Origin of the sequence: Achromobacter sp. D10, assembly GCF_035282245.1 — a bacterium.
Taxonomy (GTDB): domain Bacteria; phylum Pseudomonadota; class Gammaproteobacteria; order Burkholderiales; family Burkholderiaceae_B; genus Achromobacter; species Achromobacter insolitus.
Genome location: NZ_JAYJLE010000001.1, coordinates 1,237,063 through 1,294,386, shown reverse-complemented (window position 1 = coordinate 1,294,386; position 57,324 = coordinate 1,237,063). Strand labels below are relative to the sequence as shown.

At 62.6% G+C, this 57,324-nt stretch carries 51 protein-coding genes (2 of these 51 cut by a window edge); 28 read left to right on the top strand and 23 right to left on the bottom strand.

From position 1 onward, the window contains the following. On the bottom strand, positions 1-451 hold the 5' portion of the coding sequence (locus VCS63_RS06170; RefSeq protein WP_323878919.1) for a metallophosphoesterase. It extends 239 nt beyond the left edge of the window; only the first 451 of its 690 coding nucleotides appear in the window; the start codon lies at positions 449-451; its stop codon lies off the left edge, out of view. A gap of 233 nt (positions 452-684) precedes the next feature. Here VCS63_RS06170 and VCS63_RS06165 point away from each other — a divergent pair, with 233 nt between their 5' ends. The 5 genes from VCS63_RS06165 to VCS63_RS06145 all read left to right on the top strand — a co-directional run bounded on the left by VCS63_RS06165 (position 685) and on the right by VCS63_RS06145 (position 7,023). Then, entirely contained in the window at positions 685-822 is a 138-nt protein-coding gene (locus VCS63_RS06165) for a hypothetical protein (RefSeq protein ID WP_235204799.1), read from the top strand. Positions 823-1,473: 651 nt separating this feature from the next. Next, entirely contained in the window at positions 1,474-1,707 is a 234-nt protein-coding gene (locus VCS63_RS06160; protein WP_052097482.1) for an antitoxin VbhA family protein, read from the top strand. A gap of 198 nt (positions 1,708-1,905) precedes the next feature. Beyond that, positions 1,906-5,370: a hypothetical protein gene (locus VCS63_RS06155; protein ID WP_323878918.1), complete on the top strand. Its 3,465-nt coding sequence runs from the start codon at positions 1,906-1,908 to the stop codon at positions 5,368-5,370. Further along, complete coding sequence (locus VCS63_RS06150) at positions 5,367-5,837, top strand: hypothetical protein (RefSeq protein ID WP_323878916.1); 471 nt, start codon at positions 5,367-5,369, stop codon at positions 5,835-5,837. Before VCS63_RS06155 ends, VCS63_RS06150 begins: the two co-directional genes overlap by 4 nt. Beyond that, a complete protein-coding gene (locus VCS63_RS06145) occupies positions 5,818-7,023 on the top strand; it encodes a hypothetical protein (RefSeq protein ID WP_323878914.1) in 1,206 nt (401 codons plus the stop codon). Before VCS63_RS06150 ends, VCS63_RS06145 begins: the two co-directional genes overlap by 20 nt. Before the next feature lie 350 nt (positions 7,024-7,373). On the opposite strand, the gene VCS63_RS06140 is transcribed toward VCS63_RS06145, so the two are convergent. Next, a complete protein-coding gene (locus VCS63_RS06140) occupies positions 7,374-8,183 on the bottom strand; it encodes a LysR family transcriptional regulator (protein WP_323878912.1) in 810 nt (269 codons plus the stop codon). A 112-nt stretch (positions 8,184-8,295) separates the two neighbouring features. On the opposite strand from VCS63_RS06140, the gene VCS63_RS06135 reads away from it, so the two are divergent. The 4 genes from VCS63_RS06135 (at position 8,296) to VCS63_RS06120 (ending at position 11,171) form a co-directional block, all read left to right on the top strand. Beyond that, entirely contained in the window at positions 8,296-9,030 is a 735-nt protein-coding gene (locus VCS63_RS06135) for an SDR family oxidoreductase (RefSeq protein WP_323878910.1), read from the top strand. A gap of 42 nt (positions 9,031-9,072) precedes the next feature. Beyond that, complete coding sequence (locus VCS63_RS06130) at positions 9,073-9,648, top strand: HD domain-containing protein (protein WP_323878908.1); 576 nt, start codon at positions 9,073-9,075, stop codon at positions 9,646-9,648. 77 nt (positions 9,649-9,725) lie between these two features. After that, positions 9,726-10,352 carry an HAD family hydrolase gene (locus VCS63_RS06125; protein WP_323878905.1) on the top strand — a complete coding sequence of 209 codons (627 nt, stop codon included), beginning with the start codon at positions 9,726-9,728 and terminating at the stop codon, positions 10,350-10,352. A 51-nt stretch (positions 10,353-10,403) separates the two neighbouring features. Then, positions 10,404-11,171, top strand: a complete 768-nt coding sequence (locus VCS63_RS06120) for a DUF1294 domain-containing protein (RefSeq protein ID WP_323878904.1) — start codon at positions 10,404-10,406, stop codon at positions 11,169-11,171. On the opposite strand, the gene VCS63_RS29745 is transcribed toward VCS63_RS06120, so the two are convergent. Genes VCS63_RS29745 through VCS63_RS06105 form a run of 4 tightly spaced genes read right to left on the bottom strand, consistent with a single transcriptional unit; the run spans position 11,110 to position 13,550 of the window. Next, the gene (locus VCS63_RS29745; protein ID WP_416379180.1) at positions 11,110-11,769 is read right to left on the bottom strand and encodes a C39 family peptidase; all 660 of its coding nucleotides are present in this window, start codon (positions 11,767-11,769) and stop codon (positions 11,110-11,112) included. The genes VCS63_RS06120 and VCS63_RS29745 overlap by 62 nt on opposite strands. 34 nt (positions 11,770-11,803) lie before the next feature. Beyond that, positions 11,804-12,058 (bottom strand): hypothetical protein, encoded by a 255-nt coding sequence (locus VCS63_RS06115; RefSeq protein ID WP_323878902.1) that lies wholly within the window; start codon positions 12,056-12,058, stop codon positions 11,804-11,806. A gap of 35 nt (positions 12,059-12,093) precedes the next feature. Then, positions 12,094-12,582, bottom strand: coding sequence for a hypothetical protein (locus VCS63_RS06110; protein ID WP_162726418.1), 489 nt, complete (start codon positions 12,580-12,582; stop codon positions 12,094-12,096). A 44-nt stretch (positions 12,583-12,626) separates the two neighbouring features. Then, on the bottom strand, positions 12,627-13,550 hold the full coding sequence (locus VCS63_RS06105; RefSeq protein WP_323878900.1) for a hypothetical protein: 924 nt from the start codon (positions 13,548-13,550) through the stop codon (positions 12,627-12,629). 521 nt (positions 13,551-14,071) lie between these two features. Between VCS63_RS06105 and VCS63_RS06100 the strand changes: the two genes are divergently transcribed. Further along, positions 14,072-14,920 carry a DMT family transporter gene (locus VCS63_RS06100; RefSeq protein ID WP_323878898.1) on the top strand — a complete coding sequence of 283 codons (849 nt, stop codon included), beginning with the start codon at positions 14,072-14,074 and terminating at the stop codon, positions 14,918-14,920. A gap of 7 nt (positions 14,921-14,927) precedes the next feature. On the opposite strand, the gene VCS63_RS06095 is transcribed toward VCS63_RS06100, so the two are convergent. Next, positions 14,928-16,058, bottom strand: coding sequence for an FUSC family protein (locus VCS63_RS06095; RefSeq protein WP_175199842.1), 1,131 nt, complete (start codon positions 16,056-16,058; stop codon positions 14,928-14,930). Between the two features lie 189 nt (positions 16,059-16,247). Between VCS63_RS06095 and VCS63_RS06090 the strand changes: the two genes are divergently transcribed. After that, entirely contained in the window at positions 16,248-16,715 is a 468-nt protein-coding gene (locus tag VCS63_RS06090; protein ID WP_042795385.1) for a MarR family winged helix-turn-helix transcriptional regulator, read from the top strand. Positions 16,716-16,744: 29 nt separating this feature from the next. On the opposite strand, the gene VCS63_RS06085 is transcribed toward VCS63_RS06090, so the two are convergent. The 4 genes from VCS63_RS06085 to VCS63_RS06070 form a co-directional block, all read right to left on the bottom strand. Next, positions 16,745-18,061, bottom strand: a complete 1,317-nt coding sequence (locus VCS63_RS06085) for an MFS transporter (RefSeq protein WP_042795386.1) — start codon at positions 18,059-18,061, stop codon at positions 16,745-16,747. Positions 18,062-18,123: 62 nt separating this feature from the next. Beyond that, positions 18,124-21,105, bottom strand: coding sequence for a c-type cytochrome (locus VCS63_RS06080; RefSeq protein ID WP_323878894.1), 2,982 nt, complete (start codon positions 21,103-21,105; stop codon positions 18,124-18,126). Next, positions 21,102-21,623 carry a (2Fe-2S)-binding protein gene (locus VCS63_RS06075; protein WP_042795387.1) on the bottom strand — a complete coding sequence of 174 codons (522 nt, stop codon included), beginning with the start codon at positions 21,621-21,623 and terminating at the stop codon, positions 21,102-21,104. Before VCS63_RS06075 ends, VCS63_RS06080 begins: the two co-directional genes overlap by 4 nt. A 93-nt stretch (positions 21,624-21,716) precedes the next feature. Next, positions 21,717-22,874 (bottom strand): FAD-dependent monooxygenase, encoded by a 1,158-nt coding sequence (locus VCS63_RS06070; protein ID WP_042795388.1) that lies wholly within the window; start codon positions 22,872-22,874, stop codon positions 21,717-21,719. A 329-nt stretch (positions 22,875-23,203) separates the two neighbouring features. On the opposite strand from VCS63_RS06070, the gene VCS63_RS06065 reads away from it, so the two are divergent. The 5 genes from VCS63_RS06065 to VCS63_RS06045 all read left to right on the top strand — a co-directional run bounded on the left by VCS63_RS06065 (position 23,204) and on the right by VCS63_RS06045 (position 29,359). After that, positions 23,204-24,040, top strand: coding sequence for an alpha/beta fold hydrolase (locus VCS63_RS06065; RefSeq protein WP_112966975.1), 837 nt, complete (start codon positions 23,204-23,206; stop codon positions 24,038-24,040). Positions 24,041-24,097: 57 nt separating this feature from the next. Then, entirely contained in the window at positions 24,098-25,171 is a 1,074-nt protein-coding gene (locus VCS63_RS06060; RefSeq protein WP_042795391.1) for a 2,5-dihydroxypyridine 5,6-dioxygenase, read from the top strand. After that, on the top strand, positions 25,168-25,836 hold the full coding sequence (locus tag VCS63_RS06055) for an isochorismatase family protein (RefSeq protein ID WP_323878891.1): 669 nt from the start codon (positions 25,168-25,170) through the stop codon (positions 25,834-25,836). The genes VCS63_RS06060 and VCS63_RS06055 overlap by 4 nt, the downstream gene beginning before the upstream one ends. 70 nt (positions 25,837-25,906) lie before the next feature. Further along, a complete protein-coding gene (locus VCS63_RS06050; protein WP_323878889.1) occupies positions 25,907-28,216 on the top strand; it encodes a xanthine dehydrogenase family protein molybdopterin-binding subunit in 2,310 nt (769 codons plus the stop codon). Between the two features lie 126 nt (positions 28,217-28,342). Then, positions 28,343-29,359 (top strand): amino acid ABC transporter substrate-binding protein, encoded by a 1,017-nt coding sequence (locus VCS63_RS06045; protein WP_042795394.1) that lies wholly within the window; start codon positions 28,343-28,345, stop codon positions 29,357-29,359. A 33-nt stretch (positions 29,360-29,392) separates the two neighbouring features. Here VCS63_RS06045 and VCS63_RS06040 read toward each other — a convergent pair whose 3' ends face one another. Then, positions 29,393-30,313 (bottom strand): LysR family transcriptional regulator, encoded by a 921-nt coding sequence (locus VCS63_RS06040; protein ID WP_042795395.1) that lies wholly within the window; start codon positions 30,311-30,313, stop codon positions 29,393-29,395. A gap of 196 nt (positions 30,314-30,509) precedes the next feature. On the opposite strand from VCS63_RS06040, the gene VCS63_RS06035 reads away from it, so the two are divergent. From VCS63_RS06035 to VCS63_RS06025, 3 genes are all read left to right on the top strand, one after another. Beyond that, positions 30,510-31,484, top strand: coding sequence for a Bug family tripartite tricarboxylate transporter substrate binding protein (locus VCS63_RS06035; protein ID WP_076817328.1), 975 nt, complete (start codon positions 30,510-30,512; stop codon positions 31,482-31,484). Positions 31,485-31,495: 11 nt separating this feature from the next. Then, a complete protein-coding gene (locus VCS63_RS06030; protein WP_323878885.1) occupies positions 31,496-32,941 on the top strand; it encodes a M81 family metallopeptidase in 1,446 nt (481 codons plus the stop codon). A gap of 159 nt (positions 32,942-33,100) precedes the next feature. Beyond that, positions 33,101-33,382, top strand: a complete 282-nt coding sequence (locus VCS63_RS06025; RefSeq protein WP_006385706.1) for a peptidylprolyl isomerase — start codon at positions 33,101-33,103, stop codon at positions 33,380-33,382. Between the two features lie 53 nt (positions 33,383-33,435). On the opposite strand, the gene VCS63_RS06020 is transcribed toward VCS63_RS06025, so the two are convergent. Further along, on the bottom strand, positions 33,436-34,341 hold the full coding sequence (locus tag VCS63_RS06020) for a LysR family transcriptional regulator (RefSeq protein WP_063639420.1): 906 nt from the start codon (positions 34,339-34,341) through the stop codon (positions 33,436-33,438). A 156-nt stretch (positions 34,342-34,497) separates the two neighbouring features. On the opposite strand from VCS63_RS06020, the gene VCS63_RS06015 reads away from it, so the two are divergent. Continuing rightward, positions 34,498-35,472 (top strand): Bug family tripartite tricarboxylate transporter substrate binding protein, encoded by a 975-nt coding sequence (locus VCS63_RS06015; RefSeq protein WP_301881399.1) that lies wholly within the window; start codon positions 34,498-34,500, stop codon positions 35,470-35,472. 19 nt (positions 35,473-35,491) lie between these two features. Beyond that, entirely contained in the window at positions 35,492-36,703 is a 1,212-nt protein-coding gene (locus VCS63_RS06010; protein ID WP_063639418.1) for an FAD-dependent monooxygenase, read from the top strand. An 89-nt stretch (positions 36,704-36,792) separates the two neighbouring features. On the opposite strand, the gene VCS63_RS06005 is transcribed toward VCS63_RS06010, so the two are convergent. From VCS63_RS06005 to VCS63_RS05990, 4 genes are all read right to left on the bottom strand, one after another. After that, complete coding sequence (locus VCS63_RS06005; protein WP_063639417.1) at positions 36,793-37,533, bottom strand: ATP-binding cassette domain-containing protein; 741 nt, start codon at positions 37,531-37,533, stop codon at positions 36,793-36,795. A gap of 12 nt (positions 37,534-37,545) precedes the next feature. Further along, a complete protein-coding gene (locus VCS63_RS06000) occupies positions 37,546-38,508 on the bottom strand; it encodes a sugar ABC transporter substrate-binding protein (RefSeq protein ID WP_323878877.1) in 963 nt (320 codons plus the stop codon). 19 nt (positions 38,509-38,527) lie between these two features. Continuing rightward, entirely contained in the window at positions 38,528-39,469 is a 942-nt protein-coding gene (locus VCS63_RS05995) for an ABC transporter permease (RefSeq protein WP_323878876.1), read from the bottom strand. Between the two features lie 83 nt (positions 39,470-39,552). Beyond that, entirely contained in the window at positions 39,553-41,061 is a 1,509-nt protein-coding gene (locus VCS63_RS05990) for an FGGY-family carbohydrate kinase (protein WP_323878873.1), read from the bottom strand. 339 nt (positions 41,062-41,400) lie between these two features. Here VCS63_RS05990 and VCS63_RS05985 point away from each other — a divergent pair, with 339 nt between their 5' ends. From VCS63_RS05985 to VCS63_RS05975, 3 genes are read left to right on the top strand one after another with little or no spacing between them, the layout of a single operon-like run. Further along, positions 41,401-42,336: a 3-keto-5-aminohexanoate cleavage protein gene (locus VCS63_RS05985; protein WP_323878870.1), complete on the top strand. Its 936-nt coding sequence runs from the start codon at positions 41,401-41,403 to the stop codon at positions 42,334-42,336. A 29-nt stretch (positions 42,337-42,365) separates the two neighbouring features. Then, positions 42,366-43,565, top strand: coding sequence for an ABC transporter substrate-binding protein (locus VCS63_RS05980; RefSeq protein WP_042795405.1), 1,200 nt, complete (start codon positions 42,366-42,368; stop codon positions 43,563-43,565). A 22-nt stretch (positions 43,566-43,587) separates the two neighbouring features. Beyond that, positions 43,588-44,406, top strand: coding sequence for an SDR family oxidoreductase (locus VCS63_RS05975; RefSeq protein ID WP_323878868.1), 819 nt, complete (start codon positions 43,588-43,590; stop codon positions 44,404-44,406). 26 nt (positions 44,407-44,432) lie between these two features. Here the strand turns inward: VCS63_RS05975 and VCS63_RS05970 are convergent, their stop codons facing one another. The 4 genes from VCS63_RS05970 to VCS63_RS05955 all read right to left on the bottom strand — a co-directional run bounded on the left by VCS63_RS05970 (position 44,433) and on the right by VCS63_RS05955 (position 47,884). Continuing rightward, positions 44,433-45,362, bottom strand: a complete 930-nt coding sequence (locus VCS63_RS05970) for a LysR family transcriptional regulator (protein WP_323878866.1) — start codon at positions 45,360-45,362, stop codon at positions 44,433-44,435. Between the two features lie 9 nt (positions 45,363-45,371). Next, positions 45,372-46,895: a DUF1254 domain-containing protein gene (locus VCS63_RS05965; protein ID WP_323878864.1), complete on the bottom strand. Its 1,524-nt coding sequence runs from the start codon at positions 46,893-46,895 to the stop codon at positions 45,372-45,374. A gap of 204 nt (positions 46,896-47,099) precedes the next feature. After that, positions 47,100-47,648, bottom strand: coding sequence for an ureidoglycolate lyase (locus VCS63_RS05960; protein ID WP_042795407.1), 549 nt, complete (start codon positions 47,646-47,648; stop codon positions 47,100-47,102). A gap of 11 nt (positions 47,649-47,659) precedes the next feature. Beyond that, on the bottom strand, positions 47,660-47,884 hold the full coding sequence (locus VCS63_RS05955; protein ID WP_042795408.1) for an Arm DNA-binding domain-containing protein: 225 nt from the start codon (positions 47,882-47,884) through the stop codon (positions 47,660-47,662). A gap of 83 nt (positions 47,885-47,967) precedes the next feature. On the opposite strand from VCS63_RS05955, the gene VCS63_RS05950 reads away from it, so the two are divergent. Then, the gene (locus VCS63_RS05950; protein ID WP_063639410.1) at positions 47,968-48,348 is read left to right on the top strand and encodes a cupin domain-containing protein; all 381 of its coding nucleotides are present in this window, start codon (positions 47,968-47,970) and stop codon (positions 48,346-48,348) included. 37 nt (positions 48,349-48,385) lie between these two features. On the opposite strand, the gene VCS63_RS05945 is transcribed toward VCS63_RS05950, so the two are convergent. Continuing rightward, the gene (locus VCS63_RS05945; RefSeq protein ID WP_042795409.1) at positions 48,386-49,627 is read right to left on the bottom strand and encodes an MFS transporter; all 1,242 of its coding nucleotides are present in this window, start codon (positions 49,625-49,627) and stop codon (positions 48,386-48,388) included. 321 nt (positions 49,628-49,948) lie between these two features. On the opposite strand from VCS63_RS05945, the gene VCS63_RS05940 reads away from it, so the two are divergent. After that, a complete protein-coding gene (locus tag VCS63_RS05940) occupies positions 49,949-53,038 on the top strand; it encodes a WG repeat-containing protein (RefSeq protein ID WP_323878862.1) in 3,090 nt (1,029 codons plus the stop codon). Next, a complete protein-coding gene (locus tag VCS63_RS05935) occupies positions 53,035-55,905 on the top strand; it encodes a WG repeat-containing protein (protein WP_323878858.1) in 2,871 nt (956 codons plus the stop codon). The genes VCS63_RS05940 and VCS63_RS05935 overlap by 4 nt, the downstream gene beginning before the upstream one ends. A gap of 10 nt (positions 55,906-55,915) precedes the next feature. On the opposite strand, the gene VCS63_RS05930 is transcribed toward VCS63_RS05935, so the two are convergent. Continuing rightward, complete coding sequence (locus VCS63_RS05930; protein WP_042795410.1) at positions 55,916-56,776, bottom strand: isocitrate lyase/PEP mutase family protein; 861 nt, start codon at positions 56,774-56,776, stop codon at positions 55,916-55,918. Positions 56,777-56,879: 103 nt separating this feature from the next. Here VCS63_RS05930 and VCS63_RS05925 point away from each other — a divergent pair, with 103 nt between their 5' ends. Continuing rightward, a protein-coding gene (locus tag VCS63_RS05925; RefSeq protein WP_042795411.1) for a LysR family transcriptional regulator crosses the window boundary here: on the top strand, positions 56,880-57,324 show its 5' portion. 434 nt of this gene lie beyond the right edge of the window; only the first 445 of its 879 coding nucleotides appear in the window; the start codon lies at positions 56,880-56,882; its stop codon lies off the right edge, out of view.

Sequence of the window (57,324 nt, the reverse complement as noted above, 5' to 3'; positions counted from 1 at the left end):
CCTGCCAATCGTCATAGGGGAAGTCGGCATGAATCATACCGACTACGCCACTCGGCGTTTCCACCTCGATAGCCAGCGGCAAGGCGCTCAAGCTGGCCGCAATGCGTTCACGAACATCACCAACGCAGGCATCCAACCATTCACCGCCGTGGACGCGATGATCGACGTTCGGAATCGGATCGCCCATCGCCCGCCGCCACGTCATCAAGTCGTGATTCCCACAGATCGCGTGAAACCACGGGCGCTCCAACCATTTCAGCACATCGGCCGATTCAGGACCGCGGTCCACAAGGTCCCCCACGGAAAACAATCGGTCCTTTTCTGGCGAGAACTTTACGGCAGCCAGCGCGACCTCAAGCCGACCAAAATGACCATGGATGTCACCCACCGCAAAATCACGACCGTTGGCATTCAATTGAAAGCGCTGGACTCGGACATTACCGGGCGTCATTCCAAGATTCCATATAGTTCCCTAACGACTTGTCCTGCATACCCGTCATGATACGTGGAGTGCAGATCATAGTTCTTGCCTTGATCATCTTCTGAGCGCAGAGAAAAACGAGTGGCTTAGGGGCGAGACTGGCTGGCGGCATCATCTTTGACGCTGTGACATTTAGGAGCATGGTGCAGGGTATTGGCAACGTGGTGAATCCTAAGACGACTAGCCGCGATATGCAGCCGGGCATGATGGTTACTGCTGGCCGAACCAACCACATGATCGCAGGCAACACCATGTGGAACCCAGCCTATCGGCAACACGTCTTGCAGAACATGGGCAAGAACTGGGGGCCGGCAACGGGTGGCTCCGTCAACGGTAAGTGATGTGCATGTTGCGTCAGCATCGGCCTCGCCATCAGCGAGGCCTTTTCATTTATGGCCGCACATATCTCCGCGCTACGCTTGGGCAACCCCTTCGGTTGCATCCCGCGTCCGTTCTTGCCGGACTGGCCGCGGGGGCAGGCCCATCGGCTTCGCCTTGTTCCTCCCCCCGGCCGACAGGCTGCATGGCTTCCAGAGGCATCAAGGGTGAAGGCTTCGCCCGGGATCCTCACCCGTTCCCTGCGCTGCGCTTCGGGCTGCGGCTTCCGGTCCCGCCCTTGACACCTCTTCCGGCCAAACGACGTCAGTAGCAGTGCTGTCGAGCGGATGACGGGTCAAGGGGTTGGTGCGGCCCGCAGCCCACAGGGCGAGGACACGGCCCCTTAACGCGGCAGGAGCGCCCCACGCTATGCCCGGGGGCAGGAGTTCCGGGCCAGAGCCCGCAACCCCTGCTCCCGAGGCTCCCGCCGGCGAGGGTGGAGAGTCCAGAGAGGCAAAGCCTCTTTGGAAACTACGGCTAGTACGCAGCCGATATTGGAGTCCATAGCAGGTAAAACAAGACAATTTCAGCGCACCACCTCTGTGGCTGCGCGTACCTAAACCAAATTACCCATACTTCTTGTAAGATCGAGTTACCTACGGCAAGGAGACACCATGGCTGGCAAGGGTAAATGCAGGCAACAGCCCCGCAAAACCATATCGGATACCGAACGCAGCCGCCGGCAATCGGCAGTTAACTATGCGCGGGCCTCCGTCGGTCTAGAAGGTTTCTCGCTCAGTGAAGCAGATGAGGCCCACGCTCAGCGTTTCGTCGATGGTCAGATAAGCCTGCAAGAGTTTGTGCAGCCGCGCGCTGACGCATTAGCGCTCCCAAAGTCTTCGTCATGACGAAGAAATTTAGGATTTGGGGACTAGTGCAGGATAGGCTGTCGCCGGGTTTCGTTGCACACCGCCCCTAAAAAATACATAACCAGCGCAGGGGAAGTTTATCTTGCGAGAAAATGGATAAAACGTCAGAAAATTGGCTCAGATTTTTAATGCCGACCTTTTAAACCTTAAGGAAAGCTGGGCCGACGGGACTGAAATATGAAAGCAAAAACTGGCAACAATAATTTTTTAGCAATTCAGGCAAGATTAAGACGCCCTAAAAGTCGATTTTCTGCCATTCATCAAGTTCGTGCCGGCGTTGAGCATGCCTCGTTATTCAATGCCTATCAGAGGCTCTTCCCGTTCAAAACCTCCTTACAAGATTACCACGGCAGCCCTTTCCCGAAGCGAGCGGACCAAATATTATCAAACAGGGCACCAGGGCAACCCGTAAATGCGTACAGAGAGATCCTCTGGGCTATCGCACGTTGCTATCAATTCAAAGAAGCATTAAAAGACTATTGTGTGGAACGGCAGAAATTCGAAAGAGCTGTTCTCTTAAATGATTACGCGACTTCCTCCGCACTTTTAAATGAAATAGAGCCCCGCTTCGGAAAATCAATTTGGCTCTACCAAAACCGCTTGGCAAGTGCCCACATTGCGCACGGCGAGAATACGCCAGCCGAGGTAGCTTCAAGAATACTGGACGAGGCTCGAGGAAATTCGTTGCTGTATATTGTTTTACATTATGTTCGCCAGCGAATAGAAAGTGCGACCCTGCGAGATAAGTTACGCTCTGAAATTGAAGATCTGATAGCGTCTCGAGTTTATTCAAGCTATTTTCATTCCAAGATTTTCGACATTACAGACTCAAGCGAAGAGGCAGTTTCCAACCTGTTATTCATGGACTCAAGAGCATCAGTAATTGATCATTATTGCTCCTTGGTACTTGTTCTGCAGGCCGCGGTTTCCGACAGGATGCTCACCGTGGAAATGGTCGGCTGGATGCTGCCCTGTCTAACACGCCTATACGAAGGAACAAACGACCCCCGCCTCCTTGGCGTCATAAGCGCGATGGGGAAGCCATTAATTCAGACATCCCCCGCCTCACTCGAACGTCTAGATGCGATTGAGTACTACACAATTGGTGATTACGACTCGTGTACCAAGAAGACATTAGACATACTTAGACGAGATCCCGCTGATAGTGCGATGCGGCTACTTCGAATAAAGGCTGAAGTGGCCCTGCAACGTCAACCCGATAGTGAAGAAGGCCTCTGCGGAGAACTGAACGGGCATCTATTCAACATTCTTTCTGCAAACGATAGCTTTTATTCCAGCGTACATGCTTTTATTGTGCTTGCGGATCGCTTCAATGATCATCAGTGGATGCTATATCTCCGTGCGGCGCTTTGGTATGAAATTGGCACTGAAGAAAGAAGGCGAATTCCTAGTTGGATGAGGGACTTCTATGTCCGGGAACAGGAAATATCCCCCTTTGCGGCATTAGTGTTAGAACCAGCATATGCCGAGGATGCGTTAAGACAGTTTGAAAAATGTGGCAACTGCCCTGAAACCATTGCGTTGGTTAGGCAGATTATGGCAGGAGTTCCGGCATCGTCTGAAATCAATCCAAGAGCAGCCAAATATCTCGCGCGTGAGCTCCTCTCTAAGCAGGAGTATGGGGCCGCTGCAGATCTATACAGAATTGCAGCGGAGGGGGATGTTCGTCCTGCAGCACAGCTTCGGGCGTGTGGAGGTCAATCCTTGGCTTTAATGCTAAAAGGCGATTACGTCCCTGCTCTGGACATAATAGTTGGCGCTTTTTTGAGCAATCCACATGCACCGCTACTTTTGCCGTTTAGAGAGCTAGTGGAATTACTACCAGATGCGGATCAGTGGCCACACACCATCAGTTTGAGCTTGATGCTCGCATTGGCGAGTCAGTTTGATGTTGAAGGAGATCTTAGCAAGACTCGACTGGCCTTTGAGAGATTTTGTGAAGAAAACGGAGTATTTAGACCTTCCCAACTTGTAGACCGCATCAGCGAGTTTGGTCAGTCCAAGGTTGTCGCCTATCTTGATAATGTCTGGCAACCCGAAATTATGCGACAAACTCTTCTGTACATGGAGCCCGACCAGATTGAAGAGGCACGAATTGAGGCATGCCAGCAATTGGCGAAGATTGACTTGCCCCGAGCGAGAATTCACAAAGAAGAATTAGCTTCCCGGATTAAACAACAGGAAATATCAAAAACCACCGCACTTGTTGAGCAAAGCAGAGTATATGTGGATATTGAGGCGATTAAGCGAGCTTTGCGAACCAAGCTCAAATCTTCTTATACTCAGTACAAAAGCGCCATTACCCAAATTGGAAGACCACAGAATGACCTGATTGACAGGCTGCAATTCATTTTGGAAGGATTCGATAATGGAAAATCGCTCTCGACTGTACTATCGACATTCCATGTAGTAGATGAAAAAGACGCCCCCACTCAAACAGACATCCAATTCAGTACTTTATTCAGCGAGATAACTAAGGAATTCTTAACGGGTGATCACGGCCTAAACGCTTATCTCAGCACCAGAGTGCGTCACGGAAAATTTGTGGATGCCCTGAGGAAATCCGTAGCTAATGAGCATCTAGTCACAGCGAGACAGGATGATGGGACGTATGTTTCGAATTCGTATTGGTCTACCGCGCTGGCTGATCACGAGCATAAAGAAGCTGTACTAATAGCGCTTCAGACTTTTTCGACAAATTTCGATGCAAAGCTCTTCTACGTCCGGGACAGGCGTCTACAAATTCGTTCCTACTATGACCTTAAGGCCTTGGATGACAATACCGAAGGCCTGCTGGTATATCAATTTTCAAATTTAGAACGTAAGCTTATGCAGAGCTATGATTCAGATTTTAAAGATATTGATGAACTCATAGTTAAATGCGTTGATTCATTGTGGGAGAAAACTGATTCCAATCTCGCTTCCGTCCGAGAATATTTGGCTCAAACACTTCGGCCTGATCTGATGAAATTGTTTGACGACTTAACGGCAGACATCGAGTCTATTGGTCGACAAGTAATGCCTCCGGGCCTATCAAACGCAATTGCAAGAGCACGCACAGCAGTTCAGCAATCATTGGAAGGTGTAGCCGGTTGGTTTAAGCGCAGCGAAGTCTACGATCGGCAGGACTTCGAGATTGATTTCCCATGCCTCATCGCAGCAAACATGGTCAACCGTACACTTTCTGTGCCACCAGATTGGCAAGGGCCAAATTATTTGCAGATAGAAGCCGATGGAAAAGTACCCGGTCGAGCACTAGATACTCTAGTCGATGTTTTCTATGTGTTCTTCGAAAATTCTTTCAAGTACGCAGAATCGGAACATGTGCCTCTCAAGATCGATGTATCAATGAGTATGAAATCTGGGGATTTCAAGGCCACTGTTTCAAGCAACGCTTTGCCCCCGACACCACAACGCTTAGATGAGCTGGCCAAGTTGCGTTCATCTCTGGCGACTCAGGAATCGCGACGACTTGCACAAGGCGAAGGGAGAAGTGGCTTTAGAAAAGTATTGCTGGCGCTTAGCAGCCCTCTATATAAATCATCATTCTTGAATTTTGAGCACACGCTGGATGGCGAGTTCAAGGTCAACTTCGGTTTCAAGATGCAGGAAGTCGTATGAATCTACTTTTCGTCGAAGATGATGATGACAAAGCGGAAAAAATTTCTGCTCAAATATTGATTATTGACCCTCTAATTAGACTAACAAGAGCGAGATCTTTTACGTCCGCATTACACGCGCTAGTTAAAAGAACATCAGAAATTGACGGTGTGATCCTCGATATGAGCATGCCAAACTACGATGACTCCCCAGACCCGCCCGAAAATTTCGCAGGAAGGGATTTGTTGCGACAGTGCAAGCTACGAAAAATAACTAAACCAACATTCGTAGTAACTATGCTCGACTCATTTGGCGGGGCTGGAAGGCAGTTAAATTTGGAACAACTGGACTCGCAGCTTGCTAATGAGTTTTCGCCCGCTTATCTCGGGATTGTTTACTATAGTTCTGCACAGGAGTCGTGGAAATCGCAACTCGCCACCAAGATAGATATAATTCGAGAGAATAGACGTGAAGCTGATAATAGTTGACGACAGTCATACCAAAGTTGAGAAAGTGGCAATCGCCATTCAACAGGCTGGAGTCGAAGTCGACATTGCACATGAAACCAATGCAACTAGTGCACGCCAAAGACTTCGAACGGAGGAGTTCGATCTTCTTTTAATTGATCTGCAGCTTCCTGATGTTGCGGGGGCTAGTCCAAACCAGGCCGGCGGTTTACATTTTTTCGATCTAGTCATTAACGATACAAAAACCATTCTTCCTGGCGAAGTGCTCTTTGTAACTAGTGAGACGGGACTGGAAAAACACGGACGAAAAGAGGTAGAGCGGCGGGGAAGTGCACTATGTGTTATTTCTGACGGATTAGTTGATTGGACGAGTGTCTTAGTAGGTCAAATTCAACTTGCCGCAAAGAGAGCATCGCGCAAACTTTTGCCAGCAGATGTTGCCATAATTACAGCGTTAGGCTCTGAATTAGATGCAGTACTTAAGTTAGATTTCGGATGGAAGAATTTCCGCGTGGCTGGTGATCCGACGTTGTATCACAGAGGAGAGATCCAGACGCAGCAAGGAAAGAAAAGTATCGTGGTGGCGAGTGCCCTGCGAAAAGGCATGGCCGCGTCAGCAGTAATCGCAACGAAACTGGCATTGAAATTTAAGCCCGCTATTCTGGCAATGACAGGCATATGTGCAGGCGTGAAGGGGAAAACCAATCTTGGCGATGTAGTTATTGGCGATCCCACTTGGGACTGGGGTAGCGGAAAGCACGCTCATAATGATGAAGGTTCGCCAGTATTCCACCTTTCCCCAAAGCAAAGTGATTTAAACGTGGATCTTGCAAATCGTTGCGATGAAATCGCGCGGTGCGCAGAGTTCCATAGAAGTATTAGAGCTAATTGGGAGGGCGCGGTGCCCCCCGGTAAGTTCGGCTGTCACATTGGCCCCATGGCATCGGGAGCTAGCGTGGTCGCGAATTCTTCAATCGCCAGAGAGATTTCCGCTCAGAATCGAGACTTGATAGCAATAGAAATGGAGGCCTTCGCGGTCATGGTGGCAGCCGAATATGCGACAACCTCTCCTTTATTGTCTATCGCAGTCAAAAGCGTTTGCGACTATGCGGATAAAGATAAACACGATGATTGGCAAGCATATGCCGCATATACTAGTGCGCGGTTCGTAGCCGAACTGTTCAGACGGCATTTCTCCGAACTTTGATGCTACCGAAGAACCCAATCAAGGTGAAACGTTAGTGGGTATCTATTTTGTAGCACTATAGCGATAAGCTCTGAAATCCCCCAGACGATCACCCAACAACCCACTGTACCGAACTTTCGGTACAGTGCTGGTACAGTGACCAGTTTTCACCAACTCCGTCAAAATTCCCTAACCTACTGATTTGAAACTGTTTTCACCTATTCCACCCTACGCTAGAATTCGCCCGATTTCCCTGTAGCAACACTGTAAATCACCGACTCAAAATCCCCCGCCAAAAGGCGTGCCGGTTCGATTCTGGTCTCGGGCACCAGAATTCGAAAAGCCGTTGCCCTTACCGCCAACGGCTTTTTTCATGCTGCGCGCGCGGCATGCAGCGGATAATCTCGGAACCGCTCCACTAGCATCGCCACCGCGGACTTATCCAGCGATTGCACCGCATAACAGAGCCCAATACGGCGCGACATTTCCAGGCCTTCGATGGGGCGTATCTCCACGCCGGCCTGGCTGCGGGCCAGGGACTCTGGCGCGATACACATACCGGCGCCGGCGGCCGTCAATGCCAGTGCCAGGCGCAGCGATCCGGCGTGCGCGGCGGGCATGTTTGCGGCGGCGCCGTAGAAAGGAAGCAGGCGCTGGTGCGTGGGATGGTTGGGGCACATGATCCATGGCAATGCGGCGTCGCTGCCTTCGGGGAGGGCCAGGACATAAGGGTCCACCGATAGCGGCAGGAACAGCTCGTCTTCGCAGCGATCGTCTTCGGCGGCCAGTCGGGCATCGCCATCGCACCCCTCGAGCAGGCTCACGAAAAGCGCCGGCACAACCTCCCGCGCCGCGAGCATGAAGGCGGCGATGTCAGGCCCGGCGATATCGGCCTCGACACCGATCTCGATGCGCGAGGCATGCGAGCCATGGCGGAACTGTTGCGTCATCGAGTCCGTCTGCGACAGGATGCGGCGAGCCTGCGGGTAGAGGATGCGGGCGTCTTCGGTGACTGCCACCCCGCGCGCCTGGCGCGTGAACAAGCGCGTGCCCAGCAGGTCTTCCAGGCTTTTGATCGTGCCCGACAGCGCAGGCTGGCTCAGATGCAGGCGGCGGGCAGCACCGGTTATGTTGCGTTCTTCGAAGACGGCGACGAAGGCCTTGAGCTGACGGCTATCCATAAGATTTTCCGATTTCTCCCAAAGAAATAAACCATTTCTCGGGGGTTATCCGCGGGGCATAGAATGATTCCAGACGTTCAAGCATACATAAAACCGATATCTGGAGCCCACTATGTCTTCCTCGAAAAAGCCGCTGGTCATCATCACCGGGGCCAGTTCCGGCATTGGACTGGCAACCGCCCGCCTGTTCTCGTCGCACGGCCATTCCCTGCTGCTGCTTGCTCGCCGCCTGGAGAAAATGCAGGCGCTGAACCTGCCCGACACGCTGGCGCTGTCCGTGGACGTGACCGATCGCGCCGCGCTCGCGGCTGCGGTGCGGAAAGGCGAGGCGCGTTTCGGCCCGACGGATGCGCTTATCAATAACGCGGGGGTCATGCTGCTGGGCGACATCACGCGCCAGGACCCGGATCAATGGGACCGGATGCTGGATGTGAATGTCAAAGGCGTGCTGAACGGCGTGCACGCGGTCGCGGCGGGCATGGTCCAGCGCAAACGCGGCAATATCATCAACATCAGCTCGGTGGCCGGCCGCAAGACTTTCCCCAACCATGTGGCCTACGTAGGCACCAAGTTCGCCGTGCACGGTTTGTCGGAGAATCTGCGCGAGGAACTGTCGGCGCACAATGTCCGCGTGACCACGATTGCGCCGGGCGCCGTAGAGACGGAGTTGCTGGGCCACACCACCGACGCGGACATCAAGACGGGTTACGAAGCCTGGAAGGCCGAGATGGGCGGGAAAGTGCTGGCCGCCGAGGACGTGGCCAACGCCATCCACTACGCCTACTCGCAGCCAGATGGCGTGTGCGTGCGTGAAATCGTTCTGGCGGCCACACGGCAGCAAGCCTAGTACGCTGATCAGCGATAAGCAGGCCCTTTTGGAATCACGCTATTGAACAAGCTTGAACAGCAACTGGCATTCTTGAGAGAGATCGACCGGCTGAAGGCCGTCACCCGGCAGTCACCGTTGCTTGATGGCAGCCGGAAAGAGAACTCGGCCGAGCATTCATGGCACTTGGCGATGTACGCCCTGGTGCTGAGCGAATACGCCCACGAATCGATCAACGCGCATCGGGTCATGCAGATGCTGTTGTTGCATGACATCGTCGAAATCGATGTGGGCGATTTTCCGATACATGGCGGCGCATCTGCCGACATGCAGGCGGAACAGGAAGCCGCGGCCGCGAGGCGGATTTTTGGCTTGTTGCCGCAGCCGCACGCCGCCGCATTCCTGGATCTCTGGCTGGAATTCGAGGCCGCCGAAACCGAGGATGCGAAGTTCGCCAAGGCGCTGGACCGGTTCCAGCCGCTGCTTATCAACGTGTACACGGACGGCGGGACGTGGAAAGAAAACGGCGTGTCGCTTGAACAGGTGCTTGCCCGCTATGGACCCGTCATTGCCAGAGGCGCCCCGCAATTATGGACGGTTTGCGAGGAATGGGTATCCCGGCATTTTCAGGGGAAGTAGACGCGCGGCGGACTACAATTCAGCCACTGAAATCGCAGTCACGACGCCTGTTGCGGTCCTGACGAACCGGAGGCCCGATGCCGATCAAGGCCGTCGCATTCGACGTATTTGGAACACTGGTCCGCATTGAGCGGCCTACCCGCCCATTTCGGAAGCTGGTCCGGCTACTAGGGGAAGCGGGTCGCGAGCGGCAAAGCGACGACGGTGCCAGGGCGATGAGCAACGATCTTGATCTCAGGCAGGCGGCCAGCCTGTTTGGCGGCAAAGTCAGCGAGGAGGCCCTGCTCGCGCTGGAGGCCGACCTGCACGATGAAATCCAGTCGATCACCCTCTTTCCTGACGCGGCGCCCACCTTGGCCGCGTTGAAGGACCGGGGAGTAAAGGTGGCGCTCTGTTCCAACCTCGCCGCGCCCTACGGGCCGCCGGTATTGAAGTTGCTGCCCGTACAGCCGGAGTTCTGCGCCTGGTCGTATGAGGCCGGCGCGGTAAAACCCCAGGCCGCGATCTATCGCTACCTGTGCGACGGCCTGGCGTGCCGGCCCGAAGAGGTGCTTATGGTCGGAGACACTCTGGATGCCGACATGGAAGGGCCCCGGCAATTCGGCATGCATGGCTATCACCTCGACCGGCGCAGCGCGCCGGCGCCGGGCGCCGAATCGCTGCAGTCGCTGAGCGAAGTCTTGCGTCTAGTCGATCAACATTGAACCGCTGCTTGGCCGTGCACGGCATGCGTCCTGGCGCCTGAGTCTTGCCTGATGACCTTTAACGGAAAGCCGCGCGCCGCGTCTGTTCGCCTTCCAGCACGGCAAAAGCCGCCAAGGAACCCTGCGGCTTATCGCGCCAAGCGGCGTACAGGCTGGCAAATCTGGCTGGCGCCCGCGTTTGTCGTCGTCTACACATTGGCGACCTTCCTATGGAGGGTGCCGATCGCCGTGGGCGCATGCTATCTGGTGTTGAGCGCGCTGACTTTTGCGGCCTACGCCGCAGACAAGGCCGCCGCCCGTGCGGACCGCTGGAGGATTTCCGAAAGAACCTTGCATCTGCTCGCGCTGGCCGGAGGCTGGCCGGGCGCATTGATCGCTCAGCAATGGCTGAGGCACAAGTCCATAAAGCCGGGCTTCCGCGCCGTGTTCTGGATCACGGTCGCCGTCAACCTTGCGGTCTTCCTGGCCGTTGTGTTCACCTTATGGCAGGCCGCTGCTGGGAGGATTTCTTCCTCAATAACGCGCCCCGCACGGGCATTGCAGCAGCCTGAACCCGACCTTGCCATCGGATCGGCAATTGCACGCTCTGCCGGTGGCGCCGGAGATCCACCGGGAATTCGACTTGCGGCGTTCGACTGCTGGGCCGCAATTCGCAGCTTCGATGCGCTGTGGGAGCATGTAACCCTGGGCATGCACTTCAAGTACTACTTCCAAGGCCTACAGCGACTGAACGAATCGCGCATAGTCGAGCTCGCAATCAACGATAACTGGCCAAGGGAAGCTGCAACATTGCGGGCCTGGATCGTCTCGTCGGGTTAGAGTGAAAGAAACTAGGGGAGATTGAAACCGAGGATTCCATCGGCAATATGACCAATAACTTGCCTCTAGGTGGAGCGTTGTTTCCCTCAAGATCCACCGTCTCCCACATACTAAGAAACTGAGTTCGGCTCAGCGTCTGATTTCCCACGCTGGGGTCAGCAAGCCAAACTGTGTTTTCATCAATTCCTCGCAAAACCGTGAAATGATCATATCTCCGATGCTTCACATAGAGAATTACGGGGATTTTGATCTTTGACAGCTGTGAAAATGTGGAAATATACCCACGAGCATAGAAGCCCAGTTTCTCAAATATCGTAGCCATATCTTCGAATGAAGCTCGTGCGTCCTGCTTACCCATTGCCTCAAGCAGCTCAGCCTCTGACACCACAACGCCATATGCGCCTCTGAGCAATGTAGCCATCGAGGCTGCGCCGCATGAGAAATCATACTCTTGCTTTACCACTCCCCCGTCGCGTATTTCTTTCCAGTTTTTTACATCCACGCGATGTAGAGTCCCGTTCGAACTGCGCACTACGACTTCCGCTGACGCAAGGCCAGCTTCGAAGACAATCAGCAGAAAGAGAAAAATCCTAGCCATCACGAGTTCTTTTTTATATGGAAACCCGCCGCCGCTACTTACGATGCTCTTTGCTTCGAGCGAAGCACTTCATAGTCAGAAACACACAAACATACATCGCCAAAGAGAGCAGCAGAGAAAACATAAATCCACTTATATCCCATTGAGTGCCGTCATAAAGATCAACAATAACTGTGCCGAGAAAAAAAAGGCTCGCCGCAATAGCAGCCATACGATGACAACGGACACGAGGCTGTGAATCTTCCAAACCTATAAGATAGCCCATGATGGCGGCGAGAATTTCACCCATGACTCTCTCCCGGATTTATTCGAGGACTTCGCCTGTCAGCGACCGCACATCGGACCAAAATTGGACCTACCGCAGTTCTGTCGCCACACCTGATTGGCCCCAAAATTGGCGGCAGCCCCATTAAAACGCCATATATTTGCGCCAACCGAGAATCCGCCTCCCGCAGCGGCGCCAGCGCCGCCTGAGAGAGCTCCGATAGTCGCGCCGGTGGTCGTATTTCCTATCAGGCCCTTCGTACTGTAAGGATAGTTACCTTTTCGGGCCCCATAAATATATGTCCCTGCAGCCGTAGAGGCACCAACTACCGCTCCGACAAGCAGCGGATTAATTGCGCCTTCAGTAGATTTCATTTCTTCCCTTGAAAGCAGTTGCATGTCATTCAAACTGACGGATTCGTGGAACAGGTCGAACTCCAGCGAGAGAGATATTGGCACGTCACTTACAGATTTCGCGAAGGATTGCGTGACGAACACGCAACCAAAAACCAGTACCAGAGAGGCAACTTTTACGGTCCTTTCGTTCATTATTGAGTCCTTTTTCAACGGGGTTTTCTCTATAACCAGTTTCTTTAGAAGGTATGGGACCATGCCAAATTCATGTCGGCCCCATCTTGGCCTGAAATGTTAGATTTCATCGAAAAATTGACGACATTTCGATGACTTATGCCGTAGCCTGCACCCAACAACAGGTTAGTACTGGTGCGCCGAAACCCGGTCCGCAATCCATTGATGGAATCTGGCATAGAGCTCATCCACTGAACGCCAGTGCTTAGGCTTATGCGATCGTTGGCCGCGAAGGCTACCGAGCCGCTAGTCATAAAGAGTGAGCCGGGCTTTCGCCTCACACCCCCTACTTCGCGGTCGCCGCCTGATCGGTATGCAACATTCATGGACAGCACCACTGGATCCAGAGCTTTGTATGCAGTAAGTCCTACAGCTGCGGACTTTAGATAGCTGGCATTACCCTCATTCCGCTCGGCAACAGCAATTTCGGCAAATCCTATTAAGCCCGGGGTGTCGTCGTCGTCCTTGAATATATGGCTGATGCCAAGCCAAGCGTCAGATAGTTCTCCGAACGAAGATGCATGCGTATAGCCGTTCGCCTCAGACCGTATCTCACTCCAGAAGCCACTCGTTCTGCCGTAAATATCCGTATGTGCGTTTATTCCATATCTCAGTCCTATTGTTGCCACTATCATGTCCAAGTTTGTTTTTTCTTCTTCAATACCTGCGTACACGGGAAAAAAGGATGCCGGACCGGTTTGGACAAAGAGAGGCTCGCCAACCTGAAGCTCATATCCATCGCGGTTTGCATATGCGATAGCGAGATCCAACTTCCACTTCCCGGCCTCGGTCACCAACCCTTCCACATATAACGGCTTCTCTCCATAGGCAGGAAAACCCGCGAATATGAGAACTGAAGCCGTTGCGATATGAAACGCCAAATGCCGACAGCCTGTTTGCAGATATCGATCACTTGCAAAGCGGAACATCTTTAATCATCACTAATAGGAGTACGTTTGAGAATCATTACTTTTTATAAATCTGATTTGGCTCTTCACTTTGGCCAAGTTCGGTACGACAGAATTTAGCAATGCACCCACCATTAGGTCCCCATAAAGATGGACAAGTCGGACTATTCCGACATGGGACGAACGAATGCCTACCGGCGCGCGCTGCGTAGCCCCCAACGCACGGTCCCCCCGTCTACTCACTAGAGGGCGCGGCCCTCAATTTCATCCACCGCTCGGCGTAAAGGTGCAGCCCGGAGCCTCCGCCGTCACAGCTGGATGCTGCTGTGGCCAAGTACGCATGCGTTCAGCCAGGACGCGTCTGCACATGGTTCAGTTGACAGAGGTGCGCTGCCAACCATCCGTTCCGGTTCATGAAACCCTCTGCGAATCGGAGTCGTTGGTTTCGCCCACACGCGGGGGCCGCGCTACGATGCTTCCATCGCACCCCCGCCTTGCCGAGATGCGATGCCCGAAGCTCCGCCCAAGGGAATACCCGCGCCATGACGCTCCGCCTGCTCGCGCTCACCGTCCTCTCGCTGCTGTGCTTCGCCGGCAATTCGCTGCTGTGCCGCCTCGCGCTCAAACATACCGAGATAGATCCCGCCACCTTCGTCGCCATCCGCATTGGATCCGGCGCGGTGGTGCTGTGGCTGGTGCTGCGTCTGCGCAAGCCCGCCGGGCGCCTGGAGGGCAATTGGCACGGGGCGCTGGCGTTGCTGGCCTATGCGCTGGGTTTCGCTTATGCCTATACGCAAATCTCGGCGGGCACGGGAGCCTTGCTGCTGTTTGCGTCGATCCAGATCAGCATGATCCTGTATGGGCTGTTCATTGGCGAAAAGCTGAGCATGACACAGGGTCTGGGCATAGGCCTGGCGGTGGCCGGGCTGGTCACGCTGATGCTGCCGAGCGTCAGCGCGCCGCCCTTGTTGCACGCCTTGCTGATGATCGTGGCCGGTATCGCGTGGGGCGCGTACTCGTTGCTGGGCCGTAGCGCCAAGGATGCCGCGTCGGCGACGGCGGGCAATTTCATCCGGGCCACGCCGGCCGCGCTACTGCTGTTCCTGTTGCACGCCCTGGCATCGCACGCGGGGTACGACACTGCCGGCGTAGCGTATGCCGTCGCATCCGGCGCAGTAACCTCGGGCCTGGGCTATGTATTCTGGTACGCGGCGCTCAAGCAGCTGAAGGTGACCCATGCCGCCACGGTGCAGCTCAGCGTGCCCGTGCTGACGGCGTTCGGTGGCACGTTGTTCCTGGACGAGCCCGTGACCGGCATACTCGTGGTCGCCTCGGTGCTGATATTGCTGGGCATTGCGTTGGTGGTGCTGGTGAAGAAGCCGGCCGCCTGAGCGGCCTTCAGTTCACTCGCCGAGGCAGCACTGCGCGCATCCAGCGCGAGAGTAGCGGCCTTATGCGCTGGTTATGCAGCAGCACGGCGCCCAGCGCGCCGATGAAGGCGCCGATCACCGTGTCCAGGAAACGCGCCTCGATCACCGCCGCGGGATAGCCTTGGCCCAGGTGCGGCGCTTCGGCCAGGAAGATCGTCAGCGGCGTGATCAGCACCACGGCACTGGCGTAGTGGCGCACCACCAGCGTTTCTATGCCGAAGGACAGCGCCATCATCACCAGGCTCAAGGTCCAGACGTTCAGTGGCAGACTCAACAAGGCCCATGCCACGCACAGGCCCACGGCAGTGCCCAGGATGCGATGCAGCTGGCGGTTCCAGGCCGCCATGAGGCTTGCCCCCTGGATGATGGCCAGGCAACTGACGGGCACCCAGTAAGGACGCGGCAATTGCAGCAGTTCGGCCACCAGCAGGGAAATTCCCACGAACAGGCCGATGATCACGGAGTCGTAGACGACGAAGTCGAAGGTGGGCTTGGGCAGCGCCGTTTCGGGCGGCGGCGGTGCGACCCGCGTCATGTGCAGTGAATAGGCAAATGCCACGAGGCACGCTACCAGGCTGCCAAGCGCGACCATGCCCACACGCGTGGGGATTTCCTCGACGCTTCCCGGTGTATAGGCCGCGATTGCCGTGGCCATGATGTAGAACAGGCTGCCCGGCGGCCCCAGCCGATAGCAGCGGCACACCATGTTCACCACCATGGCAATGAAAGTCAGCGCGGCGATCATCACCGTGGGCCAGAACTGCGTCAGCGCGCCCACCGCGTAGCAGGCAACCATGCCGAAGGATGCCGCCAGCAGCATCATCATGCGGTGCTGCAACGAGGAATTGGGCAAGCTAAGGAACACCATGCCGCCCAGGCTGGACATCAGGCCGTAATCCATGCGGCCGAAATAGGCACCCACCAACAAGGGCAGGCCGGAAGACAGGGCGGCAGCCAAAGGCATTTCCCAGGGGCGGTCGCTGGCGTTGACCCGGATAAGCTCGCGCCATACGCCCAACAGCCGGGCTTTCGCAAAGGCAAAGGAATGCCATGGCTCGGGCTTGTGGCCGGGCTCCTGCGGCTCGTCAATTCTGCTCATGAGGCGACCTGATCGGGGATTCCATGCTTGCTATTGTCGTCGCGTGGCGGCAATGTGGATAGATGCGGAATTGGCGACCCACCCGCTGCATCACAGTAAAATCCAGGCTCGGTCCGTAGGTTCAGCACGTCCATTGCGTGTGCCGTTGACAAAAATCATGATGCTCATTGCATTGCTTCGGATAGGCTTATGCGCAATATAAAAGGCAAGTCCTCGTCCAACACGGATGGCTATTTGTTTTCCGATCAAGTCGGTCACCTGCTACGGCGCGTCTATCAGCGGCATACCGCCCTGTTCCAGCAGTACATACCCGATTCCCAACTTACCGCCGCGCAGTTCGTCGTGCTGTGCTCAGTACGGGATAAGGGCGCGAGCTCGCTTGCCGATCTGGTCAAGGCGACGGTCATCGACCAGGCCACGGTGCGCGGCGTGGTCGACCGGCTGAAGCAGCGCGAATTGGTGCAGGTGGACCATGACCCGGTGGACCGGCGCAAGGTGGTCATAAACCTGACCCCCATCGGCCAGGAGTTGGTGCAGCAGATGGAGCCGTTCGCCAAGCAGATCACGGAAAGCACCTACGGCAACCTGAACCCCGCCGAGCGGGTGGCGCTGAACTATCTGCTGACAAAAATGCTGAACGGCGACGAGCAGGACTGACCCGCTCGCCGCCGCCACTTACGTCAAGATCAATCGAGCGCGCGGTTGCGCGACTCTACGTCGACCAGCCAGATGGAAATGGCGCCCGCCACCAGCATGCTGGACAACACGACCAGCGACAGCGTGAAGTGGCTGGCCATGATGGGCGCGATGATGGCTGGCGCAAAGAGCCCGCCGAATCGCGCTACGGCGCCCGCCATGCCCATGCCGCTGGCGCGCAGGTCGGTGGGATAGACCTCGGGCGTGAACGCGTACAGCGCGCCCCACGTGCCCAGCAATGAAAAGCTCATCAGCAAGGTTGACCCGATGACCACGACCGGCGACGTGCCCAGGCTATACAACATGCATCCGGCCGCGCTGAGCAACAGGAAGCCGATAAGCGTGGGCTTGCGGCCCCAACGCTCCACGCCATAGGCGGACAACGCAAAGCCGGGCAATTGCACCAGCGCCAGGATCACCAGGAATTCCTGTCCGCGCATGAAGGCAAAGCCTTCCGTGCTGAGCTTCACCGGCAGATAGACGAAGACGCCGTAGTAGGCGATGGAGATCAACGCCCACGCCAGGAACAGCCCCAGGCTGCGGCGCCGGTAGCTGCCGGAAAACAGCGCAAACATGGATTTGTTGGCGGGGACCTCGGGTTGCAGGTGGGGCATGTCCACATCGCGGCGATTCACACGGGCCACGCGTTCCAGGACCTGGCGCGCATGGTCCGATTTGCCGTTGCGGTTCAGGTACATGGGCGATTCGGGAATGTAGAAGCGCAGCACCACGCCGATCAATGCGGGCAGTCCGGTCACGAAGAAGATCACGCGCCACGCGTCATCGCCCCAGGAAGTCGCCGCCAGCGCCAGCAACGCGAGGAAGATGGTGCCCACGGCCCAGAACGATTCCAGTAACACCAGCCAGCGGCCACGGCGATCGCTGGGCAGGAACTCGGCCATCATCGTGTAGTCCACGGGCAGGGTTCCGCCCACGCCGATGCCCGTCAGGAACCTCAGGAACAAGAGCCAGGCGAACTCCGGCGCGAAGGCCGATGCCACGCCAGCGAAGGCGTCGATGATCACGGCAATCATCAGTACCGGGCGACGCCCGATGCGATCGGCCATGCGCCCGAAAACGAACGCGCCGATCAACATGCCAATGAAGAAGAACGTGCCGCTCTGCAACGCCTGCGGCACGGTGATGCCGAACGTCTTTGCGATCGACGGCGCGCTGAAGCCGATCGACAGCACCTGCATGGCATCGGCCATCCAGACCAGGCCGAATATCACGAAGAGCCGGTACTGAAACTTGCCGACGCCGGCCACCAGGATGGCCTTGTCCACGGAAACCAATGAAGCTGACATAGATGAAAAACCCCTTGTTGTGATCAACACAAACTGCCGCGCGCGTTGTGGCCGCGCTTCCTTTAGTTCAGCTCCGCGAGCTCGCGCAGCTTGCTAATCGTGTTCGTCGGGTCTGGCCACGCCTCTTGCTCGGGCGCATGGCGTTGCCGCAAGTAGCCGATCAAGTCGGCGATCTGCCTGTCGTCGAGGCTGTCTTTGAATCCCGGCATGTAGCCCAGCTCGCCGTTGGCGGGCTCCTGAATGCCGTGGAGGATCACCTGGATCAGGTTGTCGGGCGTGGCGGCGTGCAGGTTGGTGTTCGAGGCCAATGGGGGCTTCACGCCAAACAGCGTCGGGCCGCTGCCGGCCTCATGGCAGACCGCGCACGCGTTCTGGTAGACGCGTTCGCCATTTGCACGCCGCCCCTGAATGGACTGCAGGGTGGCCGCGGCGGGCGCGGATTGGGCCGTGGCGGCGGCGCCGGACGCCGGCGCCGCGCTGACAGGATTGGGCGCGCTTGCGCCCGAGGCTTGCGGCAGGTCCAACAGGTAAGTGGAAATGGCTTTGAGATCGCTGTCCGGCAGCTCGGCCAAGCCGTGGATCACCGGCGCCATCGGACCCGCCGCCACGCCGTGCCTGGGCGAATACCCTGTGCGCAGGTACTGGAAAAGCTCGTCTTGCGTCCAGCCCCGGGAGCCCGTGGCCAATTGGTTCAGCGCGGGCGCTGACCAGCCCTCGGCCTCGCCGCCGGCCAGGTAATGCACCCCAGTTTTTTCCGCGCCCAGCGGGTTGCGAGGGGAGTGACATGCCGCGCAGTGCCCCGCCCCTTCCACCAGATAGGCGCCCCGCAGCCATTCCGCGCTGCGCGAGGGGTCCGGCGTGAACGGCTTGGCATCGTGGAACAACGCATTCCAACCGGCCAGCAGCGGACGAAAACTGTAGGGAAATGCCAGTTGAGTCTTGGGCGGCTCGGCCCGCACAGCAGGCTGCGACATCAGGTAGCCATAGAGCGCCTGCATGTCCGCGTCGCTCAGCTTGGCATAGGCCGTGTAGGGAAATGCCGGGTATAGCTGCCGACCGTCCTGATGCACGCCATGGCGCATGGCGCGCTCGAAAGCGGTGTATGACCAGCGTCCGATGCCGGTGTCGTTGTCGGGCGTGATGTTGGTGGTGTAGATCGTGCCAAAGGGCGTGTCCAGCGCGAGCCCGCCTGCATTGGCCTTGCCGCCGGGCGCCGTATGGCAGGCCACGCAATCACCGGCGGCCGCCACCAGCCGGCCGCGTTCGATTGCGCGCGACGAATACAAGGACACGTCCGGGCCGGCGGTCAACGGAAGCGCCGGCTTGACCGGCCAGAGCGCAGCCGCCATGCCCGCCACGCCTGCCATGCCGGCCGCCAGCCACATCCAGCCGCGGCGCAGCGGATTCCGCGTGCGCTCGCGGCCACGGCTGGCTAGCGCCAAGCGCAACTGCTCGGTATCAAACGGCGCTTGCCGCAGGCGCACGCCCGTCGCGTCCTGGATCGCATTGGCAATGGCGGCCGCGGCCGGCAGCGTCATGACGCCATCTATCGCGAGCTGCCCGTGGGTCACGACTTCGCCCTCGGCCGGATCGCGGTGTGAAAGCGCATTGGGCGCTTCCTGCAGACCCAGTGCGCGGCCAGGCTCCCCGAGTCCATTGGGCGCGGGGCTGATCCAGTCATCGAAGGCTGGCGGCCCCGCCAGCAGACGGCGGGCATTGGCCAACAGCCGAGGCGTCTGGTGTTCGATAGCGGGCGTTATCGTCGCGCCCTGGGCCGCTCGCAGATGTTGGCTATCGTGGCCGGCCACCACCCGTGTGACATCGACCTGGCCGGTTTGCGGATGCACGGCGACCTCGGCCACCCAGGCGCTCCACACCATACGGGCCTCGCCCGTCTCGTCCACGCATTGCGCCTGCGCGGTGGCAAAGCCCTTGCCGCGCAGCGCGCCGGCCGGCGGCGCGTCATCGCCGCCATCAAGGGGCAAGCCTGCGCGTTCCACGACTTGCCGCGCAAGCTCCAACCCCTGCCCCTCGGGCAATTGTTGCAGCCGCCATGCAAGCGGGTCTTCGCCCAGCGCCAGGGCCTGCTCATGGCTAAGGCTCTCCTGGGCGAACACCTGTGCCGCATTCAGCTCATCCACGCTGGCGTGCAAGGGCGGAACGGGCCGCTTGCCGGCATGCACGGCCACGCTGCTCTGCACCGTGGCCTGCGCCGCCGCGTACGCCTGTCCGGGCTGGCTCAACAGCCGCGCCAGACTGGGGCGCATCGCCCAGGGCGCATTCGAACATAACGCCAGGGGCCCGGCCTGGGTTTCAGGGATATCGGACGCCAAGGCGCCCGCATCGGGTTCGGACTCGAGCGGTGTCTGCTCCAGCGGCACGGCCAGCGACAGCTCGCCACGCCCCTCGGCATGGCAGGCCACGCAGACGGGCCGCCCGACGGCCTGGGACAACAGCGCCGCTTCCGCGGCCGCGTCCATCAGATCCAGCGGATGGGGCGCGCCTGTTGCGATTGACGACGCCTCCCCGGCATCGGCCACGGTCAGCCGTAAGGCTTCCTCGGGCTGCTGCAACAAGGCGGCCAGCTCGCGCCGCAGGATCTGCTGCACGCTGGGCGGGCACGCCGGCAGCCAAACGCCGGTATGCCCGTTAAGGCTCCATGCCGTGACCCGTGCGCCGGCATGCGGCTCGGCCAGCGGCAAGCGCAGGCCGTAGCGGATGTGGCCGGCGCGCGGCCCGGTCTGGAGAGAATGGCCGTCATCGGCGGCCTGCCACACAGGCGTGAGTTCCGCGGCCGCTTGCCGGGCATACAGCGGTGTCACCGCGACGACGCCCGCGAAATGCGCGCGCTGCACCGCCGCCACGACACCGGCCAAGCCACGGACCTCCGCCAGCCTCACGCTCAGCAATTGACTGCCGCGGTAGCGCGCGCCGTCCCACGCCAGTTCGGGCGGACGCAGCGCAACGCCGTGCAACAGATCGGCGGGCAGAACCGCCGGCAGGCCAGCCGCGCCGGCCGAAGCGGATAGACGTTCCGCGCTCATGATGCCGAATCGTCCGCGCCGCTGGCCGCGCGCAGTTGCACGGCCCGCTTGGCCGCCTGCATGATTTCCACATGGGTGCCGCAACGGCACAGATTGTGGTGCAGCTCGCTGCGCAGCGCCTCTTCCGTAGGGCTGGGATCGCGGCGCAGCAGCGCCTCGACCGTCATGATCATTCCGTTCAGGCAGTAGCCGCATTGCGCCGCCTGGCAGTCGATGAACGCCTGCTGGGTCGGTCCAGGCCGCTGCCGCGTGCCCAGGCCTTCCAGCGTGGTGACCGCCCGCCCCTGCGCCGCCCTGACGGGAATCACACAGGAGCGCGCCGCCACGCCATCTATCAGCACCGTGCAGGCGCCGCATTCACCCAGACCGCAACCATACTTGGGGCTATTGAGCTCCAGGTCATTGCGCAAGACGTACAGCAGCGCCACATCGGGAGCTGCCGGCACCTCGTGCTCGGATCCGTTGACTGTCAAGCGGATCGGTTGCGGGGCACTGCTAGGATAGACGGAGGATCCCATGGGCGTGGCGCGTGGTGGCTGGTTGAAAGGTAGGAAGGGTGCCGTTCCCCGGGCGGGGGATCAAGCCCCCCGATATCCGGCACGGCTACGGCGTCACACCGCCACCCGGGCCTTGGGTTCGACCAGCGGTTCATTGAACACGTCGTAACCGAAGCACCACGAAGGATCTTCATTGGTGCGCAGCCACGTGTTGTCGTGTGAAATGCGCTGCACTTTGCTGGCGCGTTCCGCGCGGTTTGCCTCATACAGCGCGAAGGCCAGTTCGTGGTTGTTCACGCCCACTTCCTTGAAACACCGCGCCAGCATCGCACCGTCTTCTATGGCCATGGCCGCGCCCTGCGCCATGTGCGGTTTCATGGGATGGCAGGCATCGCCCAGCAGGACCATGCGCCCGCGGCTCCAAAGCGGCAGCGGATCACGTTCCAGCAAGGACCATTTGGTGACTTCCACCGTGGCATCGATCAGCGCTTGCACGGTCGGGTGCCAGCCGCTGAACGCTTCGCGCATTTCATCCTTGCTACTGGGCAGCCAGCGGTCGTTCAGGTCCCAGTGCTCAACCGGAACGCCGGTCACGTAATACAGCTCGTCGGCCTTGCCCGTCACGAAATAGACCATCATGTGGCGGTCGTCGCTCCACCACTTCACGCAAGCATCGAAGGGCAGCATCCCGTTCTTGACGGCCGGCGTGGGGAATACGGCGCGGTGCGCCAGATAACCGGCGTACTTAGGCAGTTCCGGTCCCAGCAGCTCTTCGCGGATCCGGGAGTTCACCCCGTCGGCCCCGATGACGATGTCTGCCTCTTCGGAGGTGCCGTCCGCAAAATGCATCACCACCACGTCGCCCCGGTCTTCGACCTTGACCAGCGACTTGCCGTAGGCCACGCACTGCTTGGGCAAGGCGTCGATCAGCAAGGCGTGGAAGTCGCCCCGATGCACCGTGAGATAGGACGCGCCATAGTGTTTGAGCGCGTAATCGCCCAGAGGGATGCGCGCCAGCTCATCGCCCGTTTGCCAATGGCGGCTGTACCAGTAGTCAGGATGAGAGCCTTGGGCATTCAGCGCGTCTTCGACGCCGATGCGCCGCAGGATCTTCATGACGTTGGGCCCCACATGGATACCGGCCCCTAGCCGCGAAAAACTCGCCGCCTGCTCATAGACGCGGACATTCAATCCTTCCTTGAGCAACAGCGCTGCGGTTGCTGCTCCGCCAAGACCGGCGCCAACAATGGCGATGCGGGGGGATGTAGACACGGGACTTCTCCTTGCTGGATGGTGACTGACTCGATAAGGGAATGCTTGGACGCATGGCAGGCCATCGCAAAGTGGGCCGCATCAGGGCGTCCTCACGGCAGCCTGGGCCGGAAATTAGGGAGTACACACTTTAATTTCCAGGATTGGCCAACACTAAGCAAAGGCAAGCTGTAAGCCTAAATTCAAAAATATCGCCAAATATTCATTCGTTTAGGTGAAAACCACTACTACAACCGGGTTGGCTTTCCGCATCGCTCTTTGCAAGAATAGAGCGTATACGCTTATTTTGAATTTATCGAAAACCCTAGGCTCACCGCTCAAGGCAGACCATGACGAAGAACTCCAGCACTTATCTCTACGGCGGCCACGTCCACGCCAACGGCATCCGCCAGCACTACCTGCGCTATGGCGGCAACACGGACGAGCGCGCCGGCCGCCCCGCGGTCATCATCATCCCGGGCATCACCAGCCCCGCCGTCACCTGGGGCTTCGTGGCCGAACAGATCGGCCGCCAGTTCGACACCTATGTGCTGGACGTACGCGGACGCGGACTATCTGAGTCGGGGCCGGACCTGGACTACGGCCTGGACGCGCAAGCGGCCGACGTGACGGCCTTCGCGCAGGCTCTGGGCCTGGAACGCTACGCACTGGTCGGCCATTCCATGGGGGGCCGGATTGCCGTGCGCGCCGCGAGCAAGAAGCCGCAAGGCCTGGCGCGCCTGGTCATCGTGGACCCGCCCGTGTCCGGGCCGGGCCGCCGCGCCTACCCCGCCAACCTGGCCTGGTACGTGGATTCCATCCGGCTCGCCACGCGTGGCATGACTGCCGAAGACATGCGCGCGTTCTGCCCCACCTGGACCGAGGCGCAGCGCCAATTGCGCGCCCAGTGGCTGCACACCTGCCACGAACCGGCCATTGTCCAGAGCTTCGAGGATTTCGGCCGTGACGATATCCACGCCGACCTGCCCCGCATCGACCTGCCCCTGCTGCTGATGACCGCCGAAAGAGGAGGTGTCGTCACCGACGAGGACGTGGCCGAATGGCAAGGCCTTGCGCCGCAGACCCTGCATGTGCGTGTGCCCGGAGCAGGCCACATGATTCCCTGGGACAACGAGGCCGGGTTCTACGCCGCCTTTGGCGACTTTCTTGGCCGCCCCCTGGACTGACACCGCGAGCGGGGCCCACGCGCTCCGCCCCCCCACTCTGCCGCCCAAGGAACCCTCATGTCCGTCAGCGATATCGATCTGATCCATGCCTGGAAACAGGTGCTTGCGCTTTCCCGGCTTGAAGCCGGCCAGATAGTCACCGTGCTTACCGGCGCCGACACGCACCCGCAGACCCTGCGCTGCGCCATCGCCGCGGCCACCGACATGGGCGCGCGTGTCAACCGGCTGGACCTGCCGCCCGTGAACGCCGAAAAGTCCATCAGCCGCGACGCCCTGGCCTATCTCGGCACCACGCCGCTCACGGGCAATGCGGCCGCCATCGCCGCCCTGACCGCCAGCGACCTGGTGCTGGACCTGATGACGCTGCTGTTCTCCCCGGAACAGCACGAAATCCTGCAGACCGGCACCAAGATCCTGCTGGCGATCGAACCGCCCGAAGTGCTTTGCCGGCTGGTGCCTTCCGAGGCGGATCGCACTCGCGTGCAGGCTGCTGCCCGCCAGATCGAAGCGTCCCGCCAGATGCACATCACGTCCGCGGCCGGCACCGACCTGCGCTGCAGGCTTGGCGACTTCCCGGCCATTTCCGAATACGGTTTCGTGGACCAACCGGGCCGCTGGGACCATTGGCCCAGCGGCTTCGTGCTGACCTGGCCCAACGAAGGCCAAAGCGAAGGCCGCGTGGTGCTGGACCGCGGGGACATCCTGCTCCCCATGAAAGACTACGTGACCGAGCCGATCGAACTCGTCATCGAAAAAGGCTATGTCACCCGCATCAGCGGCGGACTGCAGGCCGACATTCTCAAGGAATACATGGCCGCCTACGAAGACCCCGAGGCCTATGCGGTGTCGCATATCGGCTGGGGCCTGCAACCACGTGCGCAATGGTCGATGCTGGCCCACTACAACAAAGAGGCCCATATCGGCATGGACGCGCGCGCCTTCGAAGGCAACTTCCTGTGGTCCATGGGCCCCAACAACGAAGCCGGCGGCAGCCGCACTACCGCCTGCCACATCGATATCCCGATGCGCCGCTGCAGCGTCGCGCTGGACGGCCAGCCTGTCGTGATCGAAGGCGTCGTACAGGATCCGCCCGGACTGGCCCGTGCCGCCCGCCTTGGAGCCCCCAAATGAACCCGACCAAAACTTCTCTTTCGCCAGACCCCGCGGTTGCCGGCGTGGCCGGCGATATTTCCGCCTATGCGCGGCAAGGCTTCGGCACTCCGCTGCCCCTTAAGCCTCCCTTCGGGCTGCTCATCATCGACTTCGTCAATGGCTTTGCCGACCCGGCCGTCCTGGGCGGAGGCAACATCCCTGCCGCCATCGCGCAGACACGCCATCTGCTGGCCCATGCCCGGGCTTGCGGCTGGCCTGTGGCGCACAGCCGCATCGTGTTTTCGGACGACGACGCCGACAGCAACATCTTTTGCCTGAAAGTGCCCGCCATGCTGGCGCTGAAAGAGCACAGCCACAACAGCGCCATCGTGCCGGAACTGGCGCCTGCCGCCGGCGAGTACGTCGTGCGCAAAAGCACCCCATCCGCGTTCTTCGGCACCATGCTGGCGCCCTGGCTGGCCCAGCGCAGCGTGCAGACGCTGTTGGTTGCCGGCTGCGTAACCAGCGGCTGCGTGCGGGCCAGCGTGGTGGACGCCATGCAGGCGGGATTCCGGCCGTTGGTCGTGTCCGACTGCTGCGGCGACCGCGCGCTGGGGCCCCATGACGCCAACCTGTTCGACATGGCGCAGAAGTACGCTGCCGTCATGCCCCTGGACCAGGCAATCGCCGACACCCGACAATGACACGGCCCAGCGAACCTGTGGGTCCCCGGTGCCTGCATAATTCCCTATCGGCCCGCACTCCGTCAGCCTCATGAACCTGCCTCAGCCCAAAGAAATGCTTGGCGCGCTGCTTGCGCACCCCGACGCCCTGCTGGTCGTGCGGGAGCCCTCGGCTGCGCCGCGGCCCGCGCCCGGCCAGCCCGGGGTTGCGTCGGACTACGTGCAGGCCACGCCCGAGGTCTTCATCGCGGTGCTGGGCGGCAGCAGCGAACCCTTGCAGGACGCAAGGTCCGAGGGCTGGCGCGTGCTTGCCTTCAACGGCCATGTGGACCTGGGCACCGGCATCCGCACTTCGCTCGCCCAGATCGTCGCGGAAGAGCTTGATGTCCCGTTGCCGCGCCTGGACATGGTGTTGGGGCACACCAATGCCGCCCCGAACCAGGGCCCCACCATCGCCAGCGCCACCATCCAGATATCGGCGGTGCCGCTGCGCCGCGCCGCAGCCCAGGCCCGCGAGCATCTGCTGACCCTGGCAGCGCGCCAATGGAATGTTCCACGCGACGCGCTGCGGGTGCGCGACGGCGTGATCCGGCTTGCCGACGCTGGCGACTCGCGCCGGCTGCACTATGGAGAGCTGTTGCGCGGCCAGCACATACGGTTGCTGCTGGCGCCCCCGGACCAGGAAGTCCGTCTCAAGCCCGCAGAGGAATACCGGATCGTGGGCCAGACTGTTGCCCGCGTGGACATTCCCGCCAAGGCCACGGGCGAACTCAGCTTTGTGCATGACGTGCGCGTGCCGGGCATGCGGCATGGGCGCGTGATCCGCCCGCCCCACCCCGGACGCGACGCAGGCGACTTCATCGGACGCAGCCTGGCCGAACTGGACCGCGAATCCATCGCCCATCTGCCCGGCAACGTGAAAGTAGTGGCGCAAGGCGATTTCATCGGCGTGGTGGCGGACCGCGAAGAACAGGCGATCGCGGCCATGCGTGCATTGAAAGTGCGCTGGAAACCCATCCCCGCCGCGCCCCGCCTGGACAAGCTTGAGGCTGCCATCCGCGCCAACCCCTCCACCGCCCGGCCCCTGATCGACGAAGGCGACGTGGACGCCGCCTGCGCCGCTGCGGCCACGCACCTGCGCCGCAGCTACGTGTGGCCCTACCAGATGCATGCGTCCATAGGCCCGTCGTGCGCAGTCGCCGACTTCAGCGATGGCCGTCTGACGGTCTGGACAGGCACGCAGAATCCCCACATGCTGCGCGCCGACCTGAACCGCTTGCTTCAGCTGGGCGAGGACCGCATTGAATTGGTGCGCCTGGAGGCAGCGGGCTGCTATGGCCGAAACTGCGCGGACGACGTCTGTGCCGACGCGGCATTGTTGTCGATCGCGGTCGGCGCCCCGGTCCGTGTGCAACTCACGCGTGAACAGGAGCACCAATGGGAACCCAAAGGCACCGGCCAGTTGATGGACGTAAGCGCCGCCATCGACGCCAACGGCGAGCTGTCGGCCTATGACTTCGCCGTTCGCTATCCGTCCAACGATGCGCCATTGCTGGCGCTCTTGCTGACAGGCGCCATTCCCGCCGAACCCCGCACGCTCGAAATGGGCGACCGCACGGCGGCGCCCCCCTATCGCTATCCGAACCGGCGCATCGTCTGCCACGACATGGCGCCACTGGTGCGCGCCTCGTGGTTGCGCGGGGTGTCGGCCCTGCCCAATTCCTTTGCGCATGACTGCATGATCGACGAGCTGGCGCACGCGGCCGGCGCCGATCCCGTCGAATACCGCATCCGCCACCTGGACGATGCGCGCGCCGTCGCCTTGCTGGAAGCGACGGCCGCCCGCGCGCAATGGCGCCGGTCGACGCCCGGCAGCCGGGGCCGCCCGGGCGCCGACGGCCGACTGCATGGCCGGGGCGTCGCGTATGCGCGCTACGTGCACAGCAAATTCCCCGGCTTCGGCGCCGCTTGGGCCGCCTGGGTCATCGACCTGAACGTGGATCCCGCTACCGGCCGCATCGAGGTCGAACGCATCGTCGTCGGCCAGGACACCGGCATGGTCGTCAATCCCGAGGGCGTTCGCCACCAGATCCACGGCAACGTCAATCAGACGCTAAGCCGCAGTCTGTTGGAAAAGGTCGTCTTCGACGACGCTGGCGTGGCCTGCCGGGAATGGGGCGGATATCCCATCATGGGCTTCAAGCACCTGCCTGCCATCGACGTGCTGCTGATGCCGCGGCAGGACGAGCCGCCCATGGGAGCCGGTGAATCCGCCTCGGTGCCAGGCCCCGCCGCGATCGCCAACGCGCTCTTCGACGCAACGGGACTGCGCTTCTACGAGGCGCCCTTTACTCCCGATGCCGTGCGCGCGGCGCTGTTCCCGGCCTCTCACGCATCGTAAATTCCGCCTCGTGGATTTAACGGGAATTCCCTGATATTCCCGCTCCGGCCCGATGGCTACCATTCCGCGCACGTCAGCCCACCGGCTGCCATATCCCCCCTAGTGCATACGCTGCGCGGAGACATCATGAAAGCATTCAAACTGGCCGCGGCAGGCACCGCCTTACTGATCTCGTCCTGGGCCGCCCACGCCGGCGCGACGTTCGAGGCGGTCAAGAACAAGGGCTTCGTCCAATGCGGCGTGTCCACCGGCGTCGCCGGCTTCTCCGTGAACGACAGCAAGGGCGGCTGGATCGGCCTGGACGTGGACCTGTGCCGCGCGCTGGCCATCACCATGTTCGGCGACGCCTCCAAGGCCAAGATCATGGCCGTCAGCGCGCTGCAGCGCTTCACCGCCCTGCAGTCCGGCGAGGTCGACGTCCTGCCGCGCAACACCACCCTGTCGCTCACCCGCGACACCACGCTGGGCCTGATCGGCGTGGGCGTGAACTACTACGACAGCCAGGGCATCATGGTGAACAAAGCCCTGAACGTAAAAAGCGCCAAGGAACTGGACGGCGCCACGGTCTGCGTCCAACCCGGCACCACCACTGAACTGAACCTGGCCGACTGGTTCCGTTCGCAGAACATCGTCTTCAAGCCCGTGGTCGTCGAACGCCTGGACGAGATCATCCGCGCATTCGCCGTGGGCCGTTGCGACGCCTTCACCGGCGACAAGTCGCAGCTGGCCGCCGCGCGCAGCAACCTCGAGAACCCGGAAAAGTACGACATCCTGCCGGAGAACTTCTCCAAGGAGCCGCTGGGCCCCATGGTCCGCCAGGGCGACGAGCAATGGTTCAACGTCGTGCGCTGGACCATGTTCGCCATGCTGGAAGCCGAGGAATACGGCATCACTTCCAAGAACGTGGATGAAATGCTCAAGAGCACCAATCCCAACGTGCAGCGCCTCTTGGGCGTGACCCCGGGCATGGGCAAGAACCTGGGCGTGGACGACAAGTGGGCCTACAACATCATCAAGCACATCGGCAATTACGGCGAGAGCTTTGAGAAGAACCTGGGCCCCAGCAGCCCGCTGAAGCTGCCGCGCGGCCTGAACGCTTCGTACCGCGACGGCGGCCTGATGTACGGCTGGCCGGTGCGCTAAGCAGCGCAGCAAGCCCGACACAGGCATCGCCCGCTACGGCTTCGCGCCGTGGAACAGGGGCGATGCCTGGATTCTTTCCAGCATGCCTCTTGCCGCGCTGGTCAAGGGCCGGTTGGCCCGCACGATCAGCCGCGTCTGCGCCGCCTCGAAGATGGGATTGGTGGTGCGCAGCGCCACCAGTTCGCCCCGGGCAACCTCCTTCACCACGGAATTGGCCGACGTAAAGGTCAGCCCCAGGCGGCTTTCCACATAGCGTTTCAGCGTCACCACAGAGTTGGCGATGAAGCTGGGCGACAGCACGATGTTTTCCGACAGCTCCGCCATCTCGATCAACTGGCGCAGGCCGAATCCCGGCCCCATCAATGCGACGGGATAGCGCGCCACGTCCTTGAGCGCCGGCCGCTTGCGCTGCCGCGCCAGCGGATGATCCGGCCAGGCGATCACGCATAGCGGGTGCGTGCGCGTGTGCACCACGCGTATGCCTGGATCCGCGGGTGCGCCGAACACCACGCCGATGTGGGCATCGTCATGCACGACGGCGCGGACCGCATCGGAAGCGCCCGCCACCTTCAGGGACACGCGCACGCCGGGATGCTGGCGGCAGAATTCGTCCACCACGCCGCTCATCAGGATATCCACGAAGCCCTCGCTGGCAACGATCTGGATATCACCGCGCTGCAAGCCGTTGACCTCGTCCAGCCGCGCCCGCAGGGCCTGTTCGCTGGCCTGGCGGTCACGGCAGTGATCCATCACGATGGCAGCCATATCGGTGGGAACGATGCCGCGGCCCTTGCGCTCCAGCAACGCGACGCCAAGCTCCGTTTCCAGCAGCTGGATCTGGCGGCTGACGATGGAAGGCTCCACGCCCAGGCGTTCAGCTGCCCCGCGCACCGATCCGGCCGTGACCGCTTCGAAGAAGTACTGCAAGCGCCGCGCGCTCAAGCCGCCGTCCATGGCCTTCTCCCTATTCGATTTCAGCAATTTCGAAAAATCGTTGCCTTTTTGGCAACAAAATTCCTTTTAGCTTACATTGATTTACAGGGTGGCGATTGCGAATAATGCGCGTACTTTCAATCCGCTCGGTTGCGGTCGAACGCTGGAACAAGCGACGGCGGCAATGCGAGGTAACGCCCATTTCGAGCCTTAAAGCATGAAACCCTTCGCTTCGATCCTCGCTGCCGCAACCCTGAGCGTAGTCTGTCAACAAGCCGCGTTCGCCTCGCCGGAAGCCGCCTACCCGACCAAGCCCGTCAAGGTCGTGGTCGGCTATGCGCCGGGCGGCTCGTCGGATGCCGTGGCCCGGCTGATCGCCGGCCGCCTGTCGGACAAGCTGGGCCAGACCTTCGTGGTCGAGAACCGCCCGGGCGCCGCCAGCAACATCGCCGCGGCCACCGTCGCGCGCTCGCCCAACGACGGTTACACCATCCTGCTGGGCTCGAATGCCAGCACCATCAACGTGTCGCTCTACAAAGAGCTGTCCTTCGACTTCCAGAAGGACTTCGCGCCGGTGGCGCTGCTGACGCGCTTTCCCAACATCATGGTGGTGAACAACACCGTGCCGGCCAAGACGGTGCAGGAGTTCATCACCTACGCCAAGGCCAACCCCAAGAACATTTTCTTCGCGTCGTCCGGCGCGGGCTCGTCGACCCGCCTGTCGGCCGAACTGTTCAAGATGATGACCGGCGTCGAGATGGAGCACGTGCAATACAAGGGCAGCGCGCCCGCCCTGACCGACCTGATGGCGGGCCGGATCCAGGTGATGTTCGACACGGCGCCTTCCGTCATGCCGCTCATCAAGGGCGACAAGCTGCGCGCGCTGGGCGTCACCAGCGCCACCACCCAACCCTTCGCCCCGGAGATTCCCACCATCGATGCAAGCGTCAAGGGCTACGAAATGACGTCCTGGTACGCGCTGTTCGCGCCGGCCGGCACGCCCGCGGGCATCGTGGAAAAGCTTAACAAGGAAGTCAACGCCATCCTGGAAGAGAAGGACATCCAGGAGAAGCTCGCCGGCATGGTCGCCACGCCCGGCGGCGGCACGCCCGAGGAACTGCGCAAGCACGTCGCTTCTGAAATCGCCAAATACGCCGATGTGGTCAAGGCCTCCGGCGCCACCGCGGACTAAGCTTTCGTACCATGCGTGTTTTCACCGGTTCGCTGTCCACGGAAACCAATACGTTCGCTCCGCTGCCCACCTCGCTGGATGACTTCGCGGACCGGGGCTACTACCCCGCCGGCACCCATCCTCCCGAGATGACGATCTTCAGCGGACCACTGTGGGCGGCGCGCCAGCGCGGCGCGCAACATGGCTGGACCGTGATCGAAGGCCTGGCCGCCGGCGCCCAGCCCGGCGGCACCACCACCCGCCATGCCTACGAAACGCTGCGCGAAGAGCTGCTGCGCGACCTGCGCCTGGCCTTGCCCGTGGACATGGTGGTGCTGGGCCTGCATGGCGCCATGGTGGCCGACGGATACGAGGACTGCGAGGGCGACCTGTTGGCACGCGTGCGCGACATCGTCGGTCCCGGCGTCGTCGTCGGCGCAGAGCTGGACCCGCACTGCCACTTGTCGGAAGCCATGGTGGCCAACGCGGATATTCTGGTCGCCTACAAGGAATACCCTCACACCGACATCCGCGAGCGCGCGCTGGAACTGGTGGACTTCTGCGCGGCAATCGTCCAGCGCCGCATCGCGCCGGTAGCGGCGGTGGTCGACTGCGAGATGGTCGTCACCATTCGCACCCCGCAAGAGCCCGCGCGCAGCTATATCGACCGCATCAGCGCATTGGAAGGCCGGGACGGCATACTCTCCATTTCCGTGGTGCACAGTTTCGCCTGGGGCGATGTGCCGGACATGGGCACCAAACTGCTCGTGTATGCCGACGGCGACGCCCTGGCCGCCCAACGGCTGGCGCGGCGCCTTGCCGACGAATTGATCGGCATGCGCGCAGCCCTGACGCCTGACTACCCCAAGCCCGACGAAGCCATCGACCAGGCGCTGGCGCACGGCGCGACGCCCGTCGTCATTGCCGACGCCGCCGACAATCCGGGCGGCGGCGGCGCGGGCGACTCCACCTTTCTGCTGCGCCGCCTGCGCGAGCGTGGCGTGCGCAACGTGGCGATCGGCCCCATGTGGGACCCCATCGCCGTGCGCATCGCCTTCAGCGCCGGCGTAGGCGCGCGCCTGGCACTGCGCATCGGCGGAAAGATCAGCCCGATGTCTGGAGAACCGCTAGACCTGATGTGTACCGTCAAAGCCCTGGTTCCGGACATGGTCATGACCGGCCTGTCCGGCTCGCCAGCCGTGGTGGGAAATTCCGCGCTGGTGGAAGCCGACGGCATCGAGATCGTGCTGATCACGGTGCGAGCGCAAGCAATGGATACCGATGTTTTCACGCAGCTGGGCTGCCAGCTCGAGGAAAAAACCCTCATCGTGGTCAAGTCGGCGCAGCATTTCCAGGCATCGTTCGCCAAGGTGGCGCGGCATGTGGTCTTTGCGGATGCGCCGGGGTCGGCGGCGCTGGATATCAAGGGGTTGCCGTATAAACACATAAACGGGCCGAAGTGGCCAATCAATATGTGACAGAACGCCCGGCGCATGAACGCCCGGGCGCTTGTATTGAAGGGATACACAACAGTCGTCAGCGGTTCACAATCTGCGAGTTACCCTAGCCACTCCAGCGCCCGTCCGCTGAATGCGTTACTCTCCCCCTCCCCAATTCAAGTCCGCAAGGAGCCCCAAATGGCACAAGCCTCCGCCCGCCACATCCTCGTCTCGACCGAAGCCAAGGCTAATGAACTGAAGACCGCCATCGAAAACGGCGCCGACTTCGCTCAGCTGGCCAAGGAAAACTCCAGCTGCCCGTCCTCGCGCGACGGCGGCAATCTGGGTACGTTTGGCCCGGGCCAGATGGTCAAGGAATTCGACACCGTGGTGTTCAGCGCCCCGGTCGGCGAGGTTCAGGGTCCGGTGAAGACGCAGTTCGGCTACCACCTGGTTGAAGTGACCAGCCGCAAGGACTAAGTCCGCCGCTGTATATCCGAAGGCCGCCGCCAGGAAACTGGCGGCGGCCTTTTTCATGACCCGTCGGCCTGCGCTGCGATCCGCAGGCTATCCACGAAGGCGGTAAGTCCGGCGCTGTCGCGGCGGCCGCTGCGGGTGACGATGGCATAGTCCAGGGCCACGCGGGGGGCCAGCGCCCTGAGGTGCACACGCCAGCGCGCTCCGGTCAGCGCCGCGAACGAGGGGACGACCGCCTGGCCCAGGCCGGCCTCGACCATGGCCAGTATGGTCTCCAGGTGGCTGTAGACGCGGCGGGGCGGGCTTGCCGCGCTGTCTGGCAGACGCGGGACGTGCCGGTCTATCAGTTGCTGGATAGGGTTGCTGGCCGGCAGAACGATAAGGCTGCCGGGATCCAGGCGCTGCCATGACAACGGAGCGCGACGGCTCTTGGCGGCATGTTCCGCCGATTGTGCCAACACGAGTTCGGCTGGGAACAAGCTGCGCCGGCGCAGGCCGGCGGCCTTCTGGAAGAAGGCGCCGAAGCCCGCGTCCAGCGAACCATCCTCCACGCCTTGCTGGATCAGGCTGCGGTCCATGTCCGCCACCTCGACACGCCAGTCCGGCTGCGCTACGGAGCATGCGCGCAATACTTGCGGCAGGATGCTGCTGGCGATGAGCGGCGTGACACCTACACGAAGCACGCGCGCCTGCGGCGTGCTGGCGGCGGCCAGTTGGCGCAGGGCGCCGCCCAATTCGTCGACCATGCGCTGGGCCACGGGCAGCAAGGTGCGGCCCGCTTCCGTCAGTAGCACGGCCCGGGTGCTGCGTTCGAACAGGCGGCTGCCGATGTTTTGCTCGAACTCCCGCACCATGGCGCTCAGCCCAGCCTGCGTCAGATGCAACTGGGCGGCGGCTTTGGTGAAGCTGGCGTGCTCGGCGACAGCGAGAAAGCCGCGCAATTGGCGTAGCGAACAGTTCATGCGTGACCTAGCAGAAAATTCATAACCAGTCTTTGTTAATGAACAAATTATCGTAGTTTTACTTGTTTATCCGTTTGCGTTGCAATTGCGGAATGCGCCGCCGTCCAAGCGAAATGGCTCACAACAACAAGCGCACTTGCCCTACAGGAGACAAGCATGTTCCGTTATTCCCTGCGGTTTGCCGCCGCCTTCAGTCTTGCGTGCGCGGCGGTCGCTCCCGCCTTTGCAGCGCAAGCCGCCTTTCCCGACAAGCCCATCAAACTGGTGGTGCCATTTCCGCCTGGCGGCCCGACTGACACGAGCGCGCGCCTGTTCGGCAAGACGATGTCCGAGCAGTTGGGCCAACCCGTCATCGTGGAGAACCGGGCGGGCGCGGGCGGCTCTGTTGGCACCACGTCGGTGACACGCGAACAGCCCGATGGCTATACGCTGCTGTGGGGTGGCACCAGCAGCATGGTGGTTGCGCCAGCGCTGTACCCCAAGCTGGACTACGACCCCGTCAGCTCGTTCACGCCTATCGGCATGGCGGTACGCGGTCCGCTCATCCTGGTGAGCCGCCCCGCCCTGCCCAGCACCGATCTCAAGTCGCTGCTGGACCTGGCGCGGCGCCAATCGTTGACGGTGGCGTCCGCGGGCACCGGCTCGGTCGGTCATCTGACCGCCGAGCTGTTCGATCGCAGCGCCGGCGTGGAGATCCTGCACATTCCCTATCGCGGCGGCGCGCCGGCCCTGAGCGACGTGCTGGGCGGCCAGGTGGATCTGTTGTTCGACACGGTGACGCTGCTGTATCCGCAGATCACGGCGAACAAGCTGCGTGCCTATGCCGTCACCGGCGCGCAGCGCTACCCGCGACTTCCAGACGTGCCCACGGTGGCGGAAGTGCTGGGCCAGCCCTTCGAAGCGTATTCCTGGTTCGGCCTGATGGCCCCCGCACATACGCCGCAGCCGGTTATCGAGCGCCTGACCAAGGCGCTGGCCGCGGCTGCGCGCGACCCCGAGGTCAAGCGCCAACTTGCGGATCTGGGCCTGGAACCCGTTGGCGACACCCCAGAGCAATTCGCACAATCCATCCGGACCGATCTGGCCAAATGGACCCAGGTCGTCAAACAAGCTGGCATCAAGCCGGACTAATTCTTTCCGACGCAGCACTATGTCCCATCACTCGACGTCCTCCCCTCTATACCTTATCGCGGGCGCCGGCCTGGGCGGGCTGACCGCCGCGCTGGCCTTGCAACGGCGCGGCCTGCGTGTACGCGTGCTGGAGCAGGCGCCGGAGCTGCGCGAAGTTGGCGCCGGCATCCAGCTCAGCGCCAACGCCAATCGCGTGCTCTTTCAGCTAGGCCTGGAAGAAGCGTTGATGGACGTGGCGCGTCCCACCGCCGGCAAGCGCATCCGGCTGTGGTCCAGCGGCAGGACCTGGCCGCTCTTCGATCTGGGCGCGGAGTCCGTAAGCCGTTACGGTTACCCCTACCTGACGATTTATCGCGCCGACCTGCACCAGATTTTGGCGCAGGCCGTGCAGGCCAATGATCCGGAAGCCATCTCGCTCGGCGCGAAAGTGACGCAGTTCACGCAGGATGACAAGGGCGTCGCGGCAGTTCTGGAATCCGGCGAGCGCATCGAGGGCACCGCGCTCATTGGCGCCGACGGCGTGCACTCACGCGTACGCGCCGCGTTGTTCGGCGCGGATGCGGCGGCGTTTTCCGGGACCGTCGCCTGGCGCGGCGTGATCCCGGCCGAAAAGCTGCCCGCGCACCTGCGCGAGCCCTACGCCTGCAACTGGGTGGGGCCCGGCGCGCACGTGATCCACTATCCCCTGCGGCGCGGGAAGCTCGTGAACTTCGTGGGCATTCTGGAACGCGACGACTGGCAGGTCGAGTCCTGGACCGAACGTGGCAGCGTGGAAGAATGCGCGCGGGATTTCGCAGGCTGGCACGAAGACGTACAGACGCTGATACATGCCCTGGACGAACCTTATAAATGGGCGCTGATGTTGCGCGAGCCGCTGCCGATCTGGTCGCAGGGCCGCGTGACACTGCTTGGCGACGCCTGCCACCCCACCCTGCCCATGCTGGCGTCGGGCGCGGCGATGGCGATCGAGGACGGCTACGTGCTGGCGCGTGCGCTGGCGGCTCATCCGGGCGATATTCCACAGGCCTTCAAGCGCTACGAAGCCGCACGCGTGGAACGCGCTTCGCGCGTCGTGCGCGGATCGGCGGAAAACGCCAGGCGCTTCCACAATCCCGCGCTGGAACACGCACAAGGAGCCGCTGACTACGTGGACCGCGAATGGAATGAAGCGCGCGTGCGTGAACGCTATGAATGGCTGTTCAGCTACAACGCGGACGAAGCGCCGGTCTGACACCCGCTGCCTCGTGCAAAAGGCCGACGCCGGGACACCCCGGGCGACGGCCTTTTGCCTATTCGCGCGCGGGTTGGCGAATGATGGCGTTACGCCTTGCCCGTCATCACCATATGCGCCAGCGCGTCCGCATCCAGTCCGGCCACGTCGCGCTCGATGACCTTGGCGCCACTCTTCAGAATGGCCACCCGGTCCGCCAGCGCCACCACGTCCGCCATGTTGTGGCTGATGAGGATCACGGTGCGGCCCTCTTCCCGCAGCTTGCGCACCAGGTTCAACACCAGCGCGGTCTCCTTGACGCCCAACGCGGCGGTAGGCTCGTCCATGATGACCACGCGGGCATCCCAGCGCAGGGCACGGGCGATGGCGACGGCCTGGCGCTGGCCGCCGGACATGCGCTCCACGGGCCGGTCCATGTCATCGATGGGCACGGACAGGCGCTGCAGGTAGCCGCGCGCGTCCTGGGCCATGCGGCGCTTGTCCAGGACACTGAAAGGGCCCACGCGGCGCACCAGTTCCGCGCCCATGAAGATGTTTTCCCAGATCGATAGGCGCGGCGCCAGCGCCAGGTCCTGGTAAATGGTGGCGATGCCCTGCACCAGCGCGTCGTGGGGTGAACCGAACACTACCGGCTTGCCGTTCAGGCTCAGCGCCCCGGCGCTAGGCTCCTGAGCGCCGGAGATAATGCGGATGAGCGTGGACTTGCCCGCGCCGTTATCGCCGCAAATGGCCATGACCTTGCCCTGGGGCACATCCAGGTCCACGCCCTTCAGGGCTTCGACGGCGCCATAGGATTTCTTGATCTGGCGTAGCGACAACGCGGCGGTCATGGCTGCTGGCTCTTACTTGGCGGGTTGCAGGAATTTCTGGACGTTGCTGGCGTCGACCAGGACCGAGTCCATGAACAGGTAGGGACCGGCAACGACGGTTTCCTTGGGTTCTTTCTTGACGACGATACGGTCAATGGAATCGACAGCTTTGGCGCCCATCTGCTCGAAGGGAATCATCATCGTGGCGGTGACAAGGCTGTTGGGGTCGGCGATGCGGCGATAGGTTTCGGGGCTACCGTCGACGGACACGAGCGTGACGTCGCCCTTTTTCATACCCTGCGCCTGCAGCAGGTCGTCGATAACGTAGGCCTGGCCATCGAACGAGGCCCAGATGCCCTTGAACTGGCCCTGGTGGCGCAGCAACAGGGCCTGCATGCCGTTGCGCACGTCGTCGCGCCAGCTTTGGGTACGGGCCATGCTGAACTTGGCCAGGTCCTTGACCGCGGTGTTCTCGGTCAAGACGGCATCCAGCATCTTGCCGCGGATGCGGGTGCCGGAGTTGCCGTCGAAGCGGGCGGTCAGGATGTTGCCCTGATAGCCCATCTTGCCCAGCAGGTAGAGCACGGACTGGGCGCCAGTGGCGTATTCGTTGACCTCGACGTCGAACAGCATATGGGGGCTGGCGCCGGACATCACGCCCACGACAGCAATGCCTTTCTCCTTGGCGGCCTGCAACTGCGCGTCGGTTTCGACGGGCTTGCCCATGGCGATGACTATGGCGTCAACCTTCTTGTTGACCAGGGTATCGAGCTGTTCGGCCAGCTTGGGCAAGGACCCTTCCGCGTTCAACTGGGTGACCGTCCAGCCCTTGGCGCGGGCGGCTTCAGCAGCGGCGTTGGCGACCCGGGCATGGGTTTCCGAAGACATCTGGAACGCGACAACGCCCACGTCGAAAGCGTGCGCAGCCGCGCCGATGGCCAGGGCCTGGACGGAAAACGCGGCCAACAGCAAATTGCGCATCAAGGATTTACGCATGGTTCTCTTCCCCTTCCGATCAGAATTTGAAGGCCGCTTTCTTCAGCACGGCCGATGACACCGCGACGGATGCGATGATGATGAAGCCCAGGACGATGTCCTGCACGTAATAAGGCGCGCCCATGAGGACCAGGCCGTTGCCCAGCACCTTGAGGATCAGCGCGGCCACCAGCGTGCCCGGAATATTGGCGTGGCCCGGGTTGAACATGGTCATGCCCAGCAGAACCGCCGCGATCGCGTACAGGAAGTAGTCGCCGGCCATGTTGGGCGCGGCGGAAGACAGGCTCGAAGTCAGCAGCACGGCCGCCAGCCCCGCGCACAGGCCGGAAAGGGCCAGGCCTATGCTTTTCATGGCGCGGATGTTGATGCCGGCCAGCCGGGCGGACTCTCCGGCTTCGCCGGTGGCCGTCATGCGGGCGCCGGTTCGGGTCCACTTCACCAGGAAGAACGCCAGCAGCACCGTGCCCAGCATCCACAGCACCAGGGCCGGAATGCCAAAGGGCTTGCCGCGCGCAAGGTCCGTGAACACGGTGGGCCAGCGGCCCACATACGACACGCCATCGGTCAGCATGAAGGCGAAGCCGCGCGCCATGGCGGCCATGCCCAAACTCGCAATCAATGAAGGCACGCGCAGCCGCGTCACGGCAATGCCGTTCACCAGACCGCAGACCAGCCCGACCCCCAGGCCCGCGCCAATGGCCAGCAACACCGGCTGTCCGGTATGCACCAGGGCGCCGGTGACGACTGCCGCCAGGCTGGCGACGTCGGCGACGGACAGGTCCAGTTCGGCCGTGACCAGCGCCAGCGTGAAACCGATGGCAATGATGGCCAGGAAACTGGTTTCCTTGGCGATATTCAGAAGATTGTTGGGTGCCGCGAAATTCGGAGCCGCCAATGCGAAGAAGCCCACCAGGACCAATCCCGCGATTGCCGTGCCGTACTTTTCCAGGATGCCGCGCATCGACTCAACCCTTGCTGCGTTTTGTTTGTTATGTGGGCGCGTCGCTGCGCCCTGCTGATGGCGTCGTAGTTTATACCCGGGCATCAACCCATATCGATACCGGCGAGCGCGCGCGAGACGGGCGCCAGCGCCGCTTCCGCGGCCCGGAACTGGCTGTACATGCGGCGATAGGCGTGGGCGCGCTCGGCTTGCGGCTCGTAGCGTTGCGCCACGCGCACCAGGGCGTCCTGGGCGGCGGCGAAGCTGCTGTACCGCCCCAGGCCGGTCCACGCCGCCACCGCCGCGCCCAGCACGCCCGGCTGCTCGGCCTGGCCGACCACCAGGGGCCGTTCGCAGATGTCCGCCTTGACCTGGCACCATTGGGCGTTGGATGCGGCGCCCCCGCCGAAGCGGATTTCTCCCACGGGGCTGCCCAGGGCGCTTTCCGCGCGTTCCAGCACGATCCGGTTCAGGAACGCCACGCCTTCCAGCACGGCCCAGGCCAGATCGCCCGGGCCATGGCGACGGTTCAGGCCCAGGAAGGCGCCGCGCAGATGCGGGTCCCAGTACGGCACTCTTTCACCCTGCAGATAGGGCAGGAACAGCGCCGGCTGCGGATCCCGGGGCGCATCCAGCAAAGCGTCCATCGCTTCGCCCACGCCGGCCATGCCTTCGTCGCCCAGGCGACCCAGCAGGGGCAGGAGCCACGCCACCGTGTCCGCCCCGTTCTGGCCCGGTCCGCCGATCTGATGATGGCCGCCGCCCCAATCCACGGTCATCAGGCCTTGGGCCTGCACCGGCTCGGCGCCGACGGCGCCGAAGACCTCGGTGGTGCCGGAGATGTTGTAGGCATAGCCCGGCCGCAGGGCTCCCAGGCCGGCCACGGCCGCCCAGGTGTCATTGGCGCAGGCCACTACCGGGCGTCCCGCCAGGCGCGCCAGCGCGCCCGGTAAGCCCGTTTGCACGGATCCGACCACATCCAGAGGGTCGAGCATCGGCGGCACCCAGGCGGGATCGGCGCCCACCGCCGTCAGCAGGTCGCCCCCCTGCGGGGCTGGCGCCGCTGCCGCAGCCAGGCGCGCCATGGATACCGTGTCGCTGACGGCGCGTCCGGTGAGGAGAAAATTCAGGTAATCCTTGGGTTCCAGTACCAGATGCACCCGGGCTGCATGCTGCGGCTCGGCGCGTAACAGCCACGCGACGCGCGCCCAGGGATGAAAGGCGTTGACCTGGGCGGCCTCGGAATGGGACGCCGGCATGGCGCCGAGCCATGCCCCGACATCAGCCGCCGCGCGCGTATCCCGCCACGTGATCGCCGGCCGGATGGCAGCGCCCTGCGCGTCGATAAATACCTGCGTGCGAGTGACTCCGCAGATGGCAATGGCCTGCACGGCGTCGAAACCGGCGCCAGCCTGCATGGCCAGGCGATCGGCCAGGGTCTGCAGGCCGCGCCACCAGGCATCGGCGTCAATTTCATCCCAACCCGGCCGGTCCGCCGGACGAGCGCCCGCCGGGCTATCGATGAAACACGCATGCGCGATGACCCCACGCGCATCCACCAAGGCTGCGCGAAAGCGCGTGCCGCCCAGATCCACCGCCAGCACGTAACTCATGCCATCACCTGCATGGGGCGGATCTGGCCGCGCCCGGGCTGCATGGCCCGCAGCGGGCGGAAGGTTGGAATATCAGACATGGGAGGGGGCTTCTGCGTGATCGGACGGCCGCCGGAACGGGCGTTCCGGCATGAAGAAATTGTAGTCCAGCCAGGGTTCCCGCGCAGCGGCGGGGGCCGTTCCTCGCTGCACCGCAGCACCGGAAATCCTATCAATTGATTATTTCTGTTCAGGTGACACGGGCCGCGGGCGTGGGACAGAATGGCCCACACCCGGAGGAGACAGCCGGGGCCATGAAAACCATCAAAACCGCATGCGCAAACACGCAGCCCGAGGCCCATGAAAAAGTCCAGGAACAAGGTCATCATCACCTGCGCGATCACCGGATCGGTCCATACGCCATCGATGTCGCCCCATCTTCCCGTCACCCCCGACGAGATCGCGCAATCCGCGCTGGATGCCGCCCAGGCGGGCGCGGCCATCGTGCACCTGCATGCGCGCAAACCCGATACCGGGCAGCCCACCCAGGATCCCGCGTTGTATGCGCAGTTTCTACCGCGCATCAAGCATGCGTCGGACGTGGTGATCAACATCACTACGGGCGGCTCGCCTGTGCTGCCCCTGGCCGATCGCATAGCGCCTGCGCTGCAGTTCAAGCCCGAGGTCGCATCGCTGAACATGGGTTCGATGAACTTCGGCATGTATGAGCTGCTGGAGCGCTTCAAGGAATTCAAGCATGCCTGGGAACAACCCTACCTCGAAGGCAGCAACGACCTGATCTTCAAGAACACCTTCAAGGACATCGAGCGCATCCTGACCTCGTGTGGCGACAACGGCACGCGCTTCGAGATCGAGTGCTACGACATCGGGCACCTGTATACCGCAGCGCACTTCGTCGACCGCAAGCTGCTCAAGCCGCCATTCCTGATCCAGTCCGTGTTCGGCATCCGCGGCGGCATCGGCACGCATCCCGAAGATGTGATGATGATGAAGCGGACTGCAGACCGCCTGTTCGGCGAAGACTACATCTGGTCCGTGCTGGCCGCCGGACGCAAGCAGACGCCGCTGGCGACGATGGCGGCGACCATGGGCGGCAACGTGCGCGTGGGGCTGGAGGATTCGTTGTGGGACGGGCCGGGGGAACTGGCACGCTCGAACGCGGACCAGGTGCGTCGGATTCGCCGCATCCTGGAAGATCTGTCGCTATCCATCGCCACGCCGGACGAGGCGCGTGAAACGCTGCAACTGAAAGGCCGCGACAACGTCGCGTTCTGAACCTGATCCTATAAGTGGGGAGACCAGATATGAAAAAGACACTGTGCGCAACGGCGGCAGCCGCGTTGTTGGGGATGACGGGCGCGGCCGCGGCCGACGACGGCGTGATCCGCATTGGTTTCATAACCGACATGTCCGGCCTGTCGGCGGACGCCGACGGCCCGGGCGGCGCCGAGGCAATCAAGATGGCAGTGGCGGACCTGGGCGGCGTGGTGGCCGGCAAGAAGGTTGAGGTGCTGGTGGCGGATCACCAGAACCGTGCCGACATCGCATCGTCCCGGGCCCGCGAATGGCTGGACCAGAAGGGCGTCAATATGCTGATCGCAGGGGCGAATTCCGCGGCGGCGCTGGCGATGGCGAAAGTAGCCGAGGAAAAGAAGACGCCGTTCTTCGTGGTGAGCGCGGGTGCTTCCGAGCTGACGAATTCCCAGTGCACGCCCTACACCGTGCACTACGTCTATGACACGGTTTCGCTGGCGCGCGGCACGGCGCGCGCAATGATGAAAGAGGGCAACAAGGATTGGTATTTCCTGACGGTGGACCATGCCTTCGGGCACGCTCTCGAACGCGATGCGGCGGCGGTGGTGCAGGCCGATGGCGGCACCACCAAGGGACGTGTCAGGCATCCGCTGAACGCGGCCGACTTCTCGTCCTTCATCCTGCAGGCGCAAGCCTCGGGCGCCTCGGTGCTGGGACTGGCAAATTCGGCCAGCGACACCAGCAACGCCGTCAAGGCCGCCAATGAATTCGGCCTTACGCCGAAGATGAAAATCGCCGGCCTGCTGGTGCTGATCACGGACGTGCATGCGCTGGGCCTGCAGGCTGCGCAGAATATGTACCTGACCACGGCCTGGTACTGGGACCAGGACGACGCCTCGCGCAAGTGGGCATCGCGGTTCGAGTCCACCATGAAGAAAAAGCCGTCGATGCTGCAGGCCGGCGACTATTCCGCCGCCACGACCTACCTGAAGGCCGTGGAAGCCACCAAGAGCACCGACGGCGACACCATCATGAAATGGCTGAAGGCGAACCCGGTGAATGACTTCTTCGTCAAGGACGGCAAGATCCGCGCCGACGGCCTGATGGTGCACGACATGTTCCTGATGCAGGTGAAAACACCGGCGGAGTCGAAAGCGCCGTGGGACTATTACAAGCTGGTGGCCCGGGTGCCGGGAGACCAGGTCTATACCTCGCCGGCGGAATCGACCTGCCGTTTGATGAAACCCTGAGCGACGACAACAAGGATCTGGCATGACTATGAAGAACGCGGTCCCGGCGGACATCTCCGCATTGCCCGTGGACCTGTCGGGCAAGCGCGTCATCGTGACCGCAGGCGCAGCCGGCATCGGCGCGGCGATTGCCGCCGCATTTGCCGATCGCGGCGCCCGCGTGCACGTCTGCGACGTGGACGAACAAGCCCTGGCATCCTGCCCCCACCCCTGGTCGCGCGCCGACGTCAGCCGGCGCGACGAGATCGACCGCTACATGCAGGAAGCGCTGGCGCAGCTGGGCGGCCTGGACGTACTGGTCAACAACGCGGGCATCGCCGGCCCGACCGCGGGCATAGCGGACATCAAGCCGCAAGAACTGGATGCAACGCTGGACATCAACCTGGCGTCGCAATTCCACACGGTGCGGCATGCGCTGCCTGCGCTGCGCACCTCCGGCGGCGGCAGCATCCTCAATATCAGCTCCGTGGCAGGCCGCATGGGCGTGCCGATGCGCACGCCCTACGCCGCCACCAAGTGGGGCGTGGTAGGCCTGACCCGGTCGCTTGCGGTCGAGCTGGGCGGCTATGGCATCCGCGTCAATGCACTGTTGCCCGGCTTGGTGGCGGGCCCACGGATCGACCGTGTGATCGAGGCGCGCGCCAAGAACATGGGACTGACGGTGGAGGAAGAAACCCGGCTGGAGCTGTCCGGGGTCAGCCTGCGGCAATTCGTTCGGGCGGCGGACATCGCCAATATGGCGCTGTTCCTGACCAGTCCGTTTGGCGCAATGATCAGCGGGCAAGCGATCAGCATAGACGGCGACCTGCAATCGCTGCCCTGGCAACCGCCCGCGGACTGACGCCCTGGGGCTTTTCCCATGAAAAGCTAGCCCAGCAACTGGATCGTGTCCGCATAGACGCCGTGGCGGCGATCCTGCGTCGTGGCGCGCAGGGCATCGAGCAGCCGCTCGGCCAGGTCCTGGTTGCGGGCTTCCTTACGGGTGATCAGGAAGAAATCAAACCACTGCCGCGATGCCAGCGGCCGGGCGAGCAAGTCGGGATAGGCCGCCACGATGTCCCATGCCGACAGGGCATTGACCAGGCTGATGCCCCGTACCGCCCGGACCGTGCCGGGCAAGAGCGACATATGCGCCCGCATGCCCGAACTGAGCAGCAGGGAGTCCGCGATATCTCCTTGGGCGACCACATAGTCCGACCATAGCGGCTTGACGTAGGTCTCGGCGGGAATCTCGCCCACTGCGATGGTTTCGCGTTCGGCCAGAGGATGCTCGCGATGCACGATGGCCATGACGTCGGCCCGCAAGAATGGCGTGAAGGCCAATCGAGCACTATCGCGTTCCACCGCGCCCAGGCCGAAATCGGCGCGCATGGTCTCTACCGCGCTGATGGCCTGCACGGACGATTCGATGTCGATGGAAAACGGCCGGGTGCCGTTGGCATCCAGATAGCGCCGCACGGCGTCCGGCGCGTAACCCAGCGCCAGGGCTGGCGACGAGGCGATCCGCAGGCCGCGTCCGCCAAATTGTTCGATGCTGTGCAGGGCCTCGTCGATGCGCACCAGCTCGTCCAGCACGAACTTGGCCTCGCTGTAGAGGTACTCCCCCGCCTCGGTGGGACGCAGGGTTTTGTGGGACCGGTCAAACAGCTGTACGCCGGTGGCGCTTTCCAGGCGGGAAATCGCGTGGCTGACCGCCGGCTGTGTCAGATGCATGGACTGCGCGGCCTGCCGGGTCGATCCGGTCATGACCACCGCGTAGAAAATGCGCAGGTCGTGAATGTTGAAATTGCGCTTCATGCGTGAGTGTCAACCCGGGGCCGGAAAAGGTGCAGGCCGTGCCGGCGGCGCCTGCCTGACCCGCTCGATCTGCGGAGACACCCATTTGCCGTCCAGCAACGCCGGCTTGGGCCAGTAGTACCGCAGCGTAACCATGAACGGCCCGGCCGGCGCGGGCAACCAGTTGGACTCCTTGCCCTTGCCCGGCGACTCCGACTGGATGTAGAGGGTGATACCCCCGTCGCGGTCACGCTTCAAGGACGGCAGCATGGACGAGTTGATCAGGTAGCGCTTCAGGGGGTTGGAGACAAGTAGCTGCTCAGGCAGCCGATACATGGTCATGGACCAGAACGCATGGACGGGCGGCAGGCTGCGCGGCGCAAAGCGCAGCGTGTATTTATTGCGGCCGTCCAGCGGCTGGCCCGTGCTGTCGTTTTCCAGCACGGGATAGAGCGCTTCCTCGCGGCTGTTGCCGCCGATGCCGACCTGGGTTCCCGTGGCGCGCGCGAGGATGTTGTTCTTGAGGGTGGCGCGGTCGCCGAACAGCCCGTCGGTCTTGCCGTTGAGCGCCTCGCGATTTTTGTCGATGTCGTTCTGGCCGTCGTGCATGCCTTCCTGCAAGGCCCGGCGCAGTGCAGGATTCATGTTGCCGAAGTCGTACTGCCGGCCCGGTTCGAGGCCGATGCTGGCAAAACGTTCGCGCAGCGACTGTTCCGAGGGATGGGCAGGCGCGAACTGCAGCAGGAAAGCCAGCTGGTTGTAGAACTCGAGAGAGCTGCGCATCTGCGCGGGCGGTTCGGGCTCGATCCAGTCCACGGCAGGCGCCGGCTGGGGCGCGCGCTGTTTGCGGAAGGCAGACAAGGTCTGGATCTTGTAGCGCGACTGGATGCGCTTGACGTTGGGCAGATCGGCGGCGTTAAAGAGCTGAGTGCGTCCGACCAGATTGACCAGGTCGGTTTCCGACCTGATCACTTTGGTGATGCCGGCCGGCGTCTTGCCCTTCCAGCGCGGGCCGGCAACCAGGAACCTGCCGCCGCCGTTGCCTGTGCTGCGGCTGCCGATGTAGGCAAAGTTGTAGGTGTACAGGTCCATCAGCTGCAGCACGAAATAGCGGCGCGGTTCCATGGCGGGCACGGTAATGACCACGGGTTCGGCGCGCAGGTCCAGGACAGCGAACGAGTAAGGTGTGTCGGCGTTGGGAGCGACGAAAGCGGTGTCTTCGGGCGTGAATACGCGCGCGACATTGTTGACCGTATTGAACGGGCCCTTGTACTGGGGGTTGTTCTTGTCGATGCTGAAGGCATGCATGGTCTGGTAGCTTGCGACCATGGGGGTGCCGTAAAGATATGCTTCGCGGGCGATGCCACGCGCCTGCTGTGCCGTGACGCCATCGATGCCGACCGATTGCGAGCCGCTCGCGTCTTGGGAGTTGAGAGCGCATCCTGCCAATCCGCCCGCCAGCGCGGCCGCGATGGCCAGACGCGCCACCATCATCGTGGGGCCGCCGACGCGGGAGTTGGAAGAAAATCCAGTGCTACTTTGGCAATCGCGCATCCGGTGCTCCAACACAACACGACGTGAGGTTGGCGACGCCCGTGCCGCGGCGCCGCGTTCAAAGCGTAAATTCCGGGGAATTCTGGCATATTTCCCGGCGATGTAGAAGAAATGGCGAGCCAGCGCAGAAGCCGCGCCAGCCCATGCCTGCGCAAGGCCGCGGCCGCATATGCACGCGGCCACGCGGTGGGCGGCGCCCCGGATTCAGGCGGCCTCTACCTGGCCTTCGAGGCGCTGGACGGGAATGGCAGCAATGGCGCTTTCGCTGGCGTTGGCGTCCGTGGTCAGATGCTGGATCAGGTCCACGGTCGTGGACCGGCGGGTCAGCATCAGGCAGGTGACTTCATCGTCCGTGACGCGCGTGGCGTGCCAGCAGCCCGGACGCATGCAGACACCCTGCCCCTGGGGCACGCGGAATGCCGCCAGCGTCGCCAGGTCGGGGCTGCCGTCGGCGGCGCTGCGCGCCACGATCTGGATGATCTCGCCCGTCAATGGCACGATGGCTTGCTGCGTCAGCAAGTGCTTTTCCAGGCTGGAGATCTCGAAGGACTGACTGCGGTAGTTGACCCACAGCAACTCGGCATCGCCGCCGGCGCCGGTGTTGAACAGGTGTTCCTGCCAGAAGTCGGTGTCCTGGTTGGAGAACAGCGGCACGCCGTTGCCGTCCGGCATGGGCTTACCCAGCATCCAGCCGTAGGCCCTGAAGGCGTCCGGGGTCAGATCGTTGATGTCCAGTTGCTTGTCGCTCGTCATGCGGAACCCTGTTATGGCTTGGTCGCGCCGCCGCGCTTGGGAAACTCGGCGCCGTAGTCGAACTCACCGCGCGCAATGGCCTCGAGTATGGCGGCGCGCCTGTCGGCGGCGCGCTTGAGGTTGGCGGCGGTAGGCTTGGCCCGGATGCGTTCGACGCAATGCCGGCCTTCATAGAAGAAGCCGATCTCGATGGAAGACTCGGACGCGGGCCTGACCCCATCGAATCCCTGGCGCATCGCCTTCTCCTGTTATAGCCGATGAAGATGCACATGATATCGCTTTACACTGACCCGATCCCCCTCACTCCAGGAAGCGCAACATGACTACCAATCTGTCGTCGCACTATCTCCTGCTGGACGCCTCCGGCGCCTGTACCGCCGTCGAAGGCGGCAACGCCTTCTGGTCGCAACCTGAAGAGGAACTGGAGCGATTCGGCCGCGGCTGGCTGGTGTCCGAATACGCCTTCGAGACGGACTGGCCCCAATGGGAAATGCATCCGCAGGCCGACGAGATCGTGCGCCTGATCGCAGGCACGGCGGAACTGCGGCTGGAATGGCCGACGGGCGAGCAGGCCGTACCGATGCAGGCAGGCGACGCCTACGTGATCCCCAAGGGCATCTGGCATACGCTCAAGGTGGCCGGCCCCTGCCGCATGCTGCACATCACCATGGGCGCAGGCACGCAGCACCGGCCGCTTTGATTCTTGACTGGCCGCCCTGTGCCGCGGCGAGGTTCTGCTAGCCTGCCGCACTGGCGGCGCCGACGCGCCGGATTTCGCGGTCGTCTATGGGCCAATGCAGCGCCGCCGACAGCACTCCCAGCGCCATCGCGCCCAGCCAGATCAGGTCATAGGACCCCGTGGCCTCGAACACCACGCCGCCCAGCCAGACGCCCAGGAAGGAACCTAGCTGGTGCCCAAAAAATACGAAGCCGAACAGGGTCGTGATGTAGCGCACGCCGAATACCTGGGAGATCAGGCCATTGGTCAGCGGCACGGTGCCCAGCCAGACGAAACCCATGACTGCCGCAAACAGATATACGGTCCAGGACGACAGCGGCAACAGCACAAACAGCGCAATGGCGGCCGTGCGCAGTAGATAGATGCCGGCCAGCAGGTACTTACGGCGATGGCGGCCGCCCAGGACGCCGCAGACATAGGTGCCCATGACGTTGGTCAACGCGATGATGGCCAGCGCCGCCACGGCATCGGACGCGCGCAAGCCCTTGTCCATCAGGTATGCCGGCAAGTGCGTGCCGATGAAGGCCAGCTGGAAGCCGCAGGCCAGGAAACCCAGGTTCAATAGCCAGAAGCCGGGCTGGGCGAAAGCTTCGCGTATGGCCTGCGGCATGGAGAGTCCCGCCTCGCCTGGGGACGCGCCCTGCTCCCGACGGTCGGACTCCCTCAGGGGCAACGCCAGAGGCAGCAACATGATCAGCAAGAGCGCGAACGACAGCAGGGCCGCAACCCAGCCCCAACCGCCGATCAGCCATTGAGCTGCCGGCACCATGGTGAACTGCCCCAATCCGCCCACCGCGCCCGCCACGCCCAGCGCCCAGCTGCGGCGTTCGGGCGCCACCAGCCGGCTGAGGGCGCCGTAGATCGCCGCAAAGGCGGTGCCTGACAACGCGATGCCGATGCATACGCCTGCCGTCCACAGGAATGCCGCTGGCGTCGCGGCATACGCCATGCCCGCCACGCCCAGGGCATAGAAAACCAATCCGCCCGCGATCACCTTGGCGGAGCCGTAGCGGTCGGCAATCATGCCGGTGAAGGGCTGGACCACTCCCCATGTCAGGTTCTGCACGGCCAACGCCATGGCGAAGGTCTCCCGGCTCCAGCCCCTGTCCATTGTCACGGGCAAGAGAAACAGCCCCTGCACGTGGCGCACGCCCAGCGCCAGGCCCATGATCACACCGCCGGCCAGGACCAGCAGCCACAGCTGAGAAGCATCCAGGGAAGACTTGCGCGGGACAGGCATGACGAACCTCGTAAGTGGAACGTAGCCTCCATGCAGGCAGGCACCGGCGTCCATTACAGGGCGGCCGCGCCCGCGCATCAACCGATTATTTTTTGTCCGCTGCATGCCTTGCGGGAATGTCAGCGCGGGTGGAAGCCAGCCTGACCAGGCAGCATCGGCAGCCTGTTAACGCTTTGTTTTCTACAGTTACATTTACCACGTCATTGCCTGCGGACGCTGGTTACAGTGCTGCCTTCGCATCTTTCTTGGCAGGCATACGACCATGTGGCACGCCCAGCCCGGCCTTTACGTTTGCGCGGTTACAACCCGCGCCGCTACGCGATGAAGACCCCGCTCGCCCTTAAACCCCTGGCGCTGGCCGTGGCACTGGCCACTTTGCCTGCCCTGCCCAGCGTAGCGCTGGCCAGCTGGATGAACCGGTGCGCCCCCGGCTACAACGAATACCACGGCGCCGACCTGGAGTGCCAGCTGGCCTTCCACGACGGCCTGGCCGCCGTATTGACGGGATCGGCCAACGATGACTCCGGACGCTGGGGCTATCTCGACAAGCAGGGCCGCATGGCCATCGCGCCCGCGTTCCAAGAGGCCAAGTCCTTCCAGAATGGCCTGGCCGCAGTCAGCCAGGACGGACTCTGGGGCTACATCGACAAGCAAGGCCGATGGGCCATCAAGCCACGCTTTTCGGAGGCTACGGGGTTCAACGCCGAAGGCACTGCTTTGGCCGAGGAACAGGGTCACGACGTGTTGATCGATCGCACCGGCAAGGTCATCAAGACCTTCGAGCTGGGCACGCGCTCATGGGGCTTCGAGCGAGGGCAGAAGCTGGCGTCGATGGAAATGCCCATGCCGCCGCGCCTGTTCAACACCGCGACCGGCAAGGCCGCAGCGCTGCCCGCCGGCGTGATGGCGCTGGCCGCGCCCAGCGGCGGCTATCTGCCCGCGCAGCTACGCGATTCGCGCTACGGCGGCTGGTGGGGCCTGCTGGACGAACAGGCGCGCTGGGCCGTCATGCCGGACGTGCTGCGCGCCCGCGAGCCCGCGCTGCGCGATGGCAACGTGCTGGCGGTGAGCCGGGACGACGGTTGGCAGTTCGTCGACACGCAAGGCAAGGCCATCCACGAGAAACGCTACGAGCATGTGCAGTTGGCCGGCCCCGGGCTGTGGCTGGTCAAACAGAAGGGCGCGGGCAAGGCACTATTGCTGAACGGCAAGCTCGGCGTCCAGCATGCATTCAAGGGCAATTACATCGGACTGGACGAACGCGACGGCTGGGGCGTCATGATCGACGACGATGCCGTGCTGCTGATCGACCCCGCACGCAAGTTCCGCAAGATAGACGCGCGCAATGGCCGCGTGCAGCTGAGCAACGGTCAGGCATGGGTGACGGCATCGCTGCCGCCGCGTGCTGGCGAAATGGCGGTCGGTGCCGCCGATGCAGCAGCCGTGGCCGCCGATGCGGCGGCGACCGGCACGGCCGCCGCATCCGATGACGATGGCCCCGGAGAGGCAGTGGAGGCCTCGGCCGACGCGACGAGCGCCATGCCGGACGCGGAGGCGGCGGATGCTGCCGTTGCCGCCGTGGCTGTCGATGTGGCCACGCCTGCGGCGATGGACGCGGCTTCCGAGGCTGTGGCGGCCGCTGCGGAGGCCGCGGCGGACGCGACCAGCGCGGATGCTGCCCCCGACGCGGGCGGCGGCCTGCTGCAGATCTACACGCGCGAAGGCAAGCCGCTGCTGGATGCCGACACCATCGCGCGATTGCAGGATTACGACATCAGAGCCATTTCCGCCAGCGAGACCGCCCGTGGCCGCGCCACGGCGGACAGCTTGCCGCTGGCCGTGCTGCGCCCCCTGGACTACAAACAGCCTCTGGGCATCCTGACGTCCAAGGGCAAGATCGTGACCAATCCGGACTGGGAGGACATTTCCAGCCATGACGCGTCCATGCCGCTGCCGGTACGCGCCTCCAGCGGGAAGTACGGCGCGATCGATGCCGACGGCAACTGGTCGGTTATCCCCCGCTACAGCGTCATCCGCCCGTTCCGCGGCGCCTACGCGCTGGCGGGCGCAGCGCGCAGCCGCAATGACAACGGCCTGGTGATCGACGCCCACGGCAAGGCCGTCGCAGTCCCCGCCGAGGTGCTGGACGGCGCCATGCATTTCGACGGCGATCTGGTCCAATACCGCGCGCCGGACGAAAACCGCCAGAGCCGCTGGGGCATCTGGAACATCGCCAAGGGCGCGCCCGCGGTCAAGCCGGCTTATGAAAGCATGGAGAAGTTCGAGGACGACTGGGCCAAGGTCCAGCACCAGGACCGCTGGGGCGTGATGAATCGCGAGGGCAAATGGATAGTGCCCGCCACGCAGGAAAGTTCCTACAAGCTGGAGTACCTGGGCAGCGGCCTCATGCTGGTCGAGGACAACGAGCCCGGAACGCGCAACCGCAGTTCGTTCGACACTCGCTACCGCCTGGTGAACCTGCGGACGGGAAAACCCAGCGAGCGTCTCACCGGCAAGCCGCAGCGCCTGGAGGACGGACGCTACCTGGGTGAGCTGACGGGCGGCGGAACCGTCGTGTTCGACGCCAATGGCGGCGCCGCGCGGGTTTCCGACGGACGGGCCAAGCGCCATGAGCTATACCAGCAGTGGCTCTATATCGAGCACGAAGACCGCAAGGGTGCCATCGACGCTCGCGGCAACATGAAGGTCCCCGCCATCTATGGCGAATTCAATCCCTTCTTCGCGCAGCCCGAGGGGCTGGCGCGCGCGTATACCGGATCCAATTACCGACTGATCGACCAGGAAGGCAAGACGGTGCTCTCCAAGCTGGGTGACGGTTCGCCGCTGGCATCCATGCAACGCATCGTGTTCCACGACTCGGAGAACTCCGTAAGCATCATGACGGACCTGCAGGGCCGTGAGATCACCCGCATCGACGGCACCTACAGCGTGGAGGACCACAGCGCGAACGAGGGTGTGGCGCCCTACCGCGGCGGCTCGGGCAACGGCAGGCAAGGCTTCATCAATGCCAGCGGCAAACGCATCGTGGGTCCGCATTTCGACTCGCTGGGCCCGCTGAACAATGGCCTCGCCGTGGCCCGCCGCCTGCAGTATTCCGGCAAGTTCTATGGCTACATCGACCTGACGGGACGCTACGCAATCCCGCCCGTCTTTACGTGGGCCGGCAACTTCAGCGAGGAACGGGCGCTGGTGCGCAGCAACTACCAGAGCCGGAACACGCAGTACATCGACACCAAAGGCGTGCCCATCGCCACGTTCACCGAAGTCTGCGACACGGTGACGATCCTGGACGACCAGGGCAGGATCACTTGGCCGCAACAGAAGATGGATTGCCCCGTGGCCGACAAGTTCGAACTCGCCCCCGACAACGCCAAAGCGAAACAACCATGAAGTCACGCGCGATACGCACCACCCGCCTTGCCTGCGCCCTGGCCGCGCTGGGCGCGTCCCTGTCGGCGCATGCGCAATACTCATACTGCATCGATGAAAAGCCCTATAGCGTAGCGGCCGACGACGATATCAGTCCCTACGCCAATGGCTGCATCCGTACGCTTGCGGACCAGCGCGCCGCGGTGCTGCTGCCATCCGCCCTGGTGAACATCAACCGCGTGCCACCCGATCAATCGCTGCGCCGCCATGCCTGGGGCTTCCTGGACCAGAACGGCCGGTTGGCGATTTCGCCCATCTTCGAAGCGGTGGGCGATTTCCGGCACGGTCTGGCCGCCGTGAAATGGCAGGGCAAATGGGGGTTTATCGACACCAAAGGCCGGATGGCGGTGCCACCGCGCTATGACGCCGTGCAGGACTACGCCGAGATCGGCCTGGCCGTCGTCACGCAGGACGGCCGTTACCAACTGATCGACCGCAAGGGTCAACCTGTGGGCGAACCGCTGGACGAAAGCGTGCGGTCTTTGCACTTGGGCGCCGGCGTGCCGGCGCTGGCAACGGTCGAGTACAAGCCGGAGTATCGATCCAGCACCGGCGAACGCCGCTACAGCGACGCGGGCGTCAGCATCGTCAAGTCCTATGGCAATGGCCTGTACATCGCTATGAACGGGGAAGGACGGTATGGGCTGACGGACCGTGACTGGAAGTGGGTGGTGCAACCCGACTACCAGGATATCTCGGTGCCGGGTGAAGACGGCTCGATGGCCGTCGCCTACAGCGAAACCCATGCGCTGCTGCTGGACCACGAAGGCAAGCCCGTGGGCGCGGACCAGGGCTACCGCAGCCTGATGCCCGTGACCAAGGCATTCTGGAGCGCCGAGCTCAGCCGCAATTCCTATGTGGTGCTGGATAGCGGCGGCAAGCCCGTCATTACGCTCAAGTCCGCCGAAGCGCAGGAATCGCAGCGTTACGGCGATGCCATCGTCTACCCCTCGGGCGGCAAGCAGATGGCGCTGATTCCAGGCCGCTCGGAACCGCTGACGCTGGGCGCGGGCCTGTTCGTGGCGGAGAACCAGAATGGCTATGTGCTGTTCTCGAACGAGGAACGCGTCCCCGTGGGCCTGCTGACGCCCATGGGCAATTGGCTGCATGGCGAAACCGCTCCCGCCTGGGTCAAGGACATCGGCAGAATGGTGGTCAGCCAGGGCAAGCTGTGGCTGTTCAAGCAGGAAGGCGAACTGCTCAACGTGCTGGATGACGAGGGCCGCGCCTTGCTCAAGCCAGAAACGGTCGAGGCCGCCAAGAGCCGCTCGCTCAAGGAACTACCGCTGGACTTGCCCGGCAGTGCGCTGGGCCTGCTTGCCCAGGATCACTGTCAGTGCGCCGAAGGCGGCGCGGGCCTGCTGCTGGCCGACGGCGGCATCGCGTCCGACCCGGGCTGGAGCAACATCATCCCGCTGGACGGATCCGACGAAGATTATGGCTTGCAGGCCGAGGCGGAGGCGGCCGGACTTAAGGCTGAACAGCTGCGCTATGCCGCGCAGACCGCTGACGGCCTGCTGCTGCTGGATGCCATGGGCAAGCCCATGGACCTGCCCGTGCAGCAACATATCGGGCCGTTCCGTCATGGCTATGCGCAGGCTTACGCCGGCGGCGCGAGCCGCATGCTGGACCGCAGCGGAAAGACCTACGACCTGCCCCGCGACTTCTTTGAGGCACAGATCGTCGCTCCCGGCGTCGTCCGTTTCCTCAAGACCGCGGCGGAAGGCTCGCCTTGGGGCCTGTACGACTTCGTTGCCGGCAAGGAAATCGCCGCGCCCGCGTTCCAGGACATCGGCATCTTCCAGGACGGACAGGCTGTCGCTTCGCTGGGCCAGGACCGCGTCGGGATCATAGACCTGCAAGGCAAGTGGATCGTGCCTCCCAGCCACCACAGCGCCGAACGCATTACCGCCCAGGTCTGGAAGCTGCGCCAGGCCGGACCCCAGCAAAACGAGTATGAGCGCCCCGCCGCCGTCTTCAATGCGCAGGGCCGCGCGCTGACCGCCTTCCGGCCCAAGCTCTCGGTCGGCGTGGATAGCGACGGCTCGATCGCGGCAAGCGACGACCAGCGCCGCTGGGTCATTACGCCCGACGGTTCCGACGCGGTGGACATGGAAGACGCGGACTACGTGCGCATGGGCGACTGGACGGTACTGCGCCGCGCGCCCCGCACCGGCTACCTGGACGACCAAGGGCAATGGCGGATCAAGCCTTTTTCCGCCGTCGCCGGCACCTTCCGTGGCGCACCCGCCCGCGCCCTGCTCACGGGCGAGGACGGCCCGCGCCTGATCGACGACCAGGGCAAGATCGTGACCGCCCTGCCCGCCGGCGAATGGCGCTGGCCGCAGGGCTCCGATATGCTGCTGCGGCACTATTACTCAGGCAACCGGGAGATGACCGACTACACCGGCCTGGACGGCAAGAAGCGCCTCTCTGTCGAAGGCCATGCATCGGGATTTTCGGAAGGACGCGCCGTGGCGCGCGTGTCCAACCGGGGCATGCGCGCCGTGGACGACAAGGGCGCTTTGACTGGCCCCGCGTTCGACTCGCTCGGTCCGCTGCGCGAAGGCCTGGCTCCGGTCGGCGTGGACAGCGGTTATGGCTACGTGGACGCCCAAGGCAAGATGGCGATTGCCGCCGATTACCGGGTGGTCGCCCCATTCCAGAATGGCCGCGCCGTCGTGTCCACGTTGGACGCGTCGATGATCATCGACCCGACCGGCAGGCAGGTCGCGCGCGTGGAAATGGAATGCGGCGTGCGCACGCTGTACGGTTCGCACAACCAGCGGCTGTGGCCATTGAGCCTGCCCAGCCGCTGCGCCCGCTGAGGCCGCGCGCCTATTGCGCGTCCAGCGCCAGATAGCGGCGCGTCTGTACGATCTCTTCCCGCTCCTTGAAGCTGGTGAGCTGATCGGACAGCGCGCTGCTGTCGCCTGTCTGCCTGATCGCGGCGAGCGTGGCCTGCATGGCGTGGATGGCGGCGCGCTGCAGATCCGACGGTATGATCGCCAATCGGTAACCCATGGCCGCCAGGTCGGCCAGTGGAGTGAGCGGCGTCTTGCCGCCATAGAACATATTGATGAGCTTCAGGCCCGGCAAGCGCTCGGCGATGGCGCGAATCTGCTCCAGCGTCTCGGGTGCCTCCACGAAAATCATGTCCGCGCCCGCCTTCAAGTAGCGTTCGGCGCGAGACAGCGCGGCCTCGAAGCCTTCCACGGCGATCGCATCGGTGCGAGCGATGACCAAGGCGTCGGCATCGCTGAGGGTCTGGCGCGCGATGTGCACCTTGCGGCACATTTCCTCGGCGTCCACCAGGCTCTTGTCATCCAGATGGCCGCAGCGCTTGGGGAAGGACTGATCTTCGATATGGAAGGCGGCCACGCCGGCCCGTTCCATGATGCGCACGGTGCGCTCCACGTTGGCGGACCCGCCAAAACCGGTATCGGCATCAGCCACCACCGGCAGGCCGCTGGCGTCCACGATCTTCTCAACCCGGTCCATCACTTCGGTAAAGCTCAACAAACCGATGTCCGGATAGCCTGCGGCGCGCGCGATGGCCCCGCCACTGGCGTAGACGGCGGAAAAGCCCGCGGCCGCCACCAGGCGGGCTGACATGCCGTCATAGGCGCCGGGCGCCACGACAATGTCACGCGCCAGGTGCTGGCGCAGCAAAGTGCTGGATTTGAGGGGGGCAGTCATGCGGATTCCTTTGCGGAGGTCGTCGATGTATGCATGATCGGCGCCTCGCAATAGAATGTCCAATATATGGAAAATAGATAATTAATACTTTTAAAGTACAGATATGGAACTGCGCCACCTGCGCTATTTCGTCGCCACCGCCGAGGCCCAGCACTTCACGCGCGCCGCTGAACAGCTGGGCATGGCTCAGCCGCCGCTGTCGCAGCAGATCCGCCAGCTGGAACAGGAAGTCGGCACGCCGTTGTTCGACCGCAGCGGACGGGGTGTCGTGCTGAACGACGCCGGCCGCGCCTTTCTTGCCTGCGCCCAGGACATCCTCCAGCGCGCGGACGCCGCCGTACAGACTGCGCAGCGCGCCGCCCGCGGTGAAGTCGGCGAGCTGACGTTGGGGTTCACGGAGTCCGCGTCTTTCAGCGGCGTGGTGACCGAGCTGATCCGGCAATACCGGCAGCGGTATCCCGACGTGGAAATGACACTCTCGCAGGGGGATAGTGAAACGCTGGTGGCGCAACTGCGCAGCGGCGCGATCGACGCGGCCTTCGTGCGGC

Coding starts and splice junctions, on each gene's coding strand:
- VCS63_RS06050 (WP_323878889.1), top strand. CDS start 25,907: ATGAACCTGCCTCAGCCCAAAGAAATGCTTGGCGCGCTGCTTGCGCAC.
- VCS63_RS05955 (WP_042795408.1), bottom strand. CDS start 47,884: ATGCGCCAGGGATTCGATGGGGTCAGGCCCGCGTCCGAGTCTTCCATC.
- VCS63_RS06020 (WP_063639420.1), bottom strand. CDS start 34,341: ATGAACTGTTCGCTACGCCAATTGCGCGGCTTTCTCGCTGTCGCCGAG.
- VCS63_RS06065 (WP_112966975.1), top strand. CDS start 23,204: ATGACGAAGAACTCCAGCACTTATCTCTACGGCGGCCACGTCCACGCC.
- VCS63_RS06150 (WP_323878916.1), top strand. CDS start 5,367: ATGAATCTACTTTTCGTCGAAGATGATGATGACAAAGCGGAAAAAATT.
- VCS63_RS05935 (WP_323878858.1), top strand. CDS start 53,035: ATGAAGTCACGCGCGATACGCACCACCCGCCTTGCCTGCGCCCTGGCC.
- VCS63_RS06110 (WP_162726418.1), bottom strand. CDS start 12,582: ATGAACGAAAGGACCGTAAAAGTTGCCTCTCTGGTACTGGTTTTTGGT.
- VCS63_RS06135 (WP_323878910.1), top strand. CDS start 8,296: ATGTCTTCCTCGAAAAAGCCGCTGGTCATCATCACCGGGGCCAGTTCC.
- VCS63_RS05930 (WP_042795410.1), bottom strand. CDS start 56,776: ATGACTGCCCCCCTCAAATCCAGCACTTTGCTGCGCCAGCACCTGGCG.
- VCS63_RS06160 (WP_052097482.1), top strand. CDS start 1,474: ATGGCTGGCAAGGGTAAATGCAGGCAACAGCCCCGCAAAACCATATCG.
- VCS63_RS05945 (WP_042795409.1), bottom strand. CDS start 49,627: ATGCCTGTCCCGCGCAAGTCTTCCCTGGATGCTTCTCAGCTGTGGCTG.
- VCS63_RS06055 (WP_323878891.1), top strand. CDS start 25,168: ATGAACCCGACCAAAACTTCTCTTTCGCCAGACCCCGCGGTTGCCGGC.
- VCS63_RS06000 (WP_323878877.1), bottom strand. CDS start 38,508: ATGCGTAAATCCTTGATGCGCAATTTGCTGTTGGCCGCGTTTTCCGTC.
- VCS63_RS29745 (WP_416379180.1), bottom strand. CDS start 11,769: ATGGCTAGGATTTTTCTCTTTCTGCTGATTGTCTTCGAAGCTGGCCTT.
- VCS63_RS06015 (WP_301881399.1), top strand. CDS start 34,498: ATGTTCCGTTATTCCCTGCGGTTTGCCGCCGCCTTCAGTCTTGCGTGC.
- VCS63_RS06090 (WP_042795385.1), top strand. CDS start 16,248: ATGCGCAATATAAAAGGCAAGTCCTCGTCCAACACGGATGGCTATTTG.
- VCS63_RS06030 (WP_323878885.1), top strand. CDS start 31,496: ATGCGTGTTTTCACCGGTTCGCTGTCCACGGAAACCAATACGTTCGCT.
- VCS63_RS06085 (WP_042795386.1), bottom strand. CDS start 18,061: ATGTCAGCTTCATTGGTTTCCGTGGACAAGGCCATCCTGGTGGCCGGC.
- VCS63_RS05975 (WP_323878868.1), top strand. CDS start 43,588: ATGACTATGAAGAACGCGGTCCCGGCGGACATCTCCGCATTGCCCGTG.
- VCS63_RS05990 (WP_323878873.1), bottom strand. CDS start 41,061: ATGAGTTACGTGCTGGCGGTGGATCTGGGCGGCACGCGCTTTCGCGCA.
- VCS63_RS05995 (WP_323878876.1), bottom strand. CDS start 39,469: ATGCGCGGCATCCTGGAAAAGTACGGCACGGCAATCGCGGGATTGGTC.
- VCS63_RS05940 (WP_323878862.1), top strand. CDS start 49,949: ATGAAGACCCCGCTCGCCCTTAAACCCCTGGCGCTGGCCGTGGCACTG.
- VCS63_RS06005 (WP_063639417.1), bottom strand. CDS start 37,533: ATGACCGCCGCGTTGTCGCTACGCCAGATCAAGAAATCCTATGGCGCC.
- VCS63_RS06105 (WP_323878900.1), bottom strand. CDS start 13,550: ATGTTCCGCTTTGCAAGTGATCGATATCTGCAAACAGGCTGTCGGCAT.
- VCS63_RS05970 (WP_323878866.1), bottom strand. CDS start 45,362: ATGAAGCGCAATTTCAACATTCACGACCTGCGCATTTTCTACGCGGTG.
- VCS63_RS05980 (WP_042795405.1), top strand. CDS start 42,366: ATGAAAAAGACACTGTGCGCAACGGCGGCAGCCGCGTTGTTGGGGATG.
- VCS63_RS06140 (WP_323878912.1), bottom strand. CDS start 8,183: ATGGATAGCCGTCAGCTCAAGGCCTTCGTCGCCGTCTTCGAAGAACGC.
- VCS63_RS06125 (WP_323878905.1), top strand. CDS start 9,726: ATGCCGATCAAGGCCGTCGCATTCGACGTATTTGGAACACTGGTCCGC.
- VCS63_RS05960 (WP_042795407.1), bottom strand. CDS start 47,648: ATGACGAGCGACAAGCAACTGGACATCAACGATCTGACCCCGGACGCC.
- VCS63_RS06115 (WP_323878902.1), bottom strand. CDS start 12,058: ATGGGTGAAATTCTCGCCGCCATCATGGGCTATCTTATAGGTTTGGAA.
- VCS63_RS05985 (WP_323878870.1), top strand. CDS start 41,401: ATGAAAAAGTCCAGGAACAAGGTCATCATCACCTGCGCGATCACCGGA.
- VCS63_RS06155 (WP_323878918.1), top strand. CDS start 1,906: ATGAAAGCAAAAACTGGCAACAATAATTTTTTAGCAATTCAGGCAAGA.
- VCS63_RS06040 (WP_042795395.1), bottom strand. CDS start 30,313: ATGGACGGCGGCTTGAGCGCGCGGCGCTTGCAGTACTTCTTCGAAGCG.
- VCS63_RS06095 (WP_175199842.1), bottom strand. CDS start 16,058: ATGAGCAGAATTGACGAGCCGCAGGAGCCCGGCCACAAGCCCGAGCCA.
- VCS63_RS06100 (WP_323878898.1), top strand. CDS start 14,072: ATGACGCTCCGCCTGCTCGCGCTCACCGTCCTCTCGCTGCTGTGCTTC.
- VCS63_RS06025 (WP_006385706.1), top strand. CDS start 33,101: ATGGCACAAGCCTCCGCCCGCCACATCCTCGTCTCGACCGAAGCCAAG.
- VCS63_RS06035 (WP_076817328.1), top strand. CDS start 30,510: ATGAAACCCTTCGCTTCGATCCTCGCTGCCGCAACCCTGAGCGTAGTC.
- VCS63_RS06060 (WP_042795391.1), top strand. CDS start 24,098: ATGTCCGTCAGCGATATCGATCTGATCCATGCCTGGAAACAGGTGCTT.
- VCS63_RS06120 (WP_323878904.1), top strand. CDS start 10,404: ATGACCTTTAACGGAAAGCCGCGCGCCGCGTCTGTTCGCCTTCCAGCA.
- VCS63_RS06165 (WP_235204799.1), top strand. CDS start 685: ATGATGGTTACTGCTGGCCGAACCAACCACATGATCGCAGGCAACACC.
- VCS63_RS05965 (WP_323878864.1), bottom strand. CDS start 46,895: ATGCGCGATTGCCAAAGTAGCACTGGATTTTCTTCCAACTCCCGCGTC.
- VCS63_RS06045 (WP_042795394.1), top strand. CDS start 28,343: ATGAAAGCATTCAAACTGGCCGCGGCAGGCACCGCCTTACTGATCTCG.
- VCS63_RS06075 (WP_042795387.1), bottom strand. CDS start 21,623: ATGGGATCCTCCGTCTATCCTAGCAGTGCCCCGCAACCGATCCGCTTG.
- VCS63_RS05950 (WP_063639410.1), top strand. CDS start 47,968: ATGACTACCAATCTGTCGTCGCACTATCTCCTGCTGGACGCCTCCGGC.
- VCS63_RS06010 (WP_063639418.1), top strand. CDS start 35,492: ATGTCCCATCACTCGACGTCCTCCCCTCTATACCTTATCGCGGGCGCC.
- VCS63_RS06080 (WP_323878894.1), bottom strand. CDS start 21,105: ATGAGCGCGGAACGTCTATCCGCTTCGGCCGGCGCGGCTGGCCTGCCG.